Annotated in this window: 41 protein-coding genes, 1 other RNA gene and 2 riboswitches; of the genes, 15 read left to right on the forward strand and 27 right to left on the reverse strand. The window is 50.1% G+C overall.

The genetic code is table 11. The features are described from left to right. Positions 1–376 precede the first annotated feature (376 nt). The 7 genes from Q7J88_RS15060 to Q7J88_RS15525 form a co-directional block, all read right to left on the reverse strand. The gene (locus Q7J88_RS15060; RefSeq protein ID WP_303723061.1) at positions 377–1,003 is read right to left on the reverse strand and encodes a LysE family translocator; all 627 of its coding nucleotides are present in this window, start codon (positions 1,001–1,003) and stop codon (positions 377–379) included. Between the two features lie 10 nt (positions 1,004–1,013). Next, entirely contained in the window at positions 1,014–1,526 is a 513-nt protein-coding gene (locus Q7J88_RS15065) for a M23 family metallopeptidase (RefSeq protein ID WP_303723099.1), read from the reverse strand. Positions 1,527–1,798: 272 nt separating this feature from the next. Then, positions 1,799–1,981: a 4-oxalocrotonate tautomerase DmpI gene (gene dmpI / locus Q7J88_RS15070; protein ID WP_303723062.1), complete on the reverse strand. Its 183-nt coding sequence runs from the start codon at positions 1,979–1,981 to the stop codon at positions 1,799–1,801. Positions 1,982–1,996: 15 nt separating this feature from the next. Then, on the reverse strand, positions 1,997–2,419 hold the full coding sequence (locus Q7J88_RS15075; RefSeq protein WP_303723063.1) for a gamma-glutamylcyclotransferase: 423 nt from the start codon (positions 2,417–2,419) through the stop codon (positions 1,997–1,999). Positions 2,420–2,545: 126 nt separating this feature from the next. Then, positions 2,546–2,986: a hypothetical protein gene (locus tag Q7J88_RS15080; protein ID WP_303723064.1), complete on the reverse strand. Its 441-nt coding sequence runs from the start codon at positions 2,984–2,986 to the stop codon at positions 2,546–2,548. 339 nt (positions 2,987–3,325) lie between these two features. Beyond that, the gene (locus Q7J88_RS15085; RefSeq protein WP_303723065.1) at positions 3,326–3,661 is read right to left on the reverse strand and encodes a cupin domain-containing protein; all 336 of its coding nucleotides are present in this window, start codon (positions 3,659–3,661) and stop codon (positions 3,326–3,328) included. 37 nt (positions 3,662–3,698) lie between these two features. Further along, positions 3,699–3,998, reverse strand: a complete 300-nt coding sequence (locus Q7J88_RS15525) for a hypothetical protein (RefSeq protein ID WP_369682058.1) — start codon at positions 3,996–3,998, stop codon at positions 3,699–3,701. Positions 3,999–4,229: 231 nt separating this feature from the next. Between Q7J88_RS15525 and Q7J88_RS15095 the strand changes: the two genes are divergently transcribed. After that, positions 4,230–5,513: an OmpA family protein gene (locus tag Q7J88_RS15095; RefSeq protein WP_303723066.1), complete on the forward strand. Its 1,284-nt coding sequence runs from the start codon at positions 4,230–4,232 to the stop codon at positions 5,511–5,513. A 131-nt stretch (positions 5,514–5,644) separates the two neighbouring features. Here the strand turns inward: Q7J88_RS15095 and cobI are convergent, their stop codons facing one another. The 8 genes from cobI to Q7J88_RS15135 form a co-directional block, all read right to left on the reverse strand. Beyond that, on the reverse strand, positions 5,645–6,376 hold the full coding sequence (gene cobI / locus Q7J88_RS15100) for a precorrin-2 C(20)-methyltransferase (RefSeq protein ID WP_303723067.1): 732 nt from the start codon (positions 6,374–6,376) through the stop codon (positions 5,645–5,647). Continuing rightward, a complete protein-coding gene (locus tag Q7J88_RS15105; protein WP_303723068.1) occupies positions 6,376–7,158 on the reverse strand; it encodes an ABC transporter substrate-binding protein in 783 nt (260 codons plus the stop codon). The genes cobI and Q7J88_RS15105 overlap by 1 nt, the downstream gene beginning before the upstream one ends. Beyond that, on the reverse strand, positions 7,109–7,846 hold the full coding sequence (locus Q7J88_RS15110; protein WP_303723069.1) for an ABC transporter ATP-binding protein: 738 nt from the start codon (positions 7,844–7,846) through the stop codon (positions 7,109–7,111). The genes Q7J88_RS15105 and Q7J88_RS15110 overlap by 50 nt, the downstream gene beginning before the upstream one ends. After that, entirely contained in the window at positions 7,839–8,789 is a 951-nt protein-coding gene (locus Q7J88_RS15115; protein ID WP_303723070.1) for an iron ABC transporter permease, read from the reverse strand. The genes Q7J88_RS15110 and Q7J88_RS15115 overlap by 8 nt, the downstream gene beginning before the upstream one ends. Next, the gene (locus Q7J88_RS15120) at positions 8,786–9,526 is read right to left on the reverse strand and encodes an ABC transporter permease (RefSeq protein WP_303723101.1); all 741 of its coding nucleotides are present in this window, start codon (positions 9,524–9,526) and stop codon (positions 8,786–8,788) included. Before Q7J88_RS15120 ends, Q7J88_RS15115 begins: the two co-directional genes overlap by 4 nt. Continuing rightward, the gene (locus tag Q7J88_RS15125; protein ID WP_303723071.1) at positions 9,526–10,410 is read right to left on the reverse strand and encodes an ABC transporter ATP-binding protein; all 885 of its coding nucleotides are present in this window, start codon (positions 10,408–10,410) and stop codon (positions 9,526–9,528) included. The genes Q7J88_RS15120 and Q7J88_RS15125 overlap by 1 nt, the downstream gene beginning before the upstream one ends. After that, a complete protein-coding gene (locus tag Q7J88_RS15130; RefSeq protein ID WP_303723072.1) occupies positions 10,397–11,389 on the reverse strand; it encodes a sirohydrochlorin cobaltochelatase in 993 nt (330 codons plus the stop codon). The genes Q7J88_RS15125 and Q7J88_RS15130 overlap by 14 nt, the downstream gene beginning before the upstream one ends. Before the next feature lie 92 nt (positions 11,390–11,481). Next, positions 11,482–11,699: riboswitch (cobalamin riboswitch) on the reverse strand. A gap of 68 nt (positions 11,700–11,767) precedes the next feature. Continuing rightward, a riboswitch (cobalamin riboswitch) is annotated at positions 11,768–11,961 on the reverse strand. A gap of 12 nt (positions 11,962–11,973) precedes the next feature. Continuing rightward, positions 11,974–12,897: an OmpA family protein gene (locus Q7J88_RS15135; RefSeq protein WP_303723073.1), complete on the reverse strand. Its 924-nt coding sequence runs from the start codon at positions 12,895–12,897 to the stop codon at positions 11,974–11,976. A 206-nt stretch (positions 12,898–13,103) separates the two neighbouring features. On the opposite strand from Q7J88_RS15135, the gene nadC reads away from it, so the two are divergent. From nadC to Q7J88_RS15180, 9 genes are all read left to right on the forward strand, one after another. Then, a complete protein-coding gene (gene nadC, locus Q7J88_RS15140) occupies positions 13,104–13,934 on the forward strand; it encodes a carboxylating nicotinate-nucleotide diphosphorylase (protein ID WP_303723074.1) in 831 nt (276 codons plus the stop codon). Positions 13,935–13,961: 27 nt separating this feature from the next. Then, complete coding sequence (locus Q7J88_RS15145) at positions 13,962–14,927, forward strand: biotin--[acetyl-CoA-carboxylase] ligase (protein WP_303723075.1); 966 nt, start codon at positions 13,962–13,964, stop codon at positions 14,925–14,927. A 25-nt stretch (positions 14,928–14,952) separates the two neighbouring features. Beyond that, positions 14,953–15,720 carry a type III pantothenate kinase gene (locus Q7J88_RS15150; protein WP_303723076.1) on the forward strand — a complete coding sequence of 256 codons (768 nt, stop codon included), beginning with the start codon at positions 14,953–14,955 and terminating at the stop codon, positions 15,718–15,720. Positions 15,721–15,842: 122 nt separating this feature from the next. Next, positions 15,843–17,918, forward strand: coding sequence for an elongation factor G (fusA, locus tag Q7J88_RS15155; RefSeq protein ID WP_303723077.1), 2,076 nt, complete (start codon positions 15,843–15,845; stop codon positions 17,916–17,918). A 377-nt stretch (positions 17,919–18,295) separates the two neighbouring features. Next, positions 18,296–18,421: a hypothetical protein gene (locus Q7J88_RS15160; RefSeq protein WP_303723078.1), complete on the forward strand. Its 126-nt coding sequence runs from the start codon at positions 18,296–18,298 to the stop codon at positions 18,419–18,421. 267 nt (positions 18,422–18,688) lie between these two features. Next, a complete protein-coding gene (locus Q7J88_RS15165; RefSeq protein ID WP_303723079.1) occupies positions 18,689–19,726 on the forward strand; it encodes a hypothetical protein in 1,038 nt (345 codons plus the stop codon). A 53-nt stretch (positions 19,727–19,779) separates the two neighbouring features. Further along, positions 19,780–20,280, forward strand: a complete 501-nt coding sequence (locus Q7J88_RS15170; RefSeq protein WP_303723080.1) for a molybdenum cofactor biosynthesis protein B — start codon at positions 19,780–19,782, stop codon at positions 20,278–20,280. 71 nt (positions 20,281–20,351) lie between these two features. Next, entirely contained in the window at positions 20,352–20,660 is a 309-nt protein-coding gene (locus Q7J88_RS15175) for a hypothetical protein (protein ID WP_303723081.1), read from the forward strand. A gap of 451 nt (positions 20,661–21,111) precedes the next feature. After that, on the forward strand, positions 21,112–22,302 hold the full coding sequence (locus tag Q7J88_RS15180) for a Xaa-Pro peptidase family protein (protein ID WP_303723082.1): 1,191 nt from the start codon (positions 21,112–21,114) through the stop codon (positions 22,300–22,302). Positions 22,303–23,294: 992 nt separating this feature from the next. Here Q7J88_RS15180 and Q7J88_RS15185 read toward each other — a convergent pair. The 8 genes from Q7J88_RS15185 to Q7J88_RS15220 all read right to left on the reverse strand — a co-directional run bounded on the left by Q7J88_RS15185 (position 23,295) and on the right by Q7J88_RS15220 (position 33,268). Next, positions 23,295–26,609 carry an AAA family ATPase gene (locus tag Q7J88_RS15185; RefSeq protein ID WP_303723083.1) on the reverse strand — a complete coding sequence of 1,105 codons (3,315 nt, stop codon included), beginning with the start codon at positions 26,607–26,609 and terminating at the stop codon, positions 23,295–23,297. Continuing rightward, the gene (locus Q7J88_RS15190) at positions 26,593–27,558 is read right to left on the reverse strand and encodes an SPFH domain-containing protein (RefSeq protein WP_303723084.1); all 966 of its coding nucleotides are present in this window, start codon (positions 27,556–27,558) and stop codon (positions 26,593–26,595) included. The genes Q7J88_RS15185 and Q7J88_RS15190 overlap by 17 nt, the downstream gene beginning before the upstream one ends. Before the next feature lie 277 nt (positions 27,559–27,835). Further along, positions 27,836–28,663, reverse strand: coding sequence for a Sir2 family NAD-dependent protein deacetylase (locus Q7J88_RS15195; RefSeq protein WP_303723085.1), 828 nt, complete (start codon positions 28,661–28,663; stop codon positions 27,836–27,838). 14 nt (positions 28,664–28,677) lie between these two features. Further along, the gene (gene ybaK, locus Q7J88_RS15200; protein ID WP_303723086.1) at positions 28,678–29,160 is read right to left on the reverse strand and encodes a Cys-tRNA(Pro) deacylase; all 483 of its coding nucleotides are present in this window, start codon (positions 29,158–29,160) and stop codon (positions 28,678–28,680) included. Next, entirely contained in the window at positions 29,160–29,906 is a 747-nt protein-coding gene (locus Q7J88_RS15205) for a rhomboid family intramembrane serine protease (protein ID WP_303723087.1), read from the reverse strand. Before Q7J88_RS15205 ends, ybaK begins: the two co-directional genes overlap by 1 nt. 130 nt (positions 29,907–30,036) lie before the next feature. Continuing rightward, positions 30,037–30,963, reverse strand: a complete 927-nt coding sequence (hflC, locus tag Q7J88_RS15210) for a protease modulator HflC (protein ID WP_303723088.1) — start codon at positions 30,961–30,963, stop codon at positions 30,037–30,039. Further along, positions 30,960–31,988 (reverse strand): FtsH protease activity modulator HflK, encoded by a 1,029-nt coding sequence (gene hflK, locus Q7J88_RS15215; RefSeq protein WP_303723089.1) that lies wholly within the window; start codon positions 31,986–31,988, stop codon positions 30,960–30,962. Before hflK ends, hflC begins: the two co-directional genes overlap by 4 nt. A 107-nt stretch (positions 31,989–32,095) precedes the next feature. Continuing rightward, a complete protein-coding gene (locus Q7J88_RS15220; protein ID WP_303723090.1) occupies positions 32,096–33,268 on the reverse strand; it encodes a TraB/GumN family protein in 1,173 nt (390 codons plus the stop codon). Between the two features lie 329 nt (positions 33,269–33,597). Here Q7J88_RS15220 and Q7J88_RS15225 point away from each other — a divergent pair, with 329 nt between their 5' ends. Next, positions 33,598–35,154: an OmpA family protein gene (locus tag Q7J88_RS15225; protein WP_303723091.1), complete on the forward strand. Its 1,557-nt coding sequence runs from the start codon at positions 33,598–33,600 to the stop codon at positions 35,152–35,154. Between the two features lie 89 nt (positions 35,155–35,243). On the opposite strand, the gene ssrS is transcribed toward Q7J88_RS15225, so the two are convergent. After that, positions 35,244–35,422: non-coding RNA, 6S RNA (gene ssrS / locus Q7J88_RS15230), on the reverse strand. 221 nt (positions 35,423–35,643) lie between these two features. On the opposite strand from ssrS, the gene Q7J88_RS15235 reads away from it, so the two are divergent. Continuing rightward, positions 35,644–36,024: a desulfoferrodoxin gene (locus tag Q7J88_RS15235; protein ID WP_303723092.1), complete on the forward strand. Its 381-nt coding sequence runs from the start codon at positions 35,644–35,646 to the stop codon at positions 36,022–36,024. A 388-nt stretch (positions 36,025–36,412) separates the two neighbouring features. Here Q7J88_RS15235 and Q7J88_RS15240 read toward each other — a convergent pair whose 3' ends face one another. Both Q7J88_RS15240 and Q7J88_RS15245 read right to left on the reverse strand, forming a co-directional pair. Continuing rightward, positions 36,413–36,715, reverse strand: coding sequence for an MTH1187 family thiamine-binding protein (locus Q7J88_RS15240; protein WP_303723093.1), 303 nt, complete (start codon positions 36,713–36,715; stop codon positions 36,413–36,415). 210 nt (positions 36,716–36,925) lie between these two features. Continuing rightward, positions 36,926–39,253, reverse strand: a complete 2,328-nt coding sequence (locus Q7J88_RS15245; protein WP_303723094.1) for an ATP-binding protein — start codon at positions 39,251–39,253, stop codon at positions 36,926–36,928. 651 nt (positions 39,254–39,904) lie between these two features. On the opposite strand from Q7J88_RS15245, the gene Q7J88_RS15250 reads away from it, so the two are divergent. Continuing rightward, positions 39,905–40,315, forward strand: a complete 411-nt coding sequence (locus Q7J88_RS15250; RefSeq protein ID WP_303723095.1) for a response regulator — start codon at positions 39,905–39,907, stop codon at positions 40,313–40,315. A gap of 34 nt (positions 40,316–40,349) precedes the next feature. Next, the gene (locus tag Q7J88_RS15255) at positions 40,350–41,045 is read left to right on the forward strand and encodes a DUF2202 domain-containing protein (protein WP_303723096.1); all 696 of its coding nucleotides are present in this window, start codon (positions 40,350–40,352) and stop codon (positions 41,043–41,045) included. A 181-nt stretch (positions 41,046–41,226) separates the two neighbouring features. On the opposite strand, the gene Q7J88_RS15260 is transcribed toward Q7J88_RS15255, so the two are convergent. Continuing rightward, positions 41,227–41,883 carry a response regulator transcription factor gene (locus Q7J88_RS15260; RefSeq protein ID WP_303723097.1) on the reverse strand — a complete coding sequence of 219 codons (657 nt, stop codon included), beginning with the start codon at positions 41,881–41,883 and terminating at the stop codon, positions 41,227–41,229. Positions 41,884–42,455: 572 nt separating this feature from the next. On the opposite strand from Q7J88_RS15260, the gene Q7J88_RS15265 reads away from it, so the two are divergent. Further along, positions 42,456–42,779: hypothetical protein (locus tag Q7J88_RS15265; protein ID WP_303723098.1), on the forward strand; the 324-nt coding region annotated here is incomplete at its 3' end.

The following is a 42,779-nucleotide window of genomic DNA, read 5'->3' on the forward strand; positions in this document are numbered from 1 at the left end:
CGGGCCAAGAACCGCAGGCGTTACGGATTAATCCGAGGCGAGAAGCGCAGGTAATGCAAGTATGGGGCGAATCAGAGTCTAATGGCCGGTAGAACAAATAAGGGACTCTTCTGGTTGCATCTGATTACCTGTTTTGGGTTTTTTTGCAGATATAAGAATGGGCAGGAGCCGTGTACGAGGCCCGTACGCACGGTTCTGTGAGAGGGACGAGGTGAACAGCGATGCTCACCTCGCCCTACTCGATTGATGCTCACCTCGCCCTACTCGATTTGTTATTCGGCTTGGCTATGCTGAGCTATAAAGTGATCTGTCTAATACTTTTTGGGAGTCGATACGCACGAGCGATTTACTGGGCGAAATAGAAGGGGGGCGGAGGCTACCGTTCCGCAGTTGCTAGTTTCAGCGCTAGGCCTAAAAAGACTGTGCCTGCCAACTTGTTTATCACCGTTTGGGTGCGAGGGAATTTGTTTAGCCATTGGCCAAGCGAACCAGCCAGCAGGGCGATGCTGCCGAAGACTAGGATGGTGGCGACGATGAAGAGTCCGCCGAGCAGCAGTAACTGAATCCAGATTGGACCGCGAATCGGGTCAGCGAACTGGGGCAGGAAGGCGAGAAAGAAGATCGATACCTTCGGATTGGTGATATTCATGATAATGCCGCGGCGATAAAGTTTCCAACGGCTTAGCTCCCCATTCTCTTTTGTAACAATATCTTCGGCGCACGCCCGGAACGACAACCAGGCCAGATAGATCAGATAGGTGGCACCGATATATTTGAGGAGCGAAAACGCCACTGCCGAGGTCTGGAAGATCGCTGCAACGCCGAACGAGACTGCTAGGCTGTGACCGATTAAGCCTGTACAGAGGCCAAATGTCACCGCAAACCCGGCACTTTGCCCACGTATTGCCGATTGGGTGAGGACGAAAAGGTTGTCCGGACCAGGCGCTAGGCCGAGCAGTACCGAGGCGGTGAAAAAGGTGAGCAAGGTTTCTATGGTGAACATGATGCGCCCTTTATTGCTGTTGGCAATAGACTGGCCAGACGACTCTGCTTTCTGACGGTGTGATACGTTCATCGGGCACGGCGTAGGGTAGCTTTAGCTGATAGGTCTGCTTTGCCATTTGGTCTTGGGCCTGTATCCCCATGAACATCTGGAGCGGGTCAAATAGGGTAGAGTTTTTTGTCATCATCTGGGAACCAATGATTTTATGTTTATCGCTCGCGGCCTTCATTGTCGATATGTGCAGGTGGGGATAGCCGGATTTGCCATAATGTCCATCTGTGGTTCCAGTCTTGCTAGAATAAGGGATCACCTGTCCGTGTTTTATCTGTTCCCCCGGGTTTAAGAGGGGGCGTTTGTCCAAGTTCTGATACTTGCTGTAGACCCAACAGTCGATATCGGTATCGTCTGGGGAGGGTTGGAGCCAGAGGTAATAACCTTCCATTTGCCCTCCCTTGCCTTTGATGAGCAGAGTTCCATCCGCTATTTCCCGTAGCGGTGTGCCGCCCGGAAAGCTAAGGTCTATCCCGCCATGTTTGCTTCTAAACGGTGTTCGGGCCGTTTGCTACCGTCATAGCGCGTAGGCGAGCCATACGGAGAGGATATTTCAATACAAAGCGCTTCTTTCGGGTAGTCAAGGGCCAAGTCGCTGGCCGGTTCCATTGCCCCGAACCGGGTCGGAACCTTTTTTTTGAAGGTAATTGCTGGTGATTTGGATACTGAAATAAGTTTACAGAAGATCAAGATTTGGGTCAGAGATCTTTTCATATCGCACCAAACTCGGGTATTTGTTAAGGACTATCTATCGCAGATCAGTTGTCCCCCAACGCTGAGGTTTTCCGGTTTGTTTTCCTTGAAGATGACGACGATGGTTTCCTTTGGCAGGCTATAAGCCTTGCAGGCTGCCGCAGTCAGTTCTTCGGCGAGAGTTCGTTTCGTTTCGAGATCGATGGCAGGCCCTTCGATGTTGACTTGGGGCATCCTGCCCTCCTTTTGTCAGTCGTGAACAGCTATGAAGTCTTGGTAATCGCCTGACTCAATCTTCGTTCGCTTTATAACGGGGCGGTTATAAACGTAGATCCAGGCTTTCAATACTTGTTGGCTCTGTGTCTTGATCGGCAAATGTTTGCGGCAATATTCATGCGGTTGTGGATGCGTGACACTGCACTGTTCGTAATCATCCAATTTTTTCAATACCCTATTTATGGTGCGAGTTTGGTAGATTTCTCCCACGACCTGATCTGAACGGTTGGTTGATTCGATGGCACCTGGGTAACCGTCGATTTCAAAAAGTAGACCTTGAAAGGTTCCTTTGCAAAAAAAAACGCAACGATCGGCGAGCAATTCATTTCGGTTCGGGAAAAGATCCTTGCGCAATGTGCCATAGACAAAGATGTAGTCGAGTTCAGGCTCTTCCAAAATGTCGCCTCTTGATCGACTGTATTCACTAGCTACTTATTTCTGAGAGAACTTTGCTGCTATGCAGCACTAAGTTACTGTTGGTTTTAAATTTAGTTTAAATGTTTATTTCTTACGATGATGCAGTTACGCATCTTTACGAATTGTAATATCAACTAAACTATCTCTGATATCGTTAATTTCAATTGAGTAGCTATTGTTGTCGTAAATTATCTTAACTTTTTGACCTATCCCGATGTTTCTAAAATTTTTATCTTTTTGATCTTTTAAACTGATAAAGAAGGCAGCATTTTTAAGTTCGTCATTTGAATTGGATATGTAAATATTGAAGCCAAATTTACTGGTAAATGATGCCCCTTTTTTCAGGACTGTTGTCTCATTGTTTGGGTTATTATCAATTTTGGAGATGTCGGAGGACTGAGTCCCAGAAACTTCTATTGAAGTTTCTATCCTACTTTTTGTTCCCATCTGGTTGACAGATATCAACCATGTCATACCCAAAACTACCCCTAACAATAAAATGGCAGAGATCAACCAATGTTCTTTTAATTTTTTTGAATAACTCATTGTCCCTCTTCTTCTTGCTGGCTTGACAAAATGGTTCCTAATTGAGCAGTGGTAACCCGAAGTTCCGACTACCGAGGTAATTTTGTTAACGTTCTTCAATCTAGCACAGACCGCCTTTAAAGCCAATCCATTTACTGACAGGGCTGATATTCCTGTCGGCTAATAGAGACCCAGCTATCTGGCGAGAAACGCCAGGTCATAAGAGCATGCTTTCTGCGCAGGGTGATTTTACACCACACGGCATCAATTGCACGCAAGTGTTTTCTGATGGTGAAAGGAGAAGTCTTTCATATTTGAAATTTTTTTTGCTTTAGTGGCCTCCCATGGAGGGTGCCTAGGTTAGGCTTTAATGCCAAAACACAAAACAACCAAATCGATTGAACCAGTATTTTTTATTTCATGTTTTTCCTCTGGCTCAACCGTCACACACATTCCGGCCTCCAAGGGGATTGACTTTGCATTTACGGTAATAACACCTTGTCCCGACTCCACCCAAAAAATTTCCGTCATGTCAGAATGGCTGTGTGCACAAGCAATTTCTCCAGGTGGGAAGACCGCCAGAGAAAAATTAGTGACATTTACGACCTCGTCATTTGCGACCAGTACATGTTTCTTTATTTTGGGGTTGTGTGAAACTTCCGTTTTTACTGTGCTATCAATTGAGGTTATTTTCAATTTTCAATTCCGCATATGTGAATGGAATCACTGTCATTCAGTTCCACAACGGGTAGTCAGGCAAAAGATTTGTTGAGCCAAGATAGACAAATTTACCCGTTGTCATACGTTTCGGCATTCCCTTGCCACTCACCTTCTCAAAACGGGAACAGATATCCGCGCCATCTAACAACTGCTTTGGCATCGGGATATTCCGACTCCGATGGTTTACGCTCCCGTGTTCAAGCGGCGGAGGCATGTCGTCTTTAGACCGCTCCTTTGGAGTAGAAATGGAAACAGCCATCCGAGCGGTACAGCTCAGTCGGCTGTTAAGGATTTGTTTTTGATCCAGTTGCATGCTTCCCTCCATTGGAAAATCATGAACGATAACAACTTTATTCGCTCTTTTTTGCTGATGTCAATCTGAATTTGAATAGTGCCTGAAATCTTTATCGAAATCCTTGATTATCTTTATTAATAAAAAATAAAGTACTGCGAGGCTTGATTTGTCAGGTGTTGCTGTTAAGTTAAAAGTCATGTGATTACAGTAGGTTATTGTGACTAATATCTTCTGGAAGGGAGACGCTAGATGAAAATTGCAAAAAATATTTTGTTTGTTGCTAGTTTACTTCTGCTGGTGGTCAGTTGCGCGCCTATCGCTGAGCCCCCGTTAGCTTCTCTCGATTCCACCCCCCGGATTGTGGGGGATAAGTATGTGCCGAAGATCGATAACTTCCAGGTGATCCTTGATGCTTCACTCAGTATGGCTGACGGCAGCCCAGAAGATTTTCTCGTTGCTCGCTCGATAGTGGGCCGTATCAATCAGGCGATTCCGACCGATCTTAAATACAAAGGCGGGTTGCGCAGTATTGGACATAGTTCGGCGCAATCAGCCAATCTGACTGATCTGCTCTATGGCATGAGCGGTTATAATCGCAACGATTTTCACGCCGCGCTGGGTAAGGTTCACTATGTGGGCGGCGGTACTCCCATGGCTGACGCGTTGTTGGCGGCCGGCAATGATCTGAAAGCGGTCGGTGGAAAATCGGCACTGATCATTGTCAGCGATGGCCTACACATGGACAATGCCCCAGCTGCGGCGCAGCAGATCAAAGGGATGCTTGGCGAGGATATCTGTATTTACACCATTGCTATCGGAAACGAGAATAATGGTGCTGGGCTGGAAATGCTACAGAACCTTGCAGATATTAGTCAGTGTGGCGAAGCGGTGACAGCTGCCGAGGTGTGTAAGGCAGAGGAACTGCAAGGCTTTGTTGATGACATCTTCCTGACTGAGGCCAAACCGAAACCGACCCCAATGAAGATGGCACCGAAAGACAGTGACGGCGACGGTGTGACCGATGACAAGGATCAGTGTCCCAACACGCCGAGAGGAGACAGGGTTGATGCAGTCGGCTGTTCATTGTCGAAAGACAGCGATGGCGATGGTGTGACAGATGATAAAGATCAGTGCCCCAACACTCCGCGTGGCGAAATGGTCGATGAAGTTGGTTGCACTCTGAAGCTGACCCTGCATATCAACTTTGATGTTGACAAGGCGGATATCAAGCCCGAGTTTAGTGGGGAACTCGACAAGGCTGCGGCTTATATCAAACGTTACAGCGAGATTCCTTATATGCTGATTGCCGGGCATACCGACAGCCAAGGGAGCGAGGCGTATAACCAGAAACTTTCGGTCCGCAGGGCGATGGCGGTAAGGGATTATCTGATCAATAACTACGATGTCTCTGAGAAGAAGTTGGTGGTCAGAGGCTACGGTGAGCTTCGGCCGGCGACCAGCAATGATACCGCCGCCGGGCGCTACCAGAATCGTCGCGTCGAGGTGATCTGCTGTGTGATTTTGCCTGAATAGCTTTTTAAAGCCGATACACAAGAGAAAAGCGGGAACCAAAAGGCTCCCGCTTTTCTCTTTTTTTACGCCTCCGGCTCAATCTGCATGCAACCAGATAGTGGGCGGCCATAATGTAGGAGAGGCAGTGACGCCTATTTGTTTAACCAGCTACGGTTGCCGATCCGCACGATCATAGTTGTCATGTAGCTCAATTCTCGGGGCTGCCAAGTGGAGAGATTGTTCAGCAACAGCTCTCCCTCTCCCTGCTCGGCAGAGCTTATTAGCTTGCTAGATTCGAGTAGCCCGCGTACTTTCAGCAGCGGCAGTAACTCCTCGATCACACCGGCGGCTTTGTAGAGCACCAGCGTTTCGCAGTGATCGAGAGCGTTTTCGACCGCCGCAAGGTCGGTCGCAGACATTAGGGTCAAGCGGTCTTCCTGCAGTGTGAGTGGATCGTGAAATTTGCTGGCGCCAATCTGAAAGGCACTGATGCCGGGAATGATGTGGATATTTTCTTCCATCAGGCTTTCGGTGAGGCTGTAGAGAAGGTAGCTGGTGGTAGCAAAAATGAGTGGATCGCCAATCGTAATCATTGCTACTGATTTATTTTGCCGCAATTTTTCAACCACATCACTGGCGACCGCTTTCCATCGCTCGTTGGTGTTCGCCTCGTTGCGCTGCATCGGGTAGTTGACTGTCATCACCTCCTGATTTTGCAGATAGGGTTCGATCGCCTTCAATGCCAAGGATCGGTTACTTCCGTTGGCTTGGGGAGTGAGGATGATGTCGGCTGATTCGATGATCATGACCGCGCGTACGGTCAACAGGTCGGGAGCGCCAGGGCCGATGCCAATGGCGTAAAAATGTCCGGGCTGTGCATGCATTATTTCTGTCTTTCCTGAAAATATCTGTTGAGTTGCAATATGTTGTCGAAACTCTGGGTATTGGCACGCGAATATTGCAGTTGATCGACCTGCAGATATTCGGCATTCAATCGTTGGTACTGCCCACGCTTGGTCGGCGGGGTCGGCTGCTGGTTCATCGGTCCGATCTGCCAGATATAGATATCGGGCTGCAGGGTAAGCACCGCTTCCGGGTTGAAGCGCAACAGCTTGCGGTTGCCACCAGTGACCAACTCGCCGCCAGCTGTTGTGATGATGTCGGCGATGATGTTGCTCGTGCCGGCGATGGTCAGGGGTACTTCGCTGATTTCGTACATCACTCTCGGGGGCTTTTGCAGTGGTCGCAGTTGTTTCAGCTTCTGTCGCTGTTTTTCGATCAACCGTAGCGCTTGATCTTCTCTTCCAATGAGAGAAGCTAGTTTGTGAGTTTGCTCAAGAATTTCATCCAAGCGGTCCGGGCTATAGTTAAATAACTTGGCGTTCACCTTGGCTGCCATCTCTTCGGAAAAAAACTTATTGGAAGAAATGATCAGTAGGTCCGGGTTGAGGGCAGTGATCAACTCGAGGTTAGGGCGGATGTGCGACCCGACCTTCTGTGCCTGGGGAAATTCTGCGACGTTGCGGGTCTTGCCGACCACCAGTTCTGTCGCCCCAAGCTTTTCGATGATGTCTGCCGCCGCCGGAGCGAGGAGAACAATCCGATGGGCGGCTAAACTACTGGTGCTGAAAAGTAAAAGCAGGAGCGCCGCTCGTAACAACCACATTGTAGGTCTCCGTTAACAGCTCCGGGGTCAATTGTTCGCGACTCACGTCAGCCAATAACTGCCCCTGTTTCAACAGCAGGAAACGATCGAAAAATCGCTCAGCCAGGTTGATGTCGTGCACCGGCGAGATGACGGTTTCCTCCCGTCTGTTGATCAGCTCAAAAATCTCCAGTGTATGTCGGATGTCGAGGCTGGAGTTCGGTTCGTCAAGGAAGATGATCGGCGATTCCTGATTCAGCACCCGAGCCAGCATTACCCGGCGCTTTTCGCCGCCGGAGAGTTGGTTGAACTGGCGCTCGCGCAGGTGGAGCAGGTCGAGCTGTACCAACTGCTGTTCGCTGATCTTTTTATCCTCGTCACTGAAGCGGTTGCCATCGGTATGCGGGAAGCGGCCAAACAGCACCACTTCCTCAACGGAGAAGGGGAAGATCACCTCAGAGAACTGCGGCAGCAGCGAGAAGATCCTTGCCCGCTCGCTGACAGGGATTTTCTGTAGCGGTTTCTTGTCGTAAAAAATTTCCCCCATGCCGTGTAACACCCCGCAAAGCAGCTGTAGCAGGGTGCTCTTGCCGCTGCCGTTTTCTCCGAGGATAACGACTTTTTCGCCGGGCTTAATTGTCAGTCGATCGAGCTGAAGATTGAATTCGCCGCGAGAGAAGTTCAGGTTTTCCACTCTCAACTCAGCCATGCCAGAACCTCTCGCGCCTAGTTCGCAGCAAATAGAGGAAGAAAAGTCCGCCGAGAAGGGCGGTGATTATCCCCACCGGAAGCTCAGCGCCGCCGGGGATAATCGAGCGGGCTGCCGCATCGGCCAGAACGAGCAATAGCGCACCTAACAGGGTCGAGAAGAACAGGTTCTGACGCATATCGCTGCCGAACAGGCTGCGCGAAATATGCGGTACGATCAGGCCGACGAAGCCGATGATGCCGGTGTTGCTGACAGCTACAGCGACAAGGGCAGTGGCGACGATAAAGGAGACAGTGCGTAGCCGGTCGACGTTGATGCCGAGGCTCTGCGCAGAGTGCTCGTCGAACGCCAGCAGGTTGAGCTGTAGGGCTTTGCCGATAAACAGGATGTAGGTGACCAGCAGTACCAGCGCGCAGAACAGCAGCTTGCCCCAGTCGACGACGAAGAAGCCGCCCATCAACCAGAAAACGATCGAGGAGAGGGAGTCCTCGAAGAAATATTTGGCAAAGCTGATCACCGCCGAGGCGACGACATTTATTACCACCCCGGCGAGAATCATGGTTACCGGATTGATGATGCCGTTGGTCTTCGATAGGCGGTAGACGCTTAGAAGGCCAACCAGGCCAGTGGTGAGGGCGATCACCGGCACCAGCGGCAGCGGCAACCCTAAGGCGATTGCCAGCACCGCGCCGAGTGCCGAAGAACTGGCCGCGCCGGTGGTGAAACTATCGGCCAAGGGGTTTTTCAGGGTCAGCTGGTAGATGCTTCCCGAGAGGCCGAGCATGGCCCCGATCACGGCGGAGAAGAGCACCCTTGGTAAGCGCAGGCCGAGTAGGATGTCGCGTTCGACCGGTGAGGCGTTGAGCGGGTTGATCGCTGTTGAGCCGATCAGACAGGAGGCGGCCAACGCCAGTAGAAATATGGTGAACAGCAGTTTTTTCAAATTTCCACCTTCGTTACAATCCGTTTGGCAATCATGAATAGAATGCCCAGAATTAACAACAGCACGGCGAACAGCCAGTAGTTCACTTCTGCACCCGGCGTTAACGTTGCCCGGATCAATTGCGTGCTGTAGGTCAGCGGAAAAATGCTAGCGACTACGCGGATTGCCAGCGGCATTTTCTCGACCGGAAAGAAGGTGCCCGATAAAAACATCATTGGTGTGATCAGAAAAGCGTTGATGGTCGCCTGGTCGGCGTGGTTCTTGACAATCATCGCCGCGATGAAGCCGAATAGGGCGAAGATCGTCAGGTGTAGTAAAAGAGATAGCAGGAACAGCGGTCCGAAGTTCAAACTGACGCCCGTCAGCAGTGAGTAAAGGCCGATAATCAGTACCGGGATAAAGCCTTTGGTGATGCCGTAGCAAGTTTCGCCGAGGATGATCTCCCAGCGCTTGATCGGTGCCAGCAGGTACTCCTCGAACACTTTGAAGTAGAAGCGGGAGATGTTGATCTCGGTAGCTATGCCGTAGGCCTGATTCATGCTGGTCATAGTAAGAAGGCCGGGGAGCAGAAAAGAGAGGTAGTCGCTGCCTGCGACCTGGACACTACGGCCGACACCGTAACCGAATGCGAGCAGGAACAGGGCAGGGGAAACAGCCGAAGCCAACATTGTCTTGAGCAACTTGTGACGCAGGATCAGAACCTCGCGCAGGTAGATGCCGCGAACACCATGCAGCATCACGGTTCGATCCTCTTGCCGGTTAGCTTCAGGAAAACATCTTCCAAGGTGGTCTCACGGATGCGAACTGAGGTGTCGAGCTGTTCAAGGCGCTGCAGGGCCGCTGGGCGTGTTTGGAAAAATTCGTTCTGAATTTCCTCTTCATTGTAAATGTCGAGCACATAGTTGCCGACCGCCGCCTTCAGTTGTTCTGGCGTGCCGCCGGTGACGAGCTTGGCCTGATCGATGATTAACACCCGGTCAGCAAGTGTATCCGCTTCCTCGATGTAATGGGTAGTGAGAAAGACCGTGCAATTCTGCTCCTGGTTAATGCGGCGCAAGAAGGCCCACATTTTTCGGCGGCTGTGCGGGTCGAGGCCGACAGTCGGTTCGTCGAGAAACAGGACCTCCGGGTGGTGGAGCAGGGCACGGGCGATCACCAGTTTACGCTTCATGCCGCCGGATAGTTTACCAGCCTGAATGTCTCGTTTGGCGGTTAGATCAGCAAAGTTGAGGCAGGTGGCAATCCGCTCTTGCAACTGTTTGCCGCGCATGCCGAACAGGCGGCCATGGATCAACAGGTTTTCAGCCGCGGTCAACTCAGGATCAAGGTTGTTGTGCTGTGGTACTACACCGATCAGCTGTTTTACGGTAAGACGCTTTGGGTCGAACAACTCGCCATGGTAAAGCACCTTGCCGTTGTCTGGCTTAAGTAGGCCGGTCAGCATGTTGATGGTGGTGGTTTTGCCGGCGCCGTTCGGTCCAAGAAAAGCGAACAACTCGCCGCGGCCGACCCGGAAGTCGATCCGGTCAACCGCGACGGTTTTTCCGAAAGAGCGGCTGAGGCCCACTACTTCGATCTCGCAGGGGCGCTCGTTGCAGCTTGTGACCTCAGCGCAGCTCAATCCCGGCCTCCGTGGCGGCATCCTGCAGGTGATTAATGAACATTCGACGCACTGCCGGGTTGTCTCCTAGCCCTTCTAGGACGGGGGTGATCTGATAGCCCTTTGCCAGCAACCGAGTTTTCCAGGAATCCTCTTCATTACCAGCCATGTCGTTGGTTGCGTGATCGCCGGCGACTACCATCAGTGGCTTGAGCAGCAGTTTTTTATTATTGCCATTTTTCAGCTTCTCGATAGCCTCGTCAAAGCTGGGATGTCCCTCGACCAGGCCGACCACTGTTTTGACCTGAGGGTAGCGCTTGTTCATCTCCAGCTCAAATTCATAATAGAGGGCGGTGGAGAGCAGTTTGTTGCCGTGCCCCATATAGACCAGCGTTGCTTTCTGTTTCTCAGTTGCCTTGGCATCGTTTCCTAGTGCCTGGGCCAGTTCTTCAATATCTTGAGGGTAGGGGAAGCGCGGGCCCCAACTGCCCATCAGCGGGCGGCCAAGAGCAATCTTGTCGAAGGGTTGCCAACTTTTTCTGAAGGTTTTGATCGAGCGCAGCCCCTCGACATAAGCTTCGACATCCAGATATTCCTCGCCGTGGGTCAGGTGGGTCGGCTGGACGACGATGGTCTTATAACCTTGGTTCTGCAAGTCGGCCATGGCACCGAGGACGTTTTTGACGTTGTAAAAATAGTCTGGCACTTCGGGGTGGGCGTTGCGGTACTCTTGATCATCAGCCCGGCTGTGCCATTTCTTGCGAATGATGTTGGAGGTGAAGGCCATTTGTACCGGGGTGTGCGGGTAGGTTGATTCAATGTCGCGGACAATTGATTGCAGCGAGTTGACTGCGCTCGGATAGGTGGTCCCGAAGGCAGCCACTACGATGGCGGTTTTTTCGGTTTTGTTATTATCGGATTGCATCGCCAAACTTCCTCCGCTCAGTAGCAGACTGATCAGGGCTAACGATAACAGGGTTTTCAGGGTGCGGTGCAACATTTTCGTCTCTTCCTCGTGGTCCGAAAAAGGCCTCTGGCGATTACACCGATGGCCTGGGCACACCCAGCCCCTCCGACTGTTTTTGCCATCTACGGCTGTTTAGGTTCTCAGGCAGGCCTTCTGGCTTCGGGATCGGCCCGAACCTTTTTTCCTTCCGACCAGATTTTGTCCTTTCGGAGCATCCGGCAGTGGGTATTGCATCGAAAAATTCAGTTTCCCGTTACAGCTACGGGTCCGCGGGAGCTTTGCACTTCACTTTCCTTACATCTGATACCGCACAAAAAAAGAAGCCTGTCGCGAAAAACAATTTCGACAACAGGCTTCATCCGTTTTTTGAAGCGTAGGTTCTTCCAGCCTCCCAATATCCCGGGGAGTGATCGCTGGGCTACTGGTCTCGGCAGGTCTTCTGGCTCGCGAATCGTCCTTAGGGCCGCCTTCCCGACAGCTGTTTGTCAGTGGCTTTCTGGCCCGTTGTCCTCGCTCACAGCGGCGGGTCCGCGGGGGACTTACACCCCTCTTCCCTTGGCCGGACTTTCGATCATTTTCGTGAGATCGTTATACAGGCAGTCTCAGCCGGAGTCAAGCTATTCGCTGGTCTTTTCTTGGTAAGGGACCAGCAGAATCTGGATGCGGCGGTTCTGCGCGCGGCTATCTTCGTCTTCGTTGCTGGTGACCGGCCGGTATTCGCTGTATCCGGCTGCCCCCAGGCGCTCGCCTGGCAGTCCAACCTTGTCCTGCAGAAAGTGGACGACACTGTTTGCCCGAGCGGTTGAGAGCTCCCAGTTGGTTGGGAACTTGTCGATCAGGCGACTACTGATGCCAACGTTGTCGGTGTGGCCTTCAATCAAAAGAGCTTTGTCCGGGAATTTGTTCAGCACATCGCCGAGACTTTGCAGAACTTTCTGCCCCTCTTTTTTGATTTCGGTCTTGCCCGAGTCGAAGAGGATCTTGTTTTGCATGTTGACCGACAGCTGCCCTTCTAGGTTGGATATGGTCAATTCGCCCCGTTTGATCTCTTGTTCCAAGGCACTGACCAGCTGATCGTAGGTGTTTTTGACCTTCGCCAGTCTTGCCTCTTTAGCAATCCGCTCTTTTTCTACCTCTTGCTTGAGTTCATCAATTGTCGCCTGACGTTCTTCGATGGTCGCCAGCAGGTTGTCGTTGGTCTGTTGCATATCTCTCAACTGGTCCTGTAGGGCATTGATCTGCTGCTGGTGGCGGCTGATGTCTCCCTCTTTACGTTCCTGCTCGGCGTTGGCGGCCAGCAGGTTGCGTTGCAGTTTCGAATTCTGCTGCAGCACTTCGACAAGGCGCGCGTTCAACTTCGACAGTTCATCCTCCAGATCACTCTTCTCCTGACGTAGCATATCCAGATTGCTGTTGAGTTGGGCCACATCTTTAGTTAACTGGTCGGCTTCGATAACCTTTTGCTCATAGGTGTTTTTACCGACGCAGGCACCGAGCAGCAGTGACAGGCAGAGCATCGCTGGCAGAAAAAATCTTTTCATTTCAGTCTCCTTTGTCAAGACAGAATTTCATTTGTGTCTACAAAGCCTTCATACATATCACAAGTTGTGGAAATGTAAAGGGGATTTCCGCAGCAAGAGCAGGTGTTTTCCGTTGCGGGGTGAGAGAACGATATGCTAAAGTTAACTTCATTTCTTATCCAATTAATTGTAATTTTCAGGACTTGCGTCCCCTTGGAGTATTCTGCATGCAGTTTGAAGTCGAACGGATTGTCAGAACCGCGTTGGAAGAGGATATCGGCCTCGGAGATATCACGACTGAGGTGACGGTTGCCGAGGAAACAATGGCGCGGGCGGAGCTGGTCGCCAAAGAAGAATTTACCCTCGCCGGCGTCGCGGTTGCCGAGGCGGTTTTCAGTGCCCTTGATCCCGAAATCAGTTTTGAAAAATTGCTTTCCGATGGGCGCAAAATACGGCGTGGTGAGGTAATCGCCTGGATCAAGGGGCAGGCTTCGGTCCTCCTGCAAGGGGAGCGGACCGCGTTGAACTTGATGCAGCGGATGAGTGGTATCGCAACCTTGACTGCACAATACGTCGAAAAGGTCGCGGGAACTGGAGCGGTGATTGTCGATACCCGGAAAACGGTTCCCGGTCTGCGGGCGCTGGATAAATATGCGGTGAGGATGGGCGGTGGCCGTAATCACCGGATCGGTCTGTTTGATGGTGTGCTGATTAAGGAGAATCATTCGGCAGCAGCCGGTGGGATTACTGCGGCGGTTACTCGCGCCAAACAGAAATTGCCACACACCCTGAAGATTGAAGTTGAAACCCGCAGTATGGAGGAAGTGCAGGAAGCGATTGATGCCGGGGCGGATATCATCATGCTCGATAATATGAGCTTGGCTGAAATGCGCCAGGGGGTCGAACTGATCGCCGGCCGTGCGCTGGTTGAAGCCTCCGGCGGGGTGAATCTGGATACTGTACGTAATATTGCCGAGACAGGTGTTAATATTATTTCTGTTGGCGCACTGACCCATTCGGTGAAAGCGGCTGACATTTCTATGCTGTTTGACGAGTAAACTTATGTATTTTTCCCAGGAGCGCTTTTGACCTCACGCGACAAGATTCTTAGCCTGTTTCGTAGCAACCCAGATGTTTTTGTTTCGGGTCAGGAGATCAGCCAGTCGCTGAATATCTCCCGGGCCGCAGTGTGGAAACAGGTCGAACTGTTACGCGACCAGGGCTTTGAGATCGAGGCACAACGCTCTAAAGGCTATCGACTGGTCGATGGGCCGGATTTGCTCATTGCAACTGACATTGAAGCCGGTCTGGATTGTCAGTTCATCGGCACCTCGCTGGTTTGCCTCCCGGAGATAGATTCCACCAATGCTCGAGTTCGGCAACTGGCAGAACAGGATGCTGCCGAGGGAACGGTTGTAATTGCTGACCGACAAAGCGCCGGCAAGGGACGCCTTGGCCGGCGCTGGGAATCCCCATCAGCTGTCAATCTCTACTGTTCCATCCTGCTGCGGCCACAAATCCCGGTACAGCAGGCCCCTCAACTGACCTTTCTTTCCGCTGTCGCGGTTGCAGAAACCCTCAAACAACGCTATCAACTTTCGGTAAAAGTCAAATGGCCGAATGACGTTCTGGTCAGTGGTAAAAAGATTGCTGGTCTGTTGAACGAGATGAACGCCGAAACCGAGCAGATACATTTCGTTATCCTTGGCATCGGCGTTAATCTGAATATGACCGCAGACCAGTTCCCTGAGGAGCTGAATTACCCGGCAACTTCGGTGTTGCTGGAAAGAGGTGAAGAGATTGACCGGGTCGCATTCATTCGCGAATTTCTGCAACGGATCGATCGCTATTATGCGGAGTTTCTGCAGGATGGTTTCGGTCCAATCCGGCGGCGCTGGGAGGCTCTGTGTGATCTGATGAACCAGCGGGTACAGATCGATCAGGGGCTGCAGGGCACCGTGGTCGGTCTCGATACCGACGGGGCGTTGCGTCTGCAGTTGGATGATGGGCGGGTGGAACGGATTATTGCCGGCGATGTGAAGCCATTGTAATCGGTGAAAGAGGGAATTGAGTAGAATGCTTTTAGTTATAGATGTTGGCAACAGTAATACTGTGCTTGGAATTTATCAGGGCGTCGTGCTGAAAAAAGACTGGCGGGTCGGTACCGACAAGAACCGTACCGTTGACGAGTACGCGATGTTGATCAATAACCTGTTTAGCCTGTCCGGTTTGAGCTTTTCCGATCTGGATGATGTGATTGTTTCCTGCGTCGTGCCACCGATGCTCAATACCTTGGAGCGGCTTTGCAAGCAATATTTCAATCTCGAGGCTTATGTGGTCGGTCCCGGCATCAAGACCGGCATGCCGATCCAGTACGAGAACCCGCGCGAAGTAGGTGCGGACCGGATTGTTAACGCGGTCGCCGCTTACGAGAAGTGCAAGTGTGCGTTGATCGTCGTCGATTTCGGCACGGCCACCACCTTCGATGTGATTTCCGCCGATGGTGCCTATCAGGGGGGGGCGATTGCTCCCGGCGTCGGCATCTCGGCAGATGCCCTGTTCGCACGGGCCAGCAAGCTGCCGCGGGTTGAGTTTGCCCGACCGCCGCAGATCATCGCCAAGAACACCGTTAATAGCATGCAGGCTGGGATCTTCTTCGGTTATGTCGGACTGGTGGAAGGGATCGTCGGTCGGATGCAGAAAGAGTTTGACGGCAAGGCAAAGGTGATTGCCACCGGCGGCTTGGCGTCACCGATCGCCAAAGCGACCGATTCGATCGATCAGGTTGAACCCTTTTTGACCTTGGAGGGCTTGAGAATTTTATATCAGCGGAACAAGCAATAACCGATTCCGCCGGCAACACCCGGTATTACTTTGTTTGCGACGTTGTTTAACGTTGTTCGTTTGGAGTTTCTTGCGGGAACTCTGTTGAAGGTTCCATTCTTTATCTGGAAAAGGAGCGATTCATGGGAAAGTACGACACTGCAAAACTGAGAAACCTGGGGATTGTGGCGCACAACAGCGCCGGAAAAACATCTTTGGTCGAGGCGATCCTGTTTAACACCGGGATGACCAAGAAACTCGGCAAAGTCGACGATGGCTCCTCGTCGATGGACTTCGAGGAAGAAGAGATCAAACGGCAGGCGACCCTCTCCGCCAGTCTTAACCATTGCATGTGGCAGGACCATAGCCTGCATATCGTTGATACGCCGGGGGTTAGCAACTTCTTGCACGATACCCGCCGTTGCCTGCGGGTGCTCGGTGGTGCCGTGGTTATCATTTCGGCGATTTCCGGCACCAAGGCCCAGACCAAACAAATCTGGGGCTGGTGCGATCAGTTTGAAATTCCCAGAATCGCTTTTGTCAATAAGATGGACAAGGAACGGGCCGACTTCTTGAAGGCGGTCGACGATATGGAAAAATCGCTTGGCGCCCGTGCTGTTGTTGTCACCATGCCGATTGGTGCTGAAGCAGAGTTCAAGGGGACCATCGATCTGCTTCGGATGAAGGCGCGTCTGTACCAGTTTGATGAGAAGGGGACTTATGAAGAGGGTGAGATCCCGGCGGAATATCAAGAGGAAGCTGAGCGACTGAGGGAACAGCTAATCGAAGCGATCGCTGAATCGGATGATGATCTGATGGAAAAGTACCTCGAAGGCGAAGAGTTGAGCGAAGAGGAACTTTACCGCGGCCTGCGCGAAGGGGTCCTGACCAGCGTTTTTACCCCGGTTTTCTGCGGCAGCGCCACCGCCAATATTGGGATCCGCCAACTAATGGATTATATCGTTACCTGCTTGCCGTCGCCAATCGACAAAGGCATTCAGTACGGTGTCAAGCCGGACACCGACGTGCAGGTCGAGCGTCAACCGAGTGAGGACGCCCCGTTCTCAGCGATGGTTTTCAAAACGATCAACGACCCCTATGCCGGTAAACTCAGCCTGATGCGGGTCTACTCCGGAACCCTGGCGCCGGACACCGTGGTCTACAACCCGAACAAGGATGAGAAAGAGCGGATCAGTAATATTTTTGAGATGGAAGGCAAGAAACAGGTGCCAATTGAGATGGCCGCTGCCGGCGATATTATTGCCGTGCCGAAGCTGAAGGTGACAGCTACCAGCGACACCTTGTGCGATATGAAAGAGCAGGTCATGTACGAGCCGCTGGTGCCGCTCAAACCGATCATTTCCTTCGCTCTCGAGCCGAAAAACAAAGGGGACGAAGATAAAATTTACACCGGTCTGCAGCGTCTGATGGAAGAGGATCCGACCCTGACCATCAACCGTGACGAAGAGACCAAGGAAATGGTCCTCTCCGGGATGGGACAGATCCATCTCGAAGTTGCAGTCGAGCGTCTCAAGCGTAAGTTTGGCGCTGAAGTTATCCTCAAAGAACCGAAGGTTCCGTATCGTGAAACGATTCGTGCTACGACCAAGGTGCAGGGCAAGTACAAGAAACAGTCGGGGGGCCGCGGTCAGTTCGGCGATGTCTGGATCGAAGTCAAACCGATGCCGCGCGGTGAGGGGTACGAGTTCGTCGACAAGGTTGTCGGCGGCGCGATTCCGCGCAACTATATCCCCGCCGTCGATAAGGGGATTCAGGAAGCAATGCGCAGCGGGCCTTTGACCAAAAATCAGGTGGTCGATGTGCAGATAACCCTCTATGACGGCTCCTATCATTCGGTCGACTCTTCGGAGATGGCTTTCAAGGTGGCAGGTTCGATGGCTTTCAAAAAAGCGATGGAAGCCTGCAAGCCGATCCTGCTCGAGCCGATCATGTCGATGGAGATAACTGTGCCGGACGACTGCATGGGGGACGTTATCGGTGACATCAACTCGCGCCGAGGCAAAGTAAACGGTGTCGAACCCCAGGCTAACAGTCAGGTGATTCGGGCTGAGGTGCCGATGGCAGAGGTGCTTCGTTATGCGCCGGAACTGCGTTCGATGACCTCTGACCGGGGCATGTTCTCGATGGAATTCTGTAAGTATGAAGAAGTGCCTTCGCACCAAACAGCCAAGATTCTGGCCGAATTTAATGAGGCATAACAGCAGAAACTCAATGGAAAGGGGGCACCTAAGATGGTGCCCCTTTTAAATTCATCAACCCAGGAGACGGTAGGAAGAGTCAAAGAAGAACGATCTGTTGACGAGCGATAAGGTGCAGGGTGAAAATCGCCTATGGGTGACGCTTCCGCAGCAGCGGAAAATGGCACCATGGCCGTGCCGTCGCAGAAGCAGGACTCCTTCGCCTATGCCTTGTTGGCGTTGTTGCTGCTGAAGCTACGGATACTCCCCGGTCGGTTGGTATGCTTTCGGAGAAGGTTGTGGAAAAGGAGCAGGTGCTTGCTCCGATCTGACCAGCATATCTGGCCCAGATCGGGCCTCATCTGACGAAGACTTCAGCAGAAAAAGCGGCCGGGAAATTGCGAGAACAGGGGTTTGATGTCGATATCACCGAAGGCAGCGGGATGGCCAGCATGACGCGCTTGCTGGAGGAAATCTATGAAGAAGAGGAAGCACGCGCGCAGTTGAAAACAGTCAAACAGTAGATTGTGGATGTCTTTCTTATGCCGCTGGGGAAAAGTCTGGCCATTTATGTCGGATCTTTCACTGATTCAGAACGTGCGCAACGCTATGCCGATGAATTAGCGAAGAAGGGGGTAAATGTCCTACCGATCACTAGCGATATAGAATTGGATGGTAGAATGTTGATAGTTGCCCAAGGTGCTTAGCTGACTGTTGAACAGACTGCTGAAAAAATTCAAGCTAGCGGTTTCAAGGTGGAAGTGAAGAAAAAATAACAGGAGTGACATGAATTGGTAGACAGGAAAACCGGGCCAGAAAAGGTTCAGATGAAAATTCCGGCCGAAGTGGCAAAAATTATGAGCAAGTGGGGGGGGCATAGCGTTCGCTTGGCCGCTGCCCGTGGTGCTCTGCCAATGTCGGGTCCCAACCTTGTGACCGTTCTATTTGTCTTTTATCACGGCGACGATGAAGAACTGAAGAAGGAGGCGCTGGGCACCTTCAGAACCCTGCCGGCAAAAATTCTTCTGTCGGCGCTGCAGAATCCTGAACTGCATTTTTCTATCATCGATCTGATTGTTCGTATCCGTTATCGCGACTCAGTGGTGATGGAGGCGGCGATGGCTCATCCGGAGATCGGTCTGCGCAGCTTACGTTTTCTTGCTGAGAAAAGTTCCGGTGATGTGCTCGATATTCTCGCCCACAATGATCAGCTGCTAGTGAAAGTCCCGGATTTGAAGCAGGCGATCATCAATAATTCGAATGCCGACAAAGTCACCAAAATGAGGCTCGGTTGGGTGGAACCCGCACCGGAACAGGAGCCAGTAGTGACCTCGGCGCAGGAAGAAGTAGACGAGAAAAAGCATGCGGAGGATGTAGAAGGGCAAGAGGAAGGATTCGGTGAAATAGAAGAACTGGATGAATTAAGCAAGTATCAACTATTGCAGGAGATGCCTGTTGCCGAAAAGATCAAAATGGCTCTGACCGGTGACAAAGAATGGCGTGGCTTGTTGATCCGCGAAGCGAATAAGCTGGTCAACACGGCCGTGTTGAAGAATCCGCGGGTTACTGAAGGGGAGGTACTTGCGGTTGCCAAGAATCGTAGCTCCAGCGATGAACTTATTCGGATTATTCTGCTCAACCGTGAGTGGATGAAACTCTACGAAATGAAAAAGGCTCTGGTAATGCATCCGCGTACGCCTCTACAGAATGCGATGCGGTTCATGACATTTTTAAGCGAGAAGGATATCCGCGAATTGTCAAAAAGTCGTAATGTCTCCCAAGCTATTGTTAATAATGCCCGGAGGATGTTGCTGAGCAAGAAACGCTAGGCATATTGCTTTGGGACTCTGATTGGTCCTCTGGCGAGGAAAGGTGAACAGGGATGAGTGAAGCAGGTTTTCGCGTCGGAGTGTTGACGCTGTCGGATAAAGGGTCTCGCGGTGAGAGGGACGATGAAAGCGGCCGTCTGTTGGGTGAGATGATTGCCCCGATAGGTAATGTTGCCCGTTACCAGATTGTTCCGGATGATCTGGATAAGATTATTATGCTGCTGACAAGTTGGTCGGATGATTTGCAACTGGACCTGATCCTGACGACCGGGGGGACCGGTCTCAGCCCGCGCGACCGGACCCCGCAGGCAACCGAACAGGTCATAGACTATCAGGTGCCGGGAATGGCGGAGGCGATGCGTGCTGCCAGCATGCAGAAAACACCGCACGCGATGTTGTCGCGGGCTATGGTAGGGGTACGAGGGAGCACATTGATCGTTAACTTGCCCGGTAGCCCGAAGGGAGTTCGGGAAAACCTAGAAGTCTTGTTGCCCGCCTTGCCCCATGCGCTGGCAAAGTTGCAGGGGGATCCATCAGACTGCGCTCAACAATAATTACCTTTTTGTGTGAGAGGTTTTTTTCATTCAACATCTTTACATCTGCCACAGCTGGGGGGATGGACAATATGTCTACTAAAAGAAGTGTTTTGCTGGTTGATGATGTTGAATTGTTTCTCGAACTTGAGCAGACTTTTTTCCATCGCAAAGAGCTTGATCTCTTGATGGCGATCGATCCAAAAGAAATCAAGCAGCTGATTATCAAGCGCAAGCCTGAGCAAATGAAACAGATATCTGAGAGTTTGCAACAGGTTTATGAGGCCAACCAGAGCGATGAGCGTTTTATGGCCAAAGTCGGATGTAAGAACATCGATGTCACCCCATTGGAGCAATTCCACAAACGGGTTAGTGACGTGATTCAGCGAGCGACTCACTGATCTGGTAAATAATTTGGAGCGTTCTGCCCCAGATCCGTTTCACGGGACCACTGATTTCAATTTATATTTGTTGGCCGATGATTATACCCAGGTACGTCAGGTAGAAAAGGTACTCAAACTTTCATCTTCTCTCCTATTTGTTCTGTGATTTCATTTATTTGTCTATGCTTTCCTCCTGTGGAGAAACAACATTAATTGTCGACTGTACACACGAACTGTGGATAGCTTTGTGAAAAACTGTCCGTATCTCTCCACAGGTTCCCGCCACTGCGCACCTCTTTCCTCATTGCATAAAATATAAGCATTTCTTCGAACCGGGTTTAGGGTATAAAAACAACTCAAAAAAGGTTCATGAAACAATAAAGACGACCCCTTTGAGTTTGACCTGAAAAATGCTCTATGGTAACAGAATCGTTCATTCTGGTAGCTCATGCAGATAAAGGATTTAGTCATGCGAATTACTCCGACCACTGAATTAACCAACCGGTTTCTGACCCTGCAAAACTTGCTGCAGCAGCAGCAAATCGATGCCGCTTTTCTGGTGCAGAATAGCGATCTTTTCTATTTCACCGGCTCTATTCAGCAGGGGGTATATTACCTGCCGGCGGAAGGGGAGCCGGCCTATCTGGTACGCAAGGATTATGGTCGAGCCCGGATGGAGTCTGGGTTGAAAAATGTACTGCCGCTTTCCAGCTTAAAGCAGCTTTTTGAACAATTGCGCAGTCTGAATATCCCTATACCCAAAAACGTCGGTATGGAGCTGGATGTTCTGCCGGTTCAGCAGTTCAACCGCCTCAAAGATCTTCTGGCTCCAGCCGAGATTGTCGATTTGTCCCTGTTGTTGCGACAGGTACGGGCGGTCAAGAGCGATTACGAAATCGGTATTCTGAAAGATAGTGCGCTGATCATGGACAAAGTCTTCCGGCATGCCAAAGAGGTAATCGCCGAAGGTAAGACCGATATCGAGGTGGTTGCAGAACTAGAATGCTTCGCGCGTAAAGAAGGACATCAGGGGATAACCCGATTTCGCGGGTTCAATTCAGAAATCTCTTTTGGTCATGTGTTTTCCGGTCCCGATGGGGCTGTCCCGACTTTTTTAGATGCCCCTTTAGGGGGGATGGGGCCAAACCCAGCAGTCGGACAAGGAGCAAGTTACAAAATAATCGCAGCAGGTGAGCCGATCATTATCGATCTGGTTGTCGCTTTCGATGGTTATCTGGTTGATCAGACGCGCACCATGTCGATCGGCAGACTTCCTGAACAGCTTCGTAAAGCTTATTTCGACATGTTGAAAATTCAGGAGCATCTCTTTGCAATTGCCAAGCCGGGGGTCGCATGGGAACAGATATATCTTGAATGTTGCCATCAGGCAGGTGAAATGGGCTACCGTGATCATTTTATGGGAGCAGCTGGAGCTCAAGTTTCTTTTGTCGGTCATGGAGTCGGCATCGAAGTCGATGAGTACCCATTTATTGCTCGAGGGTTCAAGGAGCAGACCTTGGCTGAAAATATGACCTTCGCCTTTGAACCGAAAGTGGTTTTTCCCGGCCTTGGTGCGGTGGGGGTGGAAAACTGTTGGCGGGTTTCAAGTGATGGAATAAAACGCCTGACCTATACAGACGAGAGCCTGGTAGAGCTGTAATGTACCCATAGAAACAACAGAAGTCCCTGGGTAGTGAGATGCTTCTGTTGTTTCTAGTCATGAGCGCCATGAGTCATGCGCATTGCCCTTCTGACCATAGCGACAATCCGGACCGGATTAATTGGCTTGGGAACCACAAATCGAAGAAGCCCATTGCAAGTAGACAGTGTTCTCCTTAGTCCCCTGCTTTCGCCGAAAGGACAATAACCAGGATGTTCGCTACGCTCTGGTTCGCTTGGGGGGCGTGGAACATCTCCTGACCGTCCATGCGTGGCATCAGCACATTCGTGCTGATCTTTTAGGCCTTCAGCCCCATTTTAAGCTTTTTCGATGGCATAGCCTTCCTTTTTTAAAACTGTCTCGGCAGCATTTAGAACAATGTCCTGATCGTCTACAAGTAAAGAGATCTACTTTTTCGGTTTCAATTTTACCCAGATAATCCCCCTTGATTGCCGCTTTCATTTCTATCGGAGAAGAAACGCAAGGGGAAACATTAAGTCTGTTGAAAAGGAGAGGGTGTTTTGAACCTCGATGCCGAGAGGGTTCAACATCGCAAGGGACAGGAGCCTGCCTTCAATTTATTAAAGGAAAATCCAATTTGGTTAAAGCCCTTTCGGTATCGCACAGATCGAGAACTTAAAGCGGAAAGTTGTAACGTGCAAGACCTTTGGTATAACGGAAACCGAACTGCTTGGCCAGTCCTCTGGCGATACCCTCTTCGAGAACGACCTCCATCTCCTCAAGGATTTCACCCAAGCGTTTGTTTTTTTAGGGCGAGTTTTTTTTCCAGGGGCGCGGCATCGATGATGCTCAAATCGATCAGAGTTCCACCCAGCATTTTTCTTGCCATAATGCGATCCGTTAGCAAAACCTTCTCTGTTTAAGAGCCTGAAGCTATACGAAATCTTTTAGGATGTGAGTTAAAGTCAATAAAAAACAAACATTTTTCTTCTAGCAAGGGAGAAATTACAAAGTGTTTGTCTGTCTGTTCACTAAACTTCATCACCTTCCAATGAGAAGATCGCTTCAAGACTTTTGAAACCGCCAGTTTTATCCTGCATATGTTTCTCGATTGCCAAGAGCCGTTGTCGAATGTGTTCTTCAACGATCAGTCGAAGTTTTTTGCCGCGCGCCAAATTTTCTTGTTTTATGCCTGCCAAGCCTTCAAGGGAGGCAGGGGCCATCGCAATTTCCAGCCTATTTTGAAAGAACATTTGTAGCTGCTGCTGGTAATCATTGTCGATATAGAAAACCTCTGGTACCAGCGATGAAAAACTGGAAACTGCCACTACATCTTTACCGATCGTTCTGTAAGCATCTAGAACTTCAGGCTCCATGTCGAGATAGTTCTGAACCGGCATATACATCCGCTGCAGGTACTGGAGTACCTTTTCCGTTTTCTTATGATGTCCGCCGATGATAACTGAGGCGCCAATCTCACCTTTTCGCGCACCCTTTATCCAAGGGGCACCGGTTATCCCGAAGTCATTCAATACCGGAAGATGAACCAGGACAGACAGGGTGTTGATTGCCAGGGCAAAACCGGCTGATGGGCCGCCGACATTGTAGGAAGTGGAGAGCAACTGGTGGTGCAGGGAATAACCATCCAGATATTCTCCAAGTAAGCGCGAGAGGTTGATCTTGGGTACCAGCGATTGAAGATAGGTTTCGACCAACGTTAAGGCCTCACGAGAGCTTTGGTGGGTCATCTGTACCGCAAGGTCGAGCTCGGCACCTGCTGCAGCACTGGTAGAAACGGCACCGGTGACAACGATCTTTTCCGGGAACATCCGGTAAACAAGTGCCGAAGCGATCGGCAGGAGGATGCCACTGACATCGTTCGCGCCGACGCCGACCACGAAGCCGACTTGTGGTTCCTCAGAGAGTTCGGTTTCCAAAAATTCATCCAACTGTTGTTTGCTTTTGCGTAGCGGGCTGCTCGCTAGTTGCTGACGGGCAGTTTGCATGTGCCAGGCGGTAATCGGAAAATCTTTATCGTCTTCAATTTTTGCAAGACGTGAGATAATTTCGTCGAGCCTGCTCAACATCCCATCCTCACTCTGTCGAGCAGTTTGGGTCAACGTCGAGTCGGGCATCATGCCTTCCAGTAAGCCGAGGAGGATTTTGTAGTTGAAACGAACAAAGCGGGATTTTTCTTCACTAGTTCCGCTACTAATCTGTTGCGCCTTGCGGATGACTTCTAGTTCGGTCGTGCGCAATGAACGGACTTTTTCCGCATATGCAGTGTAATCGGCGGGGGTTTCGCAAAGTGCGTTAGCCTGCCGGGAAATCTCCCCAATCGTCAGGCCATCGGCCAGAGGAATTCCCGCCATCTCCTGGGCGATGATGCTGGTGCAGTCTTCTTCACGTAAATGGCCTGTGACATTGAGCACTTTCAAACGTTTCGAACGGATCAGCGCCGGGTCGATAATGTCGAGGCGGTTGGTGGTCAGCACGGTAAAGACTCTATGAAGCGGAGTTTCACCATCGATGATGGAAAGGAATTTATTGGTGATCTTGTCGTACGGGCTACCGCCCTTTTGGCGGCGAGGGGCGACTGCGTCCCCTTCGTCAAAAAAGACCATAGCCGGTGAGATCATCTTGGCGATGTCGTAAATCCGCTCCAAGTTGGCAACCATCCCTTCCAAGGGGTTGTTGACATCGGTTAGGTCGGTAAGGTTGGCGCAGATGTCCTGTACATCGTGGTTATCCCCAAGCCAGGCTCTCACCATGAAGGTTTTCCCCGAACCTGGCGGGCCGGTCAAGACTACCCCCTTTTCATCGTTGATGTTGTAAAAAAGGGAGTTGTTGGCCATTTCCGAAAATTCGTTTTTGATCCCACCGATATACTCTTTCCAAGCGATGCTGCGATCCATCTGGGCAACCACTTTGCTGTAGATCGACCCGTGAACGTTGCGAGCTACCGTTTTCAAGGCGTCGCGGACCAGCAGTTGATCGTCAAGGTGGTTTGGGCGAAAGCTGCCTTTGATGGTAATCAGAGAGGAGATCAGTCGCCGTACATAGGCCGGAGTGATGCGCAGACTGCGTTGGTGGAAAATCGGGTAGAGCTTCTCAACTGCCTGGTCGAGCTCTTCTTCGGAGAGGTGCGGGGAGTGCGGGGTGCGCGGATCCTTGGGATGATTCTTGCGACGTAACTCCAAGCAGACCACCTCGCGCAGATTGGCCGGGTTCTCCCAGATATCATTTACATCGATGATAAGGCCACGTTCGACAAAGCGCCGGTAGATGGCTGGATCAAGCTGTTCCGGCTGGTCGGTGGTGGCGATCAGGATACAGTCGCGGCGACCATGGGCGATCTCGTCGAGGATGATGTTGGAAGTGTCAACTAGGGTCGATTGCTGTGACTTGATTGAGCTGCGTTCGTCCGGTACACCAAAAGCAGAGTGGGCTTCTTCCATGTGTCTTAGGCAGAGGCGTGCCGGGTTGCCCATCGCCTTGCGCAAATAGTTGCCCGGCTCTCCGGCCAGCGCAGTCTGGTAATCGTTCGGGGTGATCATCGCGTAATCGATGCGGACCCCTTCTTCATCTAGCGAAGAGAGCGCTTGGCTGATCCGGTTGCGAAAGAGGTAGCGAACAATCGGTAGGCGGGAAAAAATTCTCAGCTTCGCCCTTTTGCGGCGTCGCTCGATGCGGATTGCCAGCTCCGGGTCGACTTCGGCGAGGCTGCGCCAGAAAGGTTGATTCGCCATCACTTCGTCACGCTTGGCCTTCAGGTCGACAACTGGAGTAACCTCCGAAGAGAAGAAGGTTTCCTCGATCGCCTGCTTGATGGTGGCGCTTTTGCCACTGCCAGAGTTGCCGATCACAAGTATCAGCGGAGCACGAGGTATCTCCGGATCGTCCGAGTATTCTTTAAGGATGAAAGCGTGATAGAGTTTATCGAAAGTTTTGCTGAGGGATTTAGGCACGAAGGTGTCGATGGTTTCCTTTTCCAGCAAGGAAGTCAGGTACTGATGGTCGTGCTGGTCCAGCTCTCTGGAGAGGATTCGGTTCCAGGCAGCGGTTGCGTTCTGAGACCCGGCTGCTTCAAAGCGGTTGTGCCAGTCGTTGAGTTTTCCCGGATCCTGCAGCAGGTCAAATTTGCGCTCTTCTTCTTTGAATAAACCTTGAATTAACAGGAAAATTCGTTTGGTCAGGGAACGAGTTGGGGTGTACTGGTGTAATCGTCTCAGCACGAAGCGGCGTGTTTCGCTGCTCCAACTGTTTACCAGCGCCTCAATCTGCTGAATTCTTGCTTCGGAGAGACTGACGTAAATCGGCGCTCTGGTTTTACGGGTTTGGGGCATAGCGCTTTCCTTTGTCGTTAGCCGGCTGCGGCTGCAAAGGCATCGGTGACGGCAAGGTCACCGGAACTGCTGTGGCGGTATTATTTAGCACAAAAGTGTTCTGCCCCTGTTGATTCTTTTCGTAAGCCGTAGCCCATTTCTGTTGATTGAGAAAGTCGAACAGGGATGGGTCGTTCGCGCTACTGATGCCAAGTGCTTTGCGCATCTGCTGAATTGACTCGCTGTAGGCGGCATACAGCTTGCGGGTTCGACTGGCCTCCAAATCGGCAGCATAGTTTTCGGCCTCGGCGATCAACTCACGGCGCTTTTTCTCTTCACTCGCTTCGGCGAGCTTTTCACCGTAACGGGTGTCGCGCAAGACGAAAGAGATGATCTCGATGCCATATTTCTGCTCCAGGGTCAGGCCGCCTTCGTTAATCGGCCTGTCTTTCAGAGTGCGGTAGATCTGTTCTTTAATCCTGGCCCGGTCCGAAATCAGCTCATTGATCGTTTCTCCCTGCATGACATCTTTAACGATCCCGTCGAAATCAGTCTGTAGCAGGGTAAGGGGGGAGCGGTTCTCGATTCCCCAGCGATTCAGGTCGCGGATGCGGTAGGTCAACATGGCGCTTGTCCAAAGCGCTATATTCCCTTTCGACATGATCCGCTGTGGTTCAATGGTGTTGCCAAGATGCAGTTCCTGGTTCATTAGCGGAACTTCTAGCTCCAACTGGGTAAAGATTGGCAGGCGGAAGTGCCAACCGACCCGGGTGATCGCATTACGCTCCCCGCTAAGGGTTTCGAGGATGAAGGCGTAATTCTGGCGTACCTTATAGAAAGTTCTGCTGGCGTAAACCATGGCGATGCCGCTATATGCCAAGATAAAAATGAAAATAGTCACAAAGATACGTTTGAAGAGGGCCTTTAAGCGGGCACGATGGAGTAAGCTCGATTGTCCTTCCTGGGTCACAACAGGCCTCCTGGGCATCAGCCGCCGGTTGGGGTTGCTTCACTTGTCGATAATTGTTGATGCTATAAATCGAAGTTTAATGATAGCAGGAATGAAAATGATTTCCAGACAAAAATAGAAAAGCGTTTTATTTTAACTTAAAAACTTTATTTGGATTCTTGTGGCTAATGCCATTTTTGTAGGAGGGTGTTTTTTGAACTCGATTTTATGTTGGGGGGAAGAAGCTTTAAGTCGCTGATATATAGCGCTTTTGCATGTGCCAGAAAACAGCGTTCTATTATTTGTTTAGTAGTTTGTCTATTTCTTGTAGCGCTGATACTGCTCCACAGGGGAACGAAAGATGTGGTGCGCAGACCTGTGGTTCCCGCGGATTGATTCGCAATACTTTTGTTTGCTGCTGTCGTCCAAGCCGTTCGCTCAGGTTACGAATCGTCGGGATTGCAGACCCTGCTCCCATTTCGACAATAACCATCTGGCCATTTTGATTCTGTTGCAGGAAAGCGTCAAAGTTATCTTCCTGGGCCGCAGTACGTTGATGCAGCCAGGAATAATCACCAAACATCAGGATATTGGGGCGGGCTACTCGTTTGCAGTTGGGGCATTTGGGAGCAAGTTCGGCGCGCATGGTCGATTCATCGATAGGAATTTCTTCTTGGTTTGGCCAGATATTGCGATTACAGGGAACGGTGCATTGCAGATGATGAATTGAACCGTGAATTTCAAGAATCCGGTCTTCGCCAAAGCCGGATTTCTGGAACTGACCGTCGACATTTGAGGTGACGACGAAGTGGTCGAGCTGGTAGCGTTCAATCCAGTTGCGCAATAGGTTAAAGCCTTTGTGCGGGATTGTGCTACGGTAGAGGTTGGTGCGGTGGCCGTAAAAGCCCCAGCCGAACAGCGGGTCGCGTTCAAAATGTTCCGGGTTGGCTGCCTGAACAAAACTCAAACCGAGCCGTTCGTACATCGGATAAGCTTTCCAGAACCCTTGATCCCCACGGAAGTCGGGCAGTCCCGAATCGACCCCCATGCCGGCACCAGCGGTAATAATTATTGCAGTGGCGTTAGCAATTGACTCCGCAGCATCAGCATAAGGGTACTCTGACATGGGTTCTCCTGTGGTTAAATGGCAACACTTACCGATGTCGGGTTGAGGATTGTTACCAGCGCTTGCGGTTCGATTTCGACCAAGAGCCCGCGCTTGCCGCCGTTGATGCAAATTTTTTCCAATCCAAGGATCGATTCTTCGACATAAACCGGCAGCTCCTGCTTGGTCCCAAAGGGGGATATGCCACCGGTCTGATAGCCGGTTAGTCGGTCGGCCTTTTCCCGTGCGCAGGGACTTATTTGCTTGACTTTCAGTTGCCGAGCCAGATGTTTTAAAGAAACCTCGCAACTGCCGTGCATTAGAACGATCAGCGGGTGGCCCTGGTCATCCTCCATCACTAAGGTTTTTATTACTTGAAATTCATCGACGCCTAATTCGCGCGCACTGACTTTGGTACCGCCTTTGTCCTCGTACTTGTATGGCATCGGGACAAACTTGACCTTGTGTTGTTTAAGAACCCGGATCGCCTGGGTCATCGGTGTTTTGATTTTCGCCATTAGAGAACATACCTAAGGACCAGGGTGACAAGAACAAGCAGCAGGCTAAGCGCTGTCAGGACGACAAACAGCCAAGCGAGGAAATTAAAAATCGAATCGGTTTTCCGTTGAGCGCGGATGGTGGTCGGAATCAGCCAGCCGAAAGCGGCACCACCGAGCAAACCTCCGACATGGGCAGCGTTGTCAGCACCAACGACGAAGCCGAATACCAGTGCGATCACAACCCATTGAAAAAGAAAATTCCGTCGTTGAATACCTAGACTACCTCCGATGCGATGGTAATAGCTAACGGCAAACCCGAAAATGCCGAACAGCGCACCGGATGCGCCGACTACCGTGACCTGCGGGTGGAGCAGCAGTCCAGCAAGGGTGGCGACAATGCCGGTAACCGTGTAGATGACGAAGAAACGCTGCCAGCCTACTTCCGCCTCAATTAGTGGGCCGATCTGGTAGAGCACCACCATGTTGAAGCCAAGATGGATGATGCCGCCATGCATGTAGGCGTAAGAGATGCAGCGCCAGATATCTCCCAATTGGAAGACAAACGGCCAGTATTGGGCTCCCCATGCGCGGAGCAGGCGGATGTCGGGACTTAAAATCACCTGCATGCCGTGGCCAAGTACGGTGCCATGCAGCACCATCAGGGTGAACATCACGAGATTGGTATAAATAAGAATCTGCACCAGGGAATGACCACGTAGGGAGCGGGTGATAAAGAACTTATGGCGTTGGTAGTGGGCGTTCAAGTTTGGACTCCTCAGAAGGGATTTTCTTAAAATTAGCGCAGAAAATAAAATACGGCAAGTTGAGCCTCTGACACATTACGAAACAAGGGGCTCTCAGGTAGAGAACCCCTTGTGGCGCGAAACTTCTTAATTACTGAGCTTTTTTCAAATAGCGGTAGTAATCGGAGTCGGTTGAAATAATAAGCTTGCCATTCTCCTTGATCGCTTTCTTATACGACTCCAAGGTGCGCAAGAAGGCATAGAATTCCTTGTCTTGGTTGTAGGCGTTAGCGTAAATGGCAGCCGCCTGTGCATCAGCTGCACCACGGACTTCCAGCGCCTTGCGATAGGCCTCTGAGCTGATCTCCTTCAATTCCCGTTGCATCTGACCGAGGATTTCCGCTTTTTCTCCTTCCCCCTCGGAGCGGTATTGAGCGGCGACCTTCTTTCGCTCGTTGATCATCCGCTCATAAACCCGGGTTCGGACCTGCTCGACGTAGTTGATCCGCTTGATCTGCACGTCAATCAGCTCAATGCCGTATTCGGGGGTGCTAGTCTTAGCTTTTTCCAGAATGCCAGCAAGAATCTCCTCTCTACCGACTAGATCCTCCTTGGTGATCTTTTGACCTTCAACCTCGAAGTGTTCATCCTCCGCACTGACATAATCACTGCCTCGCACCAGCTCAACCAGCAGGTGGCCGGAAACAGCGTCGCGGACCACCGAGTCGATGATGTCGTCGAGGCGGCTTTGTGCGCCCCGTTCGGTTGCGACCGTCTTGTAGAAGGTCAGCGGATCCTTAATCTTCCAGCGAGCAGTAGTATCGACCCAGATAAATTTTTTATCCTTGGTCGGGATCTGGTTCGGGTCACCGTCCCATTTTAAAATGCGGTGTTCAAAGCGGATGACTTTCTGCATAAAGGGAATTTTAAAGTGCAATCCTGGGAAGATTACATCGCCGATCGGTTTGCCAAACTGGGTAACGATCGCCTGTTCCGCTTCGTTGACAACGAAAAGTCCGCCGCGGCCGATGATAAAAAGGGCAAATATCAGTACGATGAAAAAAGGTGCTTTTTTCATTTGGCACCTCCTTCCACTGCTTTACGCAAGGGGAGCAATGGCAACAGGCCGCCGTTGTTATCGTCCATGATGTAGGTTTCCTCAAGCCGGGGCAGAATCACTTCCATCGTTTCCAAGTGGATGCGCCGCCGGGTCACTTCGGGAGCTTTCTTGTACTCGGCCAGTAGAGCCAGGAAACGATTAGTTTCCCCTTGCGCCTTGTTGATCCGCTCGACGGCATAACCTTCCGCTTCCTGCAGAGCTCGTTTGGCCTCGCCGCGAGCACGTGGCACCTCACGGTTGAACTGCTCGCGCGCCTGAAAGATCAAACTCTCTTTCTGTTGTTCCGCTTCGTTGACCTCGTTGAAAGCGTCTTTTACCGGGTCGGGAGGGGTTACATCCTGAAACTTTACGGTGACGATCCGCACGCCGATGTCATATTGATTGAGTGTCTGCTGCAGGTTCTGCTGGATTTCGCCGGCCAGCGCAGCCCGCTCGGTGGTCAGAACCTGGGTGACATTGGCGTTGCCGATCGCTTTGCGGACCATTGCTTCGCAGATGTCGCGGATGGTGCCGACCGGATCCTGGATTTTGAAGATATACTTGAAGGGATCGGAAACCTGGAACTGGACGATCCATTCCACGTCGCTGACGTTCAGGTCGCCGGTCAGGGTCAGGGATTCCTCTTCCAGTCCTCGCTTACTGAAGCTGGAGCGGACCCCCGGGGTGACGGTACGGTAGCCGAATTCTTCTTTCAGCACCCGACCGGTCGGCACAAGATAGACTTGCTCAATACCGAATGGGATCTTGAAGTGCAAACCCGGATCGGCGAAGCCGGCGAACTTGCCGAAGCGAAGCACCACCCCGGTTTCCTCGGTGTCAACTTCGTAGAAGCTGCTGTACGCGCCAATGACGACCACCAGTAGCAGAATGACCAGCGGGAAAAAACCACGTTGCGGGTTGAATTTTTGTTTGAATTGCTCTCTAATTTCGATGACCTTCTTTTCCAGATCATCAGCGGAAGGACCTTGTCCCCAATCCTGCATCTTAACCTCTCTGCTTGGAGTGAGTGCGGGTTGCTGTGAGTTGTGATCGAATTATGACTATAGCATATAGCAGGTTTGCCCGAAGGTGAAACGGGTGAAACCGGTTTCTATATCAATTCTTTCAGCCAGCCAAGGGCGACAAAAGTGCCGATGGCGGAGCCGATGGAAGAGAACAGAAATACCAGCAGCACCCGGGCCAGGCGGTTGTGCCACCAGCCCTTTACGGTTACCAGGTCGTCGCCGACATGTTCCATGTCTCGTACTGTAGGGGGCGCGACCAGCGCCTGTACCAAACCGGTCACGAAACCGGCCCCGATAGTCGGGTTTAGCGAGGTCAGGGGGGCAGCGACAAAGGCAGTGATGATGGTCGCCGGATGGCCCCATGCCAGCAGTGTGCCTATGGCAGAGAGGACGCCGTTGGCAAGAACCCAGGCGGTGGCGGCATCGGCCAGTTGATCACGGTTCCCGAAAAAGAAACCGCCAACAAATAGGGCGATTACGATGCTCGGAAGCAACCAAGGAACCGCTTTGGAGAAGGCTGTTTTCGGGGGAATGGTGGTGATCTCCGAAATGGTTTCCGGAGCAATTTCTTCCCCCTGCAGATGCCTGATGATTCCCGGCAAGTGGGCTGCGCCGACCACGGCCAAGACCTTCTCACCGGGAGCATTGCGGATGTAGTAAGCCATATGCACATCCCGTTCGTCGACCAGGATCTGTTTAACCGAGGGGAGCAGTTTTCCCATCTCTTCCAGCATGCTGGAGAGAGTGTCGCTTTCACGCAGTTTAGCAAGCTCCGCTTCATCCAGTTCCTGCTTTTCGAACAGGCTGCCGAAAAGCGCTGCCATCACTTTCATTTTGTTCCACAGCCCGGTCTTGCGCCAAACGCGCAGCAGGGTGGTGCGGATATTGCGATCGACCAGCTCCACTTTCATGCCATGTTCTTCTGCGGCCTGGGCCGCCGCTGCCAGTTCGGCACCCGGCTTGACACCGGTCTGCAGTCCCATCCGTTTCTGATAGGAGGAGAGGGCGAGATTGGCGAGTAGGAAGGGTAGCTGCTTTTTTTTGATCACTTCTTTCAGATCAAGCGATTCCCAGCCCTTCTGGTTGAGTAGCGCTTGATAGCGCTGATGATCCAGTTCGACGCAGACGCAATCGGGTAGAATCGTATCGATGGTGGCGACCACTGTGTTGACAGATTCTTGTGAAATATGTGCGGTCCCGATAAGAATGATCTCTTTGTCGTCGATCTGAATGTGAGTGTAGTCATTATTGACAGACATCAGGGAGTATCCCTCCGAAAGTTGATTGGATTCAAGCAAGGCGGACAAGTCTAACATATGGCTCAGCCGCCCTGCTACCGATAAAATTCTGTCACTGTTGTTTGGAGAGGTTACATACAGATTTTTACCTTGCGTCAATAGGCTGGAAGAATCTTGAAAAGAAAATCTATAATTTGTTAGGGTAAGCAGCTGAGTTGAAAGTTTTAAAGGTGTTATAGTGTTCTGATTAGAGATATCCTTTTCTGAAAGAGAAGTGAAATAATTGCTTCTTAAGCCATTTGCGGGGAAATCCCGATCTGCTGATACAGAAATCTAGGGAGGTACAAAATATGATGAGGGTTCTGTCTTGTATCATCAAGGTGACCGTTCTGGTTTGCTTCATTCAATTATCAGCCTGTACCAGTTCTCAGCTTAAATACGAACCTCTCCCAGTGACAGCAAACCCGATTGAGGAAACCAATAAGCTTGAAACTGAACTTATGAACGCCCGACAGGAACAAGTGAACATCTTGTCTCCCACCTGGTACAAAAAGAGTGAAGGCTCTTTGAATCAGGCCAGGCAACTCATTTCGCAGAAGGGAGATATGGGAGCTATTGGGGATTCTATTTCACGCGGGTATGCAGAACTGAAAAAAGCGCGAGAGATGACTAAAATCTCTCGGACGGTGATTGCCGACGCCATAAAGGGTCGAGAATTGGCTCGGGTCGCCGGAGCTACAGCATTGGGAGATGATTACGCCACGATAGAAAGCCAGTTTTTCAACCTGTCCCGTGCAATTGAAGAAAACAATCTCAAATATGCTCAGTCGCAGGAAAAAGGGGTTGTTGATGCCTACCGGAGCCTGGAAATCAGAGCCATCAAAGAAAACACTTTGGGTGAGGTACGGAGTTTGTTGGCGCAGGCAGATTCAGCTGGTGCTGATGAATATGTGCCTAAGCAATATGCAAGGGCCAAACAGGTGCTGCAGGAGGCCGATGCTTTTATCTCCGAGAACCCTTATGCTAAAGAGGAAATGCACAAAAAGGCTGAGACTGCTCTGTTTGAGGCTGGTCGCGCTTTGCAATTAACGAGGCAGAGCAAATTTTTTGAGAAAATGGAGCCAGCCGAAGTTGCTTTGTGGTTGGACGATACGATGAAGCAATCAACCGACAGCCTAGGAGCTCCGGATATGCGCGATCAGCCTCTGACCATTCAGGTTGCCAACGTTTTGGGGACTGCCAATGCGATTAGATCCGACCGGGAGTTTCTAGCAGAGCGTAATAGTACCCAGCAGGCTGAACTTCAGGAGCTTCGTCAGCAACATTTCACTGAAATGTCTGAGCTTCAGTTGAAGCTGCAAAAAGAGGTAGGTAAAAATGAGCAGGTCGAAGCGGAAAAACTTGCCGAGCAGGAGCGTCTTGCCGCTGAGAGGCAAACGGTGGAAAACAAGCTGGCCGAGGAGCGCAGATTTAATGAGCTCTACAATCAGGTACAGGCTCTATTCACTAATGTTGAGGCTGAATGTTATAAGCAGGGGCTGCAACTGGTCATCCGTTTGCGGGGTATGGGATTCCCCGTTGGCCAAGCGATCATAATGCCGGAAAATTATTCATTATTGAGCAAGGTTCAACGGGCGATTCGTTCTTTCGACAGACCGCAAGTCATGATTGAAGGTCACACCGACTCAACCGGTTCTCTCGATCTTAACAACCATCTTTCGCAAATGCGCGCTGAAGCTGTACGGGAATATTTGCTGGCCAACGGTGTTATGAAAGAGAATAACGTCGTCGCTGTGGGGTTTGGTCCGAGCCGCCCCTTGGCACCAAACAACACTTCAGAAGGTCGCGCGCAGAATCGGCGCATAGATGTCGTTATTACGCCGTCAGGAGGACAACTTTCAATGTGATCTGGGTTCGTTTCGTCTGAGGGGGGAATTATTTTGAGCGGCATAAAACGGCTCAGCCCATTATCGGGCTGAGCCGTTTTAAAGATTATCGACTCTCCACTCTGCCGTGGGTCATTGGACTCACATCGAGTGCCAATGAGGTGGGACCGCTTGTGGGTCTTTTAGGCGTCCCACTCTGTGGTGGGCAGGCTCACCAGACCTCTGAAACAGTCCCGAAACTAAAGTATTCCGAGTGGACGTTCTGACCTCACCTGCAGAACAGAGAGTCAATCAAAACTGTCGTTATTATATATAAACAGTCGTTGCGGGTCAGCAAAAAAGTCTTTTTGAAAATATTAAATCCTGTTGAGTGAAATATCCGCAGAAAGCTGCTAATATTGCTTCCTCGGTTATTAATATTGAAGATGGATTGCTGCAGTGCTAGCCCAGCTTGTTGCGATTCAAATTTTTTCGGGCGACCAGCAATATTGGAAAAGGAGGAATTTGCCGATGTCCAAACAACTCGAAGTTTACAAGTGCCCCATCTGTGGCAATATCGTTGAAGTAATGCATGCAGGACCAGGCGCCTTGGTTTGTTGTGGCCAAGATATGGACCTGCTGGCGGAGAATACTACCGATGCGGCAACTGAAAAGCATGTACCGGTGATCGAATTGGGGGATGGCACTATCACGGTTAAAGTTGGCAGCATTCCGCATCCGATGGAAGATGCCCATTATATTGAGTGGGTCGAGTTGGTTGCAGATGGCAAAGTTTATCGCCAGTTCCTGAAACCGGGAGATGCTCCAGAAGCGACTTTCAATCTGGTTGCCAGTTCCGTGACGGCCAGGGAGTACTGTAACCTGCATGGACACTGGTCGGCGAAAGGCTAAATAGTTTTTCACTTGAGTAGAGACGGGCTGCCATTGATAAATGGCAGCCCGTTTTGTTGTCAACCGTTTCCTGGGTTCACGTTTACATTTGTAGAGCGATGTGAAACTATTCGGCGAATACCCAATGTTTGACAATTGCAGGTAGTTGCTGGGCACTTACAAACTTCCCGTCTGATATGTTACGCCTCTGCGAAAGTGTATGTATGACTATACGCTAGGGCTTCCAATACAACCGATTGATTTATAAAGAAAATTTCAAAACAGAATGAGTTTATAACGGTCCGAAATTCATCAAAAATACTCAAATTCAGGGAAATGTGTAAACTTTTGATCTATTTCAGCCTCAAAATTGACGGCAAAGGTTTACACTCTTTCGCTACCCTAAAAACTATTTTCCCAATTTCTCGGCAACGCTCTGTAGCTTGTCATCCATCGTCTGTTCACGGTCAATGCGGGTTCCTAGCTTGATGGTAGTACTGATGCGCGGTGCGCCTTCAGCGTGAATTTTCTCGTGGCAGGCTTTGATGGCGGCAAACACCTCATCAAACCCACCCTCAATGTTAGTTCCATATGCATGCAAACGATAGTCGAGTCCCGCGTCCTTCAGAACCTGCTGGCAGAGCGCTACATACTTAGAAACTGAGACCCCGACACCCAGGGGAACGACACATAAATCGACAATAACTTTCATTTCTCGCTCCTTTCATCGGCCATTAAATTATCGACAGTATAGTGGCTCTCTGGGCAAGCAGGCAATGTTGTGAAGAACTATTCTGAACCTGCTCGCACCCCAAATAAAAATACGGAAACAACATTTCTGCTTTTTTTGAAAATTTTTCTGTTTCCAAATAATTCCAATCTCTGAATTAGCCAAGGTGTCTTGATTTAGGAAGATGATCGGTTATTGACATAGGTGTTTAATAACCTGCTGTATTTTTTCAAGCCGGGCTGGTTTAACTAGAACGTCATCCATTCCAACAGCAAAACAGTTCTCGATAGTTTCTTTCCGGGTTTGCGCAGTTAACGCAACAATAGGAATATGTTCCTCGTCCTGCTCTAGGCTACGGATTTTTTCGGTTGCCTCCAGTCCGTCCATTCCCCTCATTTGGATATCCATAAGAATGAGATCGAATTGACCTTTTTGCCATGCAGCAACTGCTGCAGCACCGTCATCAACAATTTCGACCCTCCACTGTGGTTTGTCCAGCAGGACTTTTAGTATCTCCTGGATTGACGGGTCGTCTTCTGCCAGAAGGATATGACGAACTTTGTTTGTCATGAGGATTTCGCAATCCTCGATAGCAACCATATCACGACCAATTGTACGGCGCTCAAGGAGTATCGGTAGAGTAAATAAAAATTCGCTACCGTTGCCTTCCTCGCTTTCGACCCAGATATCCCCACCCATAGGTTCTACGAGCCCGCGGCAAATGGCAAGCCCAAGACCGCTGCCCCCAAAGTGACGGGTGGACGAGGAGTCGATCTGAGTGAAGCTTTGAAATAACAGATGCATTTTATCTTTAGGAATTCCGCAGCCAGTATCCATGACCGAGAACAGAAGTGTCCCTGGAGATTTTTCATTTTCTGTTGAAGACAACCGAGTGGCCGTCACTGTGATCTTCCCCTGTTCCGTGAATTTTATCGCGTTGCTGATCAGGTTGAAAAATATCTGACGCAGACGCGTTTCGTCGCCAATAGTCACCTGGGGAACTTGGTCGGAAATATTTAGTTTCAGCTCCAGGCCTTTATTCTCGGCAGCTTCGCTTGATATTTTGAGTACCTCTTCAAGGCAGGTACGGATGGAAAAAGGTTCCTTTTCAAGTTCTAGACGGCCTGCGTCGATTTTTGAATAATCGAGGATATCGCCAATGATTTCCAGCAGGTTCCTACTCGCCTTTTCTGCGAGCTTTACGCAATATGATTCTTCTTCGGAAAGGTTAGTTTTATCCAGATGCTCCAGTGCGCCAAGAATCACTGTCATCGGGGTGCGAATCTCATGCGTCATATTGGCGAGAAACTCCCTTTTAGCCTTAACTGCGCTTTCTGCAACCTCTCTGGCATTTGCAAGATCCTTTTCCGTTTGCTTTAAATCATCAATGTCTGTTGTTGTTCCCAGCCATTTGTAAATATGATCTTGGTCATTCCGTACCGGAACTGCACGTGTCAGATGCCAACGATAGGTTCCATCTGCACAGTGACAGCGGTGCTCTATTTGGTACGAGTTTCCACTTTGCAGGTTTTTTTGCCAACCCTTCGACGTATACTCAAAATCATCAGGGTGGATCATCGCTTCCCAACTCCAGAAGCCGTCTGAGCACTGAAATAGATCAAGGTATTCATTGCTTCGTTTGTTGATATAATCGATCTTGCCATTGACTAGGGAGGACCAGACCAATTGAGGCATTGCATCGGCAAGCTGCCGAAAGCGTTTCTCACTCTCTAATAGCTTTATCTCTGCCCGTTTGGGTCGAGTGATATCTTTCGCCATTCCGAACCATTCGCGAATATTCCTATTTTCATCCAGTATGGGCACCGCACGCGAGCTAGTCCAACCGATAGTATTGTCCTTCCGCTGAACCCGGTGTTCCAGGTCGAAAGGGGTCTTCGTGCGGATCGCTTTTTCGATTGTTTCGATAACTAGGGGTTGCTCTTCTTCTGGAATATAATTCTGTAGCCAATCACGATCCGGGTGATCAGTATTCGCCAGAAAATCATCGCTTAACAAATAATTCATTTCTTTCCAGTCTGGACTCATGCAGTAAACCACATCTGAACTGGCGGAAACCAAAGCTCTTAGACGTTTTTCGCTCTCCTGAAGGTCTTTCTGGTGGTTCTTGTTTTCACTAATATCAATCAGGTTCAGGATGATGCCAGCGGAAGAATCAGTACTGCTGTCCTCTGGGACAATGCGTGCAAGAAACCATCTCTGATTTGAAAGCATTAACTCCTTTTCCGCAATCTTGCTTGTTGTTAGTACCCTTTTGATGTCTTTGATAAAGTCTGGATCGTCGAAGAAAGTGGCAACTTTATGAAAAGGTTTACCAATATCGGCTGGGGTTAAGTGCAAAAGCTTCGCTGCAAGAGATGTGACTCCCCTAATTCGCAAATCAGTGTCGACCGATATTGCGGCGATATGTAGATTGTTGAGCAGTTGTTGGATATCGATGTCGGTCTGGATAGGGTTCCAGATAAATGATTTATCAGTTTGTGAGCCGATTTTTGTTCCCATAGCAGCCACCCCATAAGGGCAAACCTGACTTGCCTCGATTAAGTGACCTTTTTAGTTTCTCTTGCCCTGTTATAGCAGGCCTTGGTAATTTCGTGGCGGATAGCATACGTGACCAGATCGCCGCCGTTATAAACTCTTAGTTTTTTCTTCTTCGATGAACAGAATTTTTGTTTTCTCCACGCCCCTCCAGTGTTTCCTTAAAAAAGTGATCAAAACAACATAACGGGACTGGTTGGACTCAATTGTGCACGCTTTTTTTATGAGTTTAGCAGGAAGCAAATCGTTTGCAGTGTCCATCCTTCAGTAAAGGATTTTTACCCTGAAAAGAAAAAATACTGTCATGGAAAGATGTGGGGACACCGTTTAAAATTTAACTCTCTAGTATTGAAAGCTTCATAGAACAATCATCAGGGCCTTCGCTGGAGATGTTCTCATATAATCGGAATTGTGATTGCCAAGGAACATATTTGCCTGCAGAGGAACGAGATATGTCTTGGTTTTCAGTCTTCCTGCCAGCTGAATAAACCAATTATTGCCGGCAGGGAGTGCAAGATCTCCAGTCTGGTTACGAATGGTTGCCACGATTGAAAGGGAGACAGTTCATTCTTCGCCTAAGGCTGGCGTTGGTAGGAAGAAAGGGTGCGAAAGTCTATGAAGCTCAAACCTAAAGGCCTATTGCTGGAAGATAATGTGTTCTACAGAGAGTATATAACCGGAATTTTAAATGAGCTCAATTATGAGGTGTTGGCTTACTCCGACCCGACGCGCTACCGGACTTGTCATCCTGCGCAAGAGTGTCGAAAGTCCACCCCATGCGTTGATGTCATCGTAACCGATAATTTGATGCCAAACATGACTGGGCTAGATTATTTGGAATCCATAAAGCGCACCAACTGCAAGGTTCCCGACACACACAAGGTTCTCATCTCTGGTAGCCTGGGAGACGAAGAGTTGGCAAAAGTCGAACGCCTTGGATGTCAGTACTTTCTTAAGCTCTTTGACTTGTTGGAGTTTTCATCCTGGCTTGAGGACAAGGCCGAGTTGCAGGTGGATTGTCACTGAATTTCTGCGCTTCGAGTGAAAGGCGGCGATCATTATGAAAAAGGCACTGACAATAAGATTTGGAGCGCTAAACTATAAATATCTTTTAATTGTGCTGATTGTCCTCGTGTGGTTGCCGGTTAGCAATTCTTTTGCGGTTAAAACAACAGCAGTCCAGACCCTCGACACGGGAGAGACCCTACATCTTGTTTTTATGAGAGAAGAGGAAAAACTTGCTCGTGATGTCTATCTGACTTTGGGGGAAGTCTATCCGGAAAACCAACAATTTAAGTCTATCGATGGTTCTGAACAGAGACATTTTGATACCATGAAAGAAAAACTTGATCAGTACACAATTGAGGATCCAAACACAGATACAAGTATCGGAATTTACACTGGAGATGATTTTGGGTGGTATTTTACTGAAAAATTTAATGCTTTAGTTGACCGCGGCCAAGCAAATGAACTGGAAGCACTTTATGCTGGAGCTTTTATCGAAGAAATAGATATGCATGATATCGTTCACTGTCCCGAAGTCATCGTAGAGTCGGAAAATGGAGTTGGTGAAGACGAGTGTGGCCTCGATTATACCGATGAAAAGCCTCTACAAAAAAGCTATACAAATTTGTTGGAAGGCTCAAAAGATCATTTACGCGCCTATGTCAATGCTATTGAAAAAGAAATTGGCACGGGGAACTATGTAGCGCAAGTTTTGACTCAGGAGGAAGTTGATTCAATATTAGGTCGTTAAAACCGGAAAATTTATTATGATCTGCCTATGATACATAATGCTCAAAAATAGCCCAACCGGTTTTCAGTCGGTTGGGCCTTCTTGTTTATATGCTGTATGTTTGTCAGTATCCTTTTGGGATTGTTTGCACGCGTCTTCCACTTCAAAAATCTCGAAACCGATGAGTAGAGAAAATTGCTGATCACGCGCGGGTAATTCCGTGGCGGATAGCAAGTTTTGTCAGATCGACGACATTATCAACTCCCAGCTTTTTCATCAGCGAGGTCCGATGCTTAGCGACAGTATTGACACTGATGTAGAGACTCTCGCCAATCTCTTCGGTTTGTTTGCCTGCGACGATAAGTCTGAATACCTGTTTCTCGCGTTCAGTCAGTTCTGACAACGTTCGATCTTCCGGATCTTCTTCCTGATGTGACTTCAAATAATTTTCAATGATATTTCGGCTGAATTGCGTACTGACCCAAAAACCGCCACGTTGAACTAAGTTGATCGCCTGTTTCAGGTCATCAGGTGAAGCCCCCTTGACGACATAGCCACGCGCCCCGGCAAACAGCGACTGGTAGACAAACTTTTCTTCTGTGTGGGCAGAAAAAACAATGATGCTAATCTTGGGGTCGGTGCCACGATAAAGACTGATTGCTTCCAGTCCATCCATATCCGGCATTTCCAAATCAAGCACAACGACATTCGGATGCAATTTTTTCAAAAGCGTTAGCCCGGCCATTGCGTTGCTAGCTGTTCCGATAACTTCCAGATTAGGGTCGAGATTTAAGAAAAACTCTAACCCTTCACCAATAATCGGATGATCATCGACAAGTAAAATAGTTGTCTTTTCCACAACTCAAGCCCCCTCAAAAAAACATAAACAAATCAGCATCGGTTAGTGCCGCTTCAAATGGTTGATGTCTGTTGATAGATTTTATCAAGAAAAAATTTTTTTTTTGGAGTGTATACGTTGTCTTTGGGTAAAAATATATTACTTGGAAAAGGAAAAATGCCGTTATGGCTCGAAGCAGATGATCGGGCTAAAATTTGATGGCGCATTAAGAAAGCATACTTTGGTAACCACATTTACAAATTCATCTTTGAAGAGGTGTAATTTGTCACAGATTTCATTTTCGCCTTGATCAGCAGTCCTTTCCCGCTCTGATTTTCAGTAAAAAAAATCTACTCCAAAAAGAACAAAAACTGCCATAGAGCAACCTGTAATCCACGGCTATGATCATCTATACATAGACCGAAAAAACAGCTTTCAAGGCCTAGAGGTAGGCGACTTGTGGAAAGTGGTTTTATTTCTTCTAAGTCCTGTCATCCTTTAGGGCAACCCTAACTAGTTGATTAGGAAAGGTTCTAGCCACGGAGGGTAAATTGTAGAACATAAACAGTTCAAAAATGAGGAAGGAGGACGAGATGGAAAACGATGCGAGGTACTTCGTTGAAAGTCCCGAGGGCAAGTGGCCGTTGGCAGGGTATCTGACTCTGTTGCTCGCCTTTTTGCTTGCTCTTCCGACGAATAGTGTGGCCGCCAAAGGCGGCATCCCTGGCCCCCCGACTGGAGGTGAAGCCTCGAACAACCTGTCGATGCCGGCGGTACAGACCGAGTCGGTGAACTCGATCCTGGCCAACTGGAGCACACCCTCGGAGCCGGTGCTTGGCGTCCACTATTCCTATGGCTGTGATAAAGGGGAAAGCGACGGTAGTTTCAGTTACCCTAACACATCCTGCGTCGACAGT

It is taken from the genome of Malonomonas rubra (assembly GCF_003247215.1).
Classification (GTDB): domain Bacteria; phylum Desulfobacterota; class Desulfuromonadia; order Desulfuromonadales; family Geopsychrobacteraceae; genus Malonomonas; species Malonomonas rubra_A.

Coding starts and splice junctions, on each gene's coding strand:
- Q7J88_RS15060 (WP_303723061.1), bottom strand. CDS start 1,003: ATGTTCACCATAGAAACCTTGCTCACCTTTTTCACCGCCTCGGTACTG.
- dmpI (WP_303723062.1), bottom strand. CDS start 1,981: ATGCCCCAAGTCAACATCGAAGGGCCTGCCATCGATCTCGAAACGAAA.
- Q7J88_RS15080 (WP_303723064.1), bottom strand. CDS start 2,986: ATGAGTTATTCAAAAAAATTAAAAGAACATTGGTTGATCTCTGCCATT.
- Q7J88_RS15525 (WP_369682058.1), bottom strand. CDS start 3,998: ATGCAACTGGATCAAAAACAAATCCTTAACAGCCGACTGAGCTGTACC.
- Q7J88_RS15095 (WP_303723066.1), top strand. CDS start 4,230: ATGAAAATTGCAAAAAATATTTTGTTTGTTGCTAGTTTACTTCTGCTG.
- cobI (WP_303723067.1), bottom strand. CDS start 6,376: ATGCATGCACAGCCCGGACATTTTTACGCCATTGGCATCGGCCCTGGC.
- Q7J88_RS15105 (WP_303723068.1), bottom strand. CDS start 7,158: ATGTGGTTGTTACGAGCGGCGCTCCTGCTTTTACTTTTCAGCACCAGT.
- Q7J88_RS15110 (WP_303723069.1), bottom strand. CDS start 7,846: ATGGCTGAGTTGAGAGTGGAAAACCTGAACTTCTCTCGCGGCGAATTC.
- Q7J88_RS15120 (WP_303723101.1), bottom strand. CDS start 9,526: ATGCTGCATGGTGTTCGCGGCATCTACCTGCGCGAGGTTCTGATCCTG.
- Q7J88_RS15130 (WP_303723072.1), bottom strand. CDS start 11,389: ATGTTGCACCGCACCCTGAAAACCCTGTTATCGTTAGCCCTGATCAGT.
- Q7J88_RS15135 (WP_303723073.1), bottom strand. CDS start 12,897: ATGAAAAGATTTTTTCTGCCAGCGATGCTCTGCCTGTCACTGCTGCTC.
- nadC (WP_303723074.1), top strand. CDS start 13,104: ATGCAGTTTGAAGTCGAACGGATTGTCAGAACCGCGTTGGAAGAGGAT.
- Q7J88_RS15150 (WP_303723076.1), top strand. CDS start 14,953: ATGCTTTTAGTTATAGATGTTGGCAACAGTAATACTGTGCTTGGAATT.
- fusA (WP_303723077.1), top strand. CDS start 15,843: ATGGGAAAGTACGACACTGCAAAACTGAGAAACCTGGGGATTGTGGCG.
- Q7J88_RS15170 (WP_303723080.1), top strand. CDS start 19,780: ATGAGTGAAGCAGGTTTTCGCGTCGGAGTGTTGACGCTGTCGGATAAA.
- Q7J88_RS15175 (WP_303723081.1), top strand. CDS start 20,352: ATGTCTACTAAAAGAAGTGTTTTGCTGGTTGATGATGTTGAATTGTTT.
- Q7J88_RS15180 (WP_303723082.1), top strand. CDS start 21,112: ATGCGAATTACTCCGACCACTGAATTAACCAACCGGTTTCTGACCCTG.
- Q7J88_RS15185 (WP_303723083.1), bottom strand. CDS start 26,609: ATGCCCCAAACCCGTAAAACCAGAGCGCCGATTTACGTCAGTCTCTCC.
- Q7J88_RS15195 (WP_303723085.1), bottom strand. CDS start 28,663: ATGTCAGAGTACCCTTATGCTGATGCTGCGGAGTCAATTGCTAACGCC.
- ybaK (WP_303723086.1), bottom strand. CDS start 29,160: ATGGCGAAAATCAAAACACCGATGACCCAGGCGATCCGGGTTCTTAAA.
- hflC (WP_303723088.1), bottom strand. CDS start 30,963: ATGAAAAAAGCACCTTTTTTCATCGTACTGATATTTGCCCTTTTTATC.
- hflK (WP_303723089.1), bottom strand. CDS start 31,988: ATGCAGGATTGGGGACAAGGTCCTTCCGCTGATGATCTGGAAAAGAAG.
- Q7J88_RS15220 (WP_303723090.1), bottom strand. CDS start 33,268: ATGTCTGTCAATAATGACTACACTCACATTCAGATCGACGACAAAGAG.
- Q7J88_RS15225 (WP_303723091.1), top strand. CDS start 33,598: ATGATGAGGGTTCTGTCTTGTATCATCAAGGTGACCGTTCTGGTTTGC.
- Q7J88_RS15235 (WP_303723092.1), top strand. CDS start 35,644: ATGTCCAAACAACTCGAAGTTTACAAGTGCCCCATCTGTGGCAATATC.
- Q7J88_RS15240 (WP_303723093.1), bottom strand. CDS start 36,715: ATGAAAGTTATTGTCGATTTATGTGTCGTTCCCCTGGGTGTCGGGGTC.
- Q7J88_RS15245 (WP_303723094.1), bottom strand. CDS start 39,253: ATGGGAACAAAAATCGGCTCACAAACTGATAAATCATTTATCTGGAAC.
- Q7J88_RS15250 (WP_303723095.1), top strand. CDS start 39,905: ATGAAGCTCAAACCTAAAGGCCTATTGCTGGAAGATAATGTGTTCTAC.
- Q7J88_RS15255 (WP_303723096.1), top strand. CDS start 40,350: ATGAAAAAGGCACTGACAATAAGATTTGGAGCGCTAAACTATAAATAT.